Below are 57,671 nucleotides of genomic sequence, written 5' to 3'. Positions count from 1 at the left end.
TTACCCTTGTAACAATTGGAACCCATCGCTACCATGCGAAACTATCGAAAGGGCCCCATATGCTCAATAATCACGAGGCAAATCTAACCGACGAGGAGGCTGCCGCCGAGGTCGCCCGCGTCGCGCAGACCTACCCCGTGGTACGTTTGCTGTCGGCCGACCAGATTAAGAGCGAGCCTAACTGCTTGCTCGCCGGCGATCGCTGCCCTTGTCTGCGTCAGTCGAGTCTTGAGGCCTTGGCAGATTCGGGTGAGGTGTCGGAGCAACTGCTCAACGATGGTGTTGAGTACCGCGCCCGTCTGCGCCCTCTAAAGGTCGAGGGTGAGCCTCACGTCTTGCTGATGGTGCGTCCGATTGATGAGCAAGAGGCTGCAGAAGAGGACCTTGTCTACACCGACGTGCTGACGGGCGTGCGCAATCGCCGATATTACGAGGAAAAGCTCCGTAGCGCCCGCATGAATGCCGGCGTTGCGATGATCGACCTTGATGATTTTAGGGTCTTTAACGATACGTCTGGCCGTCATGCCGGCGACCTTGCGCTCGGTGCTGTGGCGACAGCCATGCGCAGCGGAATCCGTTCGACTGACGAGCTTGTGCGCTATGGCTGCGACAAGTTTGTGGTTGTCATGCCCAATATTCCCTCCGATGACTTCACCCTTCGCCTGCATCAGGTATCCGATGCCGTTCATGCCACGATTATTCCGGGCCATGAGTACGCGAGCTTGACGGCATGTGTTGGTGGCGTTCTCATTCATGGCGAGACGGTCGATGAGGGCGTTGGCCGCGCCGTCCAGTTATTGAGCCGCGCTAAGGCAAAAGCCGGTACGGTCGTGACCGATGCCGATTCCATCGAGGCCTTCCAAAGCGAAAAGCCTTTGGTGCTTATTGTCGATGACTCCGAGATGAACCGAGCCATTCTCAACGAGATGCTTAAGGATGAGTATTGCATCCTCGAGGCTGATAACGGTCGTGCGGCGCTCGACATGGTCGACCGCTATGGCGATGAGTTGTCGCTCGTGCTGCTGGATATTGTCATGTCGGACATGAGCGGCTGTGAGGTGCTGGCCGAGCTTTCGCGTCAGGCAGCCCTCGATAGCCTACCTGTTATTATGATCTCGAGCGAAGATACCGACGACGCGGTGTTACGTGCTTACGATTTGGGCGCCTCGGACTATATCAGTCGCCCGTTCGATGACCGCATTGTGCGTCGTCGCGTCAACAATATTATTCGACTGTATGCCAAACAGCGTCGTCTGACGAGTCTGCTGTCGCAGCAGTACAATGCGCGCGTCAATAACAGCCGTATACTCGTCGACATCATGGCGAGCGTCATGGAAGTACGTAATGGCGAAAGCGGCAGGCATGTCACGCATATCGAGAAGTTGACTGAGCTGCTGCTTGGCGACTTGGCGCGACGGAGCGACAAGTACTCTCTTGGCAACGAGGAGCGTTCTTCGATTGCGTTGGCGTCGGCGCTGCACGATATCGGCAAGATGTCGATCGACGATGCGATTCTCAACAAGCCCGGACGTCTGACGCCCGAAGAGTTTGAAATAATGAAGACGCATACTACCATTGGCGCCGACATGCTGCGCAATCTGGACAGACACCATGAAGGAAGTGCCCTTTTGGACTATGCGTACCAAATCGCCCGCTGGCATCATGAACGTTGGGATGGTACGGGCTATCCTGACGGTCTTAAGGGCGACGATATCCCCATTGCCGCTCAGGTGGTCTCGGTGGCCGATGTGTACGATGCGTTGACGAGCGTACGTGTGTACAAGGACGCCATTTCGCAAGAAGAGGCGATTCGGATGATTTTGGACGGTGAGTGCGGCGCTTTCAATCCGCTGCTTATCGAGTGTCTGCTCGAAGTGCGCGATCGCATTGCCGAGACGCTGGAGCGCCCTGCGGACGTTGTCGCGTTCCCTTCGGTTTAAGCTAGGCAAAGGGACGCCCCGTCGGACCATGTGGCCGGCGGGGCGTCCTTATCTGTTGTGCGGTTCGCGAACTAGCGGGCCTGCTTTACCTTGGCCGCCGCCTCGACAAACGACTTCCACAGGTTAAAGTCGGTCTCGAGCGTCTGCCAGGTGTACTCGGGATGCCATTGCACACCCAGGCAGAAAGGCTGGCCTTCGACTTCGATGCACTCGGGAACGCCGTCGGTTGCCTTGGCGACCAAGCGCGTGCTTTTACCCAGACGCTCGACGCAGCAGTGGTGTGCGGAGTTGGTCTGGATCAGCCTGTGCCCGCCAACCGCGCGCTCCAGAAGCGAGCCCGGCACGACCTCGACGGGATGCACGGGGTCGTTGAGCACGTGGGTATGGCGCCACTGCGTGCGCCCCTCGCGAGCGCCCAGGCTCGGTACGTCCATGCACAGGGTGCCGCCGGTGGCGACATTGAGCAGCTGCGTGCCGCGGCAGGTGGTAAAGAGCGGCTTTTTGGCGCGGAGTACCTCGTCGACCAGCTTAAACTCAAAGCTATCGCGGATCTCGCAGCAGAGGGTGGGGTCGTAGGGTCGATCATCGCCCCAACGTTTGGGATTGACATCGGGGCCGCCGGGAATGGCGATGCCGTCGGCGATATCGACGTAATGACGGATGACATCAATGTCCTCGGTGATGGACATCTGCAGCGGCAGGCCGCCGGCGGCAAGGATGGCATCGACAAAGACACTGGCGATTTCCTCGTTGGGGGAGAGCGTCTCGCTTAAAAACGGCTTTGCCTCTTCCCAGCGCGGCGCCACCAGGATGAGCGGGCGGTCGGCGGGGGCAACGTCGACGTGCGGGGTATAGGACGAGGAAGTACGTGTTCCGATCATGGGTGCTGCTTTCGAATCTGAAGGTGACAGGGCGCATGAGAGACGTGGGACAACACTTTCAATGGATTTGTCCCAAGGAGTTGCTGGTTAGTGGCCCTTGATGGAGTTGAGGAAGTCCTGGGCGCGCTTGGTCTGGGGGTGGTCGAAGAACTCGTCGGGCGTGCCGGTTTCCACGATTTGGCCGTCGGCCATAAACACGACGCGATCGGCCACGCGGCGGGCAAAGTTCATCTCGTGCGTAATGACGATCATCGTCATGCCCTGCTGGGCCAGACGGACCATGACCTCGAGCACCTCGTTGATCATCTCGGGGTCAAGGGCGCTCGTGGGCTCATCAAAAAGCATGGCCTTGGGTTGCATGGCAAGCGAGCGGGCGATGGCTACGCGCTGCTGCTGGCCGCCCGAGAGCTGTGCGGGCACCTTATCGGCCTGTTCGGCAACGCCCACGCGGCCCAGCAGGTCCATGGCGCGCTCGCGGGCCTCGTCCTTGGAGACGCCCAGCACGTCGACCGGTCCCAGCATGACGTTCTGCAGCACGGTCATATGTGCGAACAGGTTGAACTGCTGAAACACCATGCCCAGCTCGGCACGCATACGGGCAAGGTCCTTGCCTTCCTGCGGCAGGGGCTCGCCTTCGATGAGGATCTCGCCCGAGTCGATGGTTTCCAAGCGGTTGATGGTTCGGCACATGGTCGACTTGCCCGAGCCCGAGGGGCCGATCACGACGACGACCTCGCCGCGGTCGACCGAGAGATTGATGTCGTTGAGGACGTGCAGATCGCCATAGTGCTTATCGACGTGCTTGAGCTCGATCAGCGGCTGATTGCCGGTGGAAGAGGTGCTCTGTGCCATGGTGCTCGGCTCCTTATGACTGGAAATGGTAAAGCGTTAGCGGATGATGGTCGCGCCGGTCTTGTGCGAAACGTAGACAGCGGCCTTGTTGATCGCGACGTTGATGAGGATGTAGATGACCGCGATTACCAGGTAGACCGACACAAGGGCGTCGTAGTTGGTAATGAGCACGCGGGCATTTTGCATGAGGTCGGGGTAGCTCACCACGTAAGCGACGGTGGTGTCTTTGACTACGACCACAAGCTGCGAAATCAACGACGGAATGATAAACCGAATCGCCTGCGGCAGCACGATTTTAAAGGTGATTTTAGCTTTGGAGAGACCGAGCGCTTGGGCTGCCTCGACCTGCCCGCGCGGCACGGCGTTGACGCCCGCGCGAAAGATCTCGGCCAGCACGCCGGCTGCAGCGAGCGCGACGGGGAGCGTGAGCATCCAAAACGACGGCAGCGCAATTTTGTACTGAGGCAGCACCAAAAAGAAGAAGTAGATGAACAGCAGGCTCGGTACGCCGCGGAAGAAATCGGTGAGCACGCGGCAGACCAGCTGCAGCGGCTTAATGTCGCTGGTGCGGCCGAGCATAAGGGCTAGGCCCAACACCAGCGCGATGGCGCCAGCGGTGAGTGCGACTTTAACGGTGCCCTCAAAGCCGGCAAGCAGGAACTTCCAGGTGGTGAGGTGCGTAAAGAAATACCAATAGTGGACCGAAAGCTGACCGGTCACATAAAAGCGCTGCAACACGAGGACGACGAGCGCGGCGACGGCAACAAGCGAGATGGCGGTGCCGATGCGAATCTTGGCACGCATCTTGGGGCCGGGGGCCTCGTAGAGCGCATCGCGCATGGTGAGCGCGGAGGTGGAATGCTTGCTCATCGGAGGATCCTCACCTTCTTATCGATGTAGTTGCCAACGTGGCTCACCACAAAGGCCGTGCCCAGGTAGCCGAGCGCCGAGATAAAGAACGCGGCGACGCCGCCGAGCGAGCGCGTGTTGATGTAGCTCACCACGCCGGTGAGCTCCTGCGGTTGAAGCGGTACCTGGCTGCCGAGTGCGGTGGTGAGCATGACGGCGATAAAGAGGTTGGTCATGGGCAGCACGCTCGAGCGCAGCGCCTGCGGAATCACGATCTTGGCGAGGATGCGGCTGAAGCTCATGCCGAGCGAGCGCGCGGCTTCCACCTGGCCGACGCCGACGGTGTTGATGCCGCTCATAAAGTTCTCGGAGCCAAAGGCCGAGCCCAAAAGGACCGTGGCGACGATAACGCAGGTGCGGTAGGGCAGGACGACCTTGAGCGGCGGCAGCGCATAGACGACGATGATAAGCAGCGCGATGCCGGGGATGTTACGGAAGACCTGAACATACAGGTCGCCAAAAATGCGCAGCGGCTTGAGCGGCGACACGCGCATCACGGTGACAGCGACGGCCAGCACCATGGCGATGGCAAACGACTCAAGCGTCATGCCCCAGGTTGCTAGCAGCGCGTCGATATAGTTCTGGCCATAGAGCGACCAGAGCTCGGAGAGACTCATGCGGACCTCCCGCCGATAAGGAAAGGGGCTCCCGTGTGTACGGAAACCCCGACAACTCAGTGTGGAAACAGTTTAGCGCAATAAAGCGCATCGTGCGTTTCCGTATGGTTTCGTAGCGGCCGTTACTGGGCTCGCTGTCTAGGCGCCGATCTCGGGCAGCTCGGGAACGTTGGTGTCGCCCGTGCGATCGCCGATGCAGATCTGCCACAGCTCGGTCCAGGTGCCATCGTCCTCGATCTTCTTAAGGAAGTCGTTGACAAAGGCGACGCCGTCGGAATCGAGCGGCAGGCCGATGCCGTAGGGCTCTTTGCTGCCGAAGGGCTTGCCGGCGATCTTGTACTTACCGGGCTCGCGGACCAGGGCGCTCTGCTGCATGTTGTTGTCGATGACGTAGGCGTCAACGCGGCCCTGCTGAAGTGCCTGGCGGGCCTCCTCGTCGGTCTTGAACTCCTGCTGGCTGGCCTTGGGGGCGAACTCCTCCAGGATGGCGGGGCCGTTGGAGCCGGACTGGACGGCGACGTTCTTGTCGGCCAGGTCGTCGACGCTCTTGATGTCGTCGTTGTCGGCGAGCACCAGGATAGCCTGCTGGGTGTAGTAGTAGGGACCGGCAAAGGAGACAAGCTTCTTGCGCTCATCGGTAATAGTGTAGGTGGCAAAGACGGCGTCGACCTGGCCGTTCTGCAGGACGGACTCACGCGTGTCCGAGGTCACCTGGGTGATTTCGACCTTGTTCTCGCCCAGAATGTAGTTGGACAGGAGCTGCGCGATGCCGGCGTCGAAGCCACGGGTCTTGCCGTCCTTCTCGTTGAGGAGGGAGAAGAGCGTGGAGGTCTGAACGCCACCGATCTTAAAGACGCCGGCGTCCTTGACGGCCGTGGCCCAGGTGCTGGCGGCGATGGCGTCATCATCGGCCTTGGGGCCGTTGTCGACGAGCTTGTCGAATGCCTTGGCATCGAGCGTGGTGGAAGCCTCGGTGTCCTCGGGGCTCTTGGAGGAGCCGGCGGCGGAACCCTTGTCGGCCTCGGCGCTGGTGTCGGAGCAGCCGGCAAGACCAAGGCCGGCGACGGTTGCAAAGGTGGCGGCGATGAAGCCGCGACGGTCGAGAACGACCTGCTGGGAGAGGTTCTTGCTCATGGTAGAACACCTTTCTCAATAAAATCCCTAGCGGTTGAATAGAGTTATACCCTATCGCGCTCAAATGGGTCAACACGAAATAACTCAGAAACATACTTACCTTATGGGTAATTCTACCTACCAAAAAGGGACAGGTTTATTTTGGCAGGTTTTATCTGGGCAAACGTCGATTATTACAGCTGAGATAGCGTTTTGCGGACAGCATGGTCGCTCGCGGCGGTCGCTATAATGGCGGCAACGCGACATATGGCGGCCTGCCTCGCTGTTTTGTCTCAATCTGTAACATCTGCAGCCATTTTTGCCGAGTAACTGTTACAGATTGAGATTTTCTCTTTAGGGGGATTTGAGTGTATCGATCTGTAACATCTGGATGGACAAAAGGTCTCTATCTGTTACAGATTGAGACAAACAACAGGGGCAAAGACGGTTTGTCTAGATCTGTAACAATTGGGCGAGGATTTGTCCTCTAGGTGTTACAGATCGAGACAATTGAGTTGGGAAAACAAAAACCTCCTCAGGGGTGCTTCCCTTGCGGAGGTTTTTCTACTCGTTCAGCAGGCGTACTGCTTCGGCGGCCATGTTCTCGACCGTCATGCCGTTCTGAGCAAGCAACTCGTTGGGGTCGTAGCGGTCGGGAAAGCCCTTGGCGATGCCAAAGGTGCGCGTGCGCACGGGCGTGCAGGACAAGTAGCACGCGACGCGCTCGCCCCAGCCACCGTCCAAGATGCCGTCCTCGAGGGTGACGACAACGCGATGTTCGGCGGCAAGGCCATCGAGAGACTCGCGGTCAAGCTCGGTTGCAAAGCGCGGGTTGACGAGCGTGGCCTCTATGCCGTATTCGGCAGCCAAGCGGTTTGTCACGCGCTCGCCCAGCTCAAAGAAATCGCCAAGCGCGAGCACGGCAACGTCGCGGCCCTGACGCACCACGTCGTAGCGAACGGCGCTGTAGTCGGTGTCCTCGGCGGGCGCCAAATCGGGGCGGCTAACCAGGCCAATGCCCGGAACGCGGATCGCCACGGGATGCTCGCGGTGGTCGAGCGACCAGCTCAGCATGGACAGGTATTCCTCCATGCAGGCCGGTGCCAGATAGCGCATGTTGGGAAGTCCGCCCAGCATGGATATATCAAAGAACGAGAGGTGCGTCTCGGATGTGGTGCCAAAGATCGACGCGCCAAACACCAGGATGGTTGCGGGGGTGTCGTTGAGGCACAGGTCGTGCCACAGCTCGTCGTAGGCGCGCTGCAAAAACGTGCCGTACACACCAAAGACTGGCTTGGCGTCCGAGCGCGCAAGCGCGGTGGCAAAGGTCACGGCGTGCTCCTCGGCAATGCCCACATCGACGAACTGTTTGCCGGCCGCGGCGCGAAGCTCGGGTGTAAAGCCCATGATGTAGGGCGTGGCGGCCGTGATGCCCACGACCTGCGGATCGCGCTCGATGGCGGCGCTGAGTGCCTCGCCCGTAATGTCGGCATAGGTGCGCGGCGCAGGCTCGCTCGGATGGCCCGGGCAGAGCTTGCGCCCGGTTGCCATGTCAAACGGACCCACATGGTGCCAGCGCTCGGGGTCGCTCTGGGCCGGCTCAAAGCCCTTGCCCTTGGCGGTGGAGACGTGCAGCACGATGGGATGATCGATATTGCGTAGTTCCTGCAGCGCGTCGACGAGGGCTAACACATCGTTACCGGTGTCCAGATAGCGGTAGTCGAGCCCCATCGCGCGGAAAACGTTGCGCTCACAGGCGCCGTTGCTGGCGCGCAGTTCGGCCAGATTGCGATACAGGCCGCCATGGTTTTCGGCGATGGACTGGTCGTTATCGTTGACGATGATGATCAAGTTGCTGTCGAGCTCGGCGGCGTTGTTAAAGCCCTCAAACGCCAGGCCGCCCGAAAGCGAACCGTCGCCAATAACGGTAATGACGTTGTACGCGTCGCCCGCTAGGTCGCGCGCGTGGGCAAGGCCGCAGCCCAGGCTCACCGACGTGGAGGTATGGCCCATGGCAAACAGGTCGTGCTCGGACTCGTCGGGATTGGCAAAGCCAGAAGCCTCACCATAACGCTCCGGATCGATATAGGTGTACGCGCGCCCAGTCAGCGCCTTGTGGGCGTAGGTCTGGTGCGAAACGTCAAAGACAATCTTGTCGATTGGGGAGTTAAACACGCGATGAAGCGCAACCGTAAGCTCAACGACGCCCAGGTTGGGGGCAACGTGCCCACCGACGACGGCGGAGCTTTCGAGGATTGCCTGGCGGATCTCGCCGCAGAGCAGCGGAAGCTCGGCGCGGTCGAGAGCCTTGACGTCCTCGGGCGTTGTCGTTTGCGTAAGCAGCATCGTTGTGGGTTACTCCATGCGAATCGAGCGCCGGCGCTCCCTCGGCCGGCACAATTGCACAAAACAGTCTCGCACATTTTGGCGTTTGATATGTGACGGCGGCGCGGTAATTCGCCAACTGGTGGGGCAAAACGTTTTGTCCGATGCCATACTGGTAGATTCGATGATGATTTATTCAATGCGTGCAGGCCGTGGCTTGCCGCCGTGAGTCGCTGGAAGGAGGCAGCATGTCCGATGTCGTTCGTGCCGAGAAAATCGCGCACGAGGTCGACTATGCCGCCCGTCAGCTCGCCCAGGCGGGCCGCTTGGACCTGACGCGCGAGTTTATCCAGCATGGCGATGTGACAGTGTATACGCATGTGACCTCGGTGGCGCGGGCGAGCCTGTCCTTTGCCGAGCGCCTGGGCCGTGTCGGTATCTCCGTCGACCGCGACTCGTTGTTGCGCGGGGCCCTGCTGCACGATTACTTTCTCTACGATTGGCACGATCCCGACCCAAGCCATCGGCTGCATGGCTTTCGGCATCCGTTTTTTGCCCTGGCGCGTGCGGAGGAAGATTTTGAGCTGACGTCGCGCGAGCGGAATATTATCGTGCGGCATATGTTTCCGCTGGTGCCGGTGCCGCCGACGTGTCGTGAGGCATGGATTGTGTGCCTGGCGGATAAATGGTGTGCTCTGCGCGAGACGGTCGCCGGCCGTCTGCCGCGCAAGGACGAGGCAGACGATGGCGTGAGTGAAGAATCGAGCGAAAAGAGGAGAGGGTAGACGGTGGGGACCGCGATCGACATGGCATTTGACGGCGCGACGCTTGCCGCCTGTCCGCTCTCGGCACTGGTGCTCTCGTTTGCCTTTTACGGGTTTTGCGGTTGGGCATGGGAGTCGACAGTCTGCGCCATGCTCAACCAAGGACGCTTTGCCAACAGCGGATTCTTGCTGGGGCCGTGTTGCCCTATCTATGGTGTGGGCGGCATAGCCTGCTGGCTTTTGCTGCGCGGGATTCCGGATGCCTCGAGCCAATTTGTCGCCGCGGCGCTTGTGTGCAGCGTAATCGAGTACAGTGTGGGCCTTCTATTGGAAAAGACAACAGGCGCACGCTTTTGGGACTACTCGCACCTGCCGTTTAACTTGCACGGACGTATCTGCCTGTACTGGGCCTGCGCGTTTGGCCTGGGCGCGTTGTGCATTTGTCGTTTAGTGGAGCCGGCATTGCTGGGACTGCTTGGCCATCTGCCGGTGCTGATTGTGCGGCTGTCCGCCTTTATCGTCGCGGTTGCGATGATGGTCGACGCGGTGTTCTCTTTGGCCAGTTGGCGTCGCCTGTCCGATCAGCTGGAGCGTGTGCGCGCCGACCTTGCCGACCGCATCAATGAGTCGCTTGCCGATGCCTCGGACTCCATGCTCGAACGTATTCCCGATTCGACGATTGACTCGGTAGCGCAGACGCATATCCGTAGCCGCGCCGTTAACGCGTGGCTGGCCGAGCTGGGCGACGCGGCGCTCGATGCCCTTCGTGAGAAGGCTTCGATGCCGACGTTTATCTCGGATGGTGCTCGCGGCCTGGCGCTTGCCGCCCGCCGCGTGGCCGATGCTGCGCCGAGCATGCCGCGTCCGTCGCTCAGTCGTCGCCTTGCCGGTAAGCGCATGAGCCGTCCGGTGCCGAGTGTGTCGCTCAGCCGTCGCGACCTGCGCTTCTTCAATGCTTTCCCGCGCTTGCGCATCAATCGCTACGAGGGCGTCATTCGAGCAACTAATCTCCGCGACCGCGCCCACGAGCTGTTTCGGCGCTAGCCGGGATGGGCGCGCACACGGCTCCCTTGCTCGCGTATTTCCCGTTCGTTTCGCGTCCGTTGCCGCGCCGTTTCCAAGATTGCGGCACCGTTTCCATTCGACAACGCAGCGTTTAACAACGCCGTATCTGGTCTACACCAGTTGCCCCTCGGCCGCATTATGAGCGCCGACAACGTTCATGTGACCAAGGGGGAGCGAATGTACGATACGGGATCGACAACGTTTATGCTCATCTGCACCATGCTCGTGTTTTTAATGACACCGGGTCTGGCGTTTTTCTATGGCGGCCTGTCCAGGCGCAAAAATGTCATCAACACCATGCTTATGTGCTTTGGCACCATTGGTCTGGTCGGTGTGCTGTGGATTGTCGCCGGCTGGTCGCTGGCCTACGGTGGCGACGGCTCGAGCCCGTTTATTGGAGGCCTTGACCAGCTGCTGTGCCTGCCGGTGCTCAACCAGGTGCTGCAGGCGGCCGAGGGCAATGCTGCGGACGGTGCCGTCTACCCTCAAATCATCAACATCGCCTTCCAAATGGCGTTTGCCATGATCACGGCTGCTATCGTCACGGGCAGCCTGGCCGGCCGCATTAAGTTTGGTGCCATGACGGCCTTCCTGGGCATTTGGCTGCTCGTGGTCTATGCGCCGCTCGCTCACATGGTCTGGGGCGGTGAGGGTTCCTTTATCGGCGACATCATCGGCGCGCTCGACTTTGCGGGCGGCGACGTGGTGCACATCTCGTCCGGTCTGACGGGCCTGATTCTCTGCTTAATGCTCGGCCGTCGTCGCGGCTTTGGCATGGTGAGCTACCGCCCACATAACGTGCCGTTTGTGGCGCTGGGCGCCGGCCTGCTTTGGTTTGGCTGGTTTGGCTTTAACGGCGGCAGCGAGTTTAAGGCCGACGCCGTGGCGGCGCTCGCCATCCTCAACACCGTGACGGCCAGCGCGGCGGGCATGGTCTCGTGGCTTGTCGTCGAGCGCGTGCATACCGGTCGCCCCACGCTGGTGGGTGCCAGCACCGGTCTGGTTGCGGGCCTTGTGGTGGTCACGCCGGGTGCGGGCTTTGTCGAGCCGTGGGCGGCGCTGGTCATGGGCCTGATCGTATCACCTGTCTGCTACCTGGCCATTAGCCATCTTAAGACCAAGTTTGGCTACGACGATGCGCTCGACGCGTTTGGCTGCCACGGCATCGGCGGCATCTTGGGCGGCGTGCTCACGGGCCTGTTCTGCGTGCCGGAGCTCTCGTGGACCGGTAAGGGCGGCCTGTTCTACACGGGCGACGTGTCGCTGCTCATCTCGCAGATTTTGGGCATTGTGGTGACGGTCGCTCTTGTACTGGTGCTCGACTTGGTGATCGCTGCGGTGGTCAAGGCGCTGTTCCGCGGCAGCCTGCGCGTGGACGAGGCAGACGAGGCGCTGGGCCTGGATGCGAGTCAGCACGGCGAGAGCGCGTATCCCTCGTTCTCCGGGCTCGATTAGCAGCACGGCTTTCCCAGGCACCCGACCTTACCCCTCAAACCGTCGCTTGCGTACCGAAGTACGCGGCGCTCCTCTTTCGGGGCAATCTCGGGCACCTCGAAAACCCGCGTCGTTGAATGGCAATTCATTTCTTTTATTGAGAGGAATTCACTATGAAAAAGATCACGGCTATCGTGCGTCAGGAAAAGCTTGAGGTTCTTAAAGACGCGCTGTTTGCTGCCGATGTTCGTGGCATGACCATCAACCAGGTGCAGGGCTGCGGTGCGCAACATGGCTGGAAGGAATACGTGCGCGGCAATGAGTTGCTTGTCAACACGATCCCTAAGGTGCAGTTCACCCTCATCTGCGCCGATGAACATGTCGACGGAATTGTCGAGATTATCTGCAACGCCGCTCGCACCGGTGCCGTTGGAGACGGCAAGATTTGGGTTGAGCCGGTCGAGGAAATTATCCGCATCCGCACCGGCGAACACGGCCCCGCCGCGGTGTAGAATCGACCGCCTGACGGGTGTGCCTCTCTTGGGGCGCGCCCGTTCTCGTCTACAATATCGTGCAGACGAAGGAGAGGCATGCCCATGATCAAGATGTTTGCGAGCGACTTAGACGGAACGCTGCTGAACGCCCTGCACGAGGCAGACGGGACCATTCGCCGTGCCATTCGCGAGCTGACCGAGGCTGGCCTGCATGTGGTTCCCGCAACCGGGCGCTCGACGCTGCCGATTGGCGAGCATGGCTTTACAGGTCTGGCACTCGACGCCTGCTGCTCCAACGGATCCATCGTGCGCAACAGCCATGGCGAGGTGCTCAAGACCTGGACCATCGACCCGCAGATTACCGAGGAGCTGCTCAAGGCGTTCCCGGACATCTGTTTTGACTGCTCCACGCCCGATGGCATGTTCTCGAGCGGATCGTTCGAGATGCACCAGGCGGGCTTTAAAAAGGACAGTCCTATCAAGCGCATCGTGATGCGCGGCATGCGTGCACGTGGCGGGTATCACGAGGAGCAGTATTTCGACCAGTCGATCGGTGACATCCTGCGCCATGACGTATGCAAGATCAATTGTCGCGTGACCTCGCCCGAGCTGGAGCGCGACCTTAAGGCGTATTTGGCCGAGCGCTCGGACCGCGTGGTCAACGCGCCGTTCGATCCGGTGATGTTTGAGATCACGGACGTGGCGTGCAACAAGGGTGAGAGTGTGGCCTGGCTGGCGGGCTACTACGGCATTGCCGAGGACGAGGTCGCGGTTTACGGCGACGGCGGCAACGACATCGCCATGCTCAAGCGTTTCCGCCACAGCTACGCGACCAAAAACGGCAGTGACGCGGCCAAGGCCGCCGCGAGCGCGACTATCGGCAGCTGCATGGTCCACGCCGTCCCCAAACACATGCTCGCCACCATGCGTAAGCAAAACTCCCGCACCATCATCGAATAATGTGACAAAGGGACTGTCACTTTGTCACATTCCGGGGTTCTCGACTAGCCAATGCTCGTAGGCGCGTTGCATGAGCTCGGCCTTGTCGGCTTTTTTGCGGCAGCCCTTCTGCTCCTCGATGGCCAGCTCATAGGCATCGCTTTGCTCAAAAGCGCTGGTATCCCAAGCGCCGTGTTCAATGCGCGACCATACGGCATCGATGAGTTGTTCGAGCTCGGCAATGTCGTCGGCGTTGGCGGTTGTCGCGAACGGCGGGCGGAGCTCGCCCGTTGTCTTGTCGGGTTCTACATAGTAGTCGCCCATGGAAGTGACGGTGTAGCCATAAAACTCGGGCGATGCTTCGACCAGCAGTTTGTAGAACTTGAGCTGACGATGGTAGCCTGTAGGGACTTCTTTGCCAAAGCCAGTCTTGTAGTCAACGATCTTTACCGTTTTAGCTGCATCGTCAACGAGGAGCAGGTCGAGAAAACCAAAGAGCGGAGTTCCTTCGGTGGTCAGGCACTGCATATTCGCCTCTGTGACGCAGCGATAGCCATGCACATGCTCGACAAGCCAGGGGACGAATGCACGACAAATGCGTTCGAAGCGCTCCGAATAGCGATGGACGTCCTCGGGGGCATAATCGAGCCACGAAATCTGCTGGCGATACTCGGCCTCAATTGTCTCAATCGCCGCCTCGCCATCGGCTGCCATTCTATTAACGATCTCCTCGAACATCGCGTGAACGATGGTGCCGAATTCGGTTTGGATCGTGGGCGCCGTGGGCAGGCGCACAATCTGCTTCTCAGGGAAGTGCAGACTATTTGCGCATCCAGGCTCGTACGTCACAAAGTTGTTGAGCGCTGTGGCAGAAAGAAACTTCACGTCGATATGAGGTTCCAGAAGCGCGCGGAGCTCGGGCGTATCAAACACGTAGTTGTCGCGCCACTCGGTTTCGATTGCAACGCTGAGCTGGTCTGCCTCAGCAGAAACTTCGCAAGAGTCGATAAGCCCCGTGAGCTCCTGCAGTGCCGACCCGCCGGCACGGTACAGCTCGAGGTGTCGTTTAGCGCGCGTGATGGCGACAAACAACAGGCGGCGCGCGTCGTCATCATCCTTTTCATCGCGAATAAGCAGGTTGGACGGGTACAAGCTCATGCCGCCAGCGCCTTTGTGCCAAGTGGAGTCGTCGGCATCGAGCAGGTAGACGCAGTCGAATTCCAGGCCCTTAGAGCTATGGGCGCTGGTGAGGCGAACAGCTCCCGGCGTGCCAAGGTCGATCGATGCGTCGATACTCACGCCAAACTTTTGAGCGGCATCGAGCTTGTCGACAATATCGGGCAGGCGAAGCGCACGTCCCATACGGCGCGCGTCTCCCATCTCACCTTCGGCAAAGGTGAGCAGGGCGCGGATGCCGGCATTGAATTCGGCTGCGCCCAGCGGATTTTGTTCCTTGCAATCCTGATAATAGCCAAGGCTGCGTTCGACAATCTTAAAGAGCAGCGCTCTGACCGGGGAGGCGCCGGCTTCGGCTGCCCACTGCATAAGGTCGTCGTGCAGTTCTTTGACGCGGGCGCTATTGCTCTCGCACATGGCGGCCATCCAGTCGCCGCGATGCTCGCGCTTGGCGCTGAGCGCAAACGTCACGGACGATGGATGGTCGCCGCCCAGCTCGGCGGCACAGACAATCTGCGGAAGATAGCTGCTGGCGAGCTCCTGCTGCCCGCGAGCGAGCGCGGTAACGCAGCGCAGCAGCGCCAGTGTCGTCTGCATGCGCTCGGAAGCAAAGAGATTTTGCCGTTCACGATAGGAAAACGGCACGTTCTCCTTAACGAGGAAGGGGATCAGCGAACGCAATGCGGCGTGTTTGGCAGAGATGACTGCAATTCCTTCGTTGGGATCTTCGCAGTCATCGAGGTAGCCAGCATCAATCCTCTGCCTAATGCTCGCGGCAACGGCGGCGTATTCCTCGGCTTTGCCGGTGTAGACGTTCTCGCTAAAGCTGACCTGATCGCCTTGAGGCTTAAAGGCTTCGATTGACTTATTCGAGCTGGCGTCGAGGCGATATTCATTTTGCCGTGCGATAGCTTGACCAAGCTCAACGATGGCGGGCGTGGAGCGGTAGTTGGTCTTGAGCACGATGCTCCGGGGCGAGAACTCGGCCGCAAACTGGTTGGCGCATTCGATCGTGGCGCCCTGAAAACGCATGATGGCTTGATCGTCATCGCCAACGGCCATGATATTGGGCGCATCAACGCCGTCGCAGAGCAGCTCGATGATGCGCATCTGGGCACCATTGGTGTCCTGGAACTCGTCAACTTGGATATAGGTATAGGTGTCCTGGAGCACTTGGCGCAACGCGTCGTTGTGCTCGACGGCGTTAACGAAGTCGCCGATCATGTCGTCGTAATCGTAGAGATGGTGTTGGTCGAGCTCGCTCTGGTAGCGACGCGCGACGTCGCAAGCGGTCTTGAGTCGCTCGCTCTGCTCCGCAATCTTAAACGTGCGCCCCTGAGAGTTGCTGCCTCCAAAGAAGGCATCGCGCACCTTGGTGTATCCCGAGGATTTGCCCTTCTCATCGATGAGCTCGGTGCGGCGAACGGTGTCGCGCAACTCAAGAATGTACGGCACGTACGTGCCGGCGGGACAGTCAATTGGGCGAGTGAGCGATGTGGGTGCCATGGCGCAGACACGCTCGATCTCTTCCTCAAAGCGTTCAGCCAACGCTGTGCTTGCCCTTTCGCAGACGAGCATAAGCAGCCTGGAATGCTCAGTGAGCCAGGTGGCGGCGTCGATATTCTGCTGTGCGATGGCGCTCAGCGTGTCGTAATCCAGGCCACTGCGTTTGATTTTGGAGACAAAGCCGATCATCTTACCGATGTTTTGCGCGGGCATATCAGGTGACCCTCCACCTAACGGAGAACCAAAAGGCAGCGATTTGAGCAGCCAATCAAAAATCTCTTGCTGGTGCAGGCTGGTAACAAGCGTGTCGGTCGAAGGACGCATGAAGTACTCGGGATAGCGCGACCTGATGCTGCTTGCAAATCCGTGAAACGTGCTGACTTCGATGCCGTAGGCGTCGCGTCCAATGAGCTCAATCAGACGTTTGCGCATGGCTTCCGCGCCCGCCTCGGTATAGGTGAGGCAGAGGATGTTGCGCGGGGCGGCATCGCGTTTGGCCAAGATGTTCGCCGCGCGCAGGCTCAGCAGCTGCGTCTTGCCGGTGCCGGGGCCGGCAATGACGAGCAACGGACCATCTAGGCATTCGACGGCCTCGCGCTGTTCGGGATTCAGGCGCTCGAACGATACGTTAAAGTTGGGGGTCATGTTCATGGCAGTATTACCTGTCTTCCTGGTAGAGCGCACGCGTGCTATCGAGATAGTCAAGATACGTATCGATGGCACTTTGAGGTTGAACGATCTTAATGAAGGTGCTGAGTTGCAGCAGCCAGCCAAAGAACTGCGGAGACAGCGGGGCTTTGACGGTAGCTAACAGGCGCCCATCCTGGTTCTCAAACACAACGGCGTCGAGCCCGAACTTGTCGATGAGCGGGTTCATCGCGCGGTCGTCGAGCTCCAGCACGACGGTGGTCTTGTCGGCCGCGTAAACGCCAAACGACGGCGAAACGTGATCTTCGAGCACATAGCCCGCGATACGCGGATCCTTGGTTGCGGGCTCCTCGGACACCGCAACATCGAGCATGTGGTCGACGCGGTAGGGCGTGAACGGCTGATGACCCGAGCCGGCATTAGCCCATTTATCTCTAAATCCAATCATGTAATAGAGTTCGTCGGAGTAGATAAGGCGCACGGGTGTGAGCTCGTAGACCTTTCCGTCATGATTAAGGGCCTTTTGCTTGGCGGCGTCGTAGTGGAAGTAACGAAACCGAATCTTGCGTTTTTCGCGCATAGCCTGCTGAATCAAGTCGATGTTGAGCAGGGCATCAGAGTTTTGCATCTTCACGCGCGAAGGCACGTCGACACGCTTGTGCATCAGTTCGCGTTCGCCCAGGCTGGCGAGGCTCTGCAGCTTGCCGATGAGGTGGTCGGTCAACTCATCGGTCAAAAACGGCGAACTCTGCACGGCGTCAACAAGCATGATGAGCTCTTGCAGGTCGAGCGGGCGTGAGACCAGGGCCCATTCCCTGCCACCGCGCTGGTCGATGTTGAGCCCAAAGTCGCGAAGCGTTTGCAGGTCGCGATAGATGGCCTTGCGTTCGGCTTCGAGGTCGTGATAGGCGAGCTCCTCGATGATCTGCTGCGTTGTGAGTCCGTGCGTGCTGTCGGTCTTTTCCATCAAGGTTTTAAGCAGGAACAGAAGCCTGAGCTTTTGATTTGGTCTGTTCGCCACGTTGTCTCCTTTCGCCGGCAGGGTACCAACCGGAGATACAAAACAAGACCCGTTATTGGGACTCATTGTAGTCCGCGCGACCGTAGTATTCGCAGCAATAAGAGCTCGAATAGGGCGAAAGGTGGTTAAACGGAAATCGGCGGTTTGGCTGGCAGGTGTGACATGCGCTCTATTGGCTTGGGGCCGATTCCGGTTTACAAGAATCAGAACAGGAGAAATGCGATGGCAGACATCAAAGTCTTTGCCGAGAATCTTGAGGATTCAACCAAGGAGCAGATCGAGGAGATTTCCAGCTGCCCGGCGTTTGAAGGCGCCAAGATCCGCATCATGCCCGATGCCCATAAGGGCAAGGGCTGCGTGATTGGCTTTACGGCAAACTTGGGCGACAAGGTGATTCCCAACCTGGTTGGGGTCGACATCGGATGCGGGATGTACTGCGTGCCGCTTGCGGAAACCATCGCGCGCGACGACCTCATTCAGTTCAATCGCGATGTGAAGCGCGCGGTGCCCACGGGCTTTAGCCTTCATCGCGATCCTGCCTGCGTACTCGCGGACTTTGACATGGAGTCGCGCGATTGGCTTCAGGACAAGCGCAAGGTTGAGCGCTCCATGGGCACGCTGGGCGGCGGCAATCACTTCATTGAACTCGACGAGGACGAGGATGGGTGCCAATATCTGGTCGTGCACACCGGCTCGCGCAACATGGGCAAGCAGACGGCGGAGCATCATCAGGCGCTGGCGCAGAAGACGTGCACGGCAGATATCCCCGACGAGCTTAAGTATCTCGTGGGAGATCTTTCTGCCGAGTATCTCGTCGATATGCATAACTGCCAACGCTTCTCGAATCAGAACCGCAAGGCGATTGTCGCACAGATTATTGAGCGTACGGGAATTCGGCTCGACGGAGACGGCTTTACCACCATGCACAACTACATCTCGGAAGGCGGCATGATTCGCAAGGGCGCCATTAGCGCTCATGCGGGCGAGATGGTGCTGATTCCGTTCAACATGCGCGACGGTGCCGTTATTGCACGCGGCAAGGGAAACGAGGACTGGAACTGTTCGGCGCCGCACGGGACGGGTCGCGCGATGAGCCGCGCCAAAGCGTTCCAAACGCTCGACACCAGGTCGTTCGTTAACGAGATGCGCGATGCCGGCATCTACTGTCCGAGCGCATGCGAGACGACGCTCGATGAGTCGCCCGAAGCGTATAAGCCTGCGGATGATGTACTGAGACTCATGGACCCGACGGTTGATGTTATTCACCGACTCAAGCCGATCTGGAATTTTAAGGCTACTGGTAAGCGCGGTAGGCGTTAGGAGGGTTGCGATGACGTTAAAGATGGACTCCAGGGACGACCGAATTGGACACTCTGTGAGCATGGGCGAGATGCTGGGCCCATCAGGCGTGATGCCGCCGACGCCCGCGAATCAGCGTAGTGGGAATCGCAAAGAGCGTGATGACGAGGTTTTTGACCTCAGCGGGTTTCGCAATCGACTGGTTTCTGGGCTCGATCGCCGTATGGAGACGTCGCTTTTTGAAACTCCTTGTGTGTTGAAAACCGGTATGTCGGTCGATGATGCCCTAGGTGGCGGCGTTGGGTTGGGCAAGCTCAGCGTGATTGGCGGCGAGCATGAAGATGTCTCGAACGTGCTGGTGTATGCGGCTTTGCGTCTGATTGAGCAATGCGCCGTGCTCTACATGCCGATTCGGGAGTGTGAAGAGGACGCGATCGCCCGGCTTATTCGCGCCGAGATGGATGACAAGGTGTCAGAGGATCCTGAGGAACGACAGGTCGAGGCGATTCGCGCAACGATGCGCCTCAAGCAGCGCAACCTAGGCATTTTTGTTGAGGACAACATGACCATGGACCTTTTAACGAGCTGGTTGCTCGGCGATCAAACGTGGAACAGGGCAGTACTAAAGGACGTCGTAGTCGTAATCGACGGACTCGAAATGCTCGACGATAACCGCCCCGTGAATGCAGCCCTGCGCGACCTGCGCAACATGCTCAGCCCAACATCCGCCATCCTGGCAGGCTGCTTTGCGGCAGAGGGCGGCAACGATGCGGCTTTTGCCGAGACCCACTGCAATGCAGACGTCCTGGTCCGCATGAGCTCCGATGGCATGGAGCCATCTTCCGCGCGAGTTTTCGGCTAAAGCCGCAACCAATAACGACAGCTCAGTCCGTGGTGCGCCTGCGCTGCGGGCTGACTATTTAGCGAAGGGCGTCTGCTGAACAGCCAGATGCCCCCGCATTTTCTTTATGCCCGCCTCGGATTTTGATTCGATGGTAAATCATCGTCAGCGTTCGTAAGAGGAAAGCCATGGCCACGATGCCGTCTCAGTTTTCTAAGGATAGCGTCCGTCCTATAGCTTGAGACATGGCGGTCTTAGTGAGGAGGTCTCTCTTCTAGAACCGTTCTTTTTATAGAAAGACCACTGCGTTGTGAAATTCGACCATTAGCGTAAGGAATGGTCGTTAATGAGACTTGGCATACTAGCATTGTTCTGAGGTAACAGTTGGGACGATTGGATATCAGAAGGAGAAATGTAATGAGCTGGGAAAACGTCAAAATTGATAAGGAAAAACTGATGGATGTTAAAGGGCGTCCTGTTCAATCCGCCGGGCTTTCTCTGATTTTCCAGCACCAAATGTTTGATGTTGATTTAAATGGCCTTCCAGTTTTCACGGACAAGAACATTGCGTTGCTGAATTTGCTGATCAACAACGATGTGTCATATGCCGGGGTAATAGAAAGTGATTACGGAAAAGAGATGGCCAGCATCTTTAAGGGAATGTTTGATGCAGGTTCATGGAGTACCCGGCAAACGAACATAAGACGTGCGGTTTATCGCGTCAACAGAGATAATTCGACCAGTTTGCCGACACTGTCCAACAGCGACAAAAACGATTCAGCTGGAAAACCGACTCAGGCTGAACTTATTAAGTTGCTTGGTATTTCAGCGGGGATGCGTGTCGATGGAAAAACAATAGAGGAGGTAAAAGCTGAAGCAAAAAAAGTTGGCAAGAAAAATGGCGGTGGCAAGAAGAATGCCGAGAACGAGAAGATTCTGACTGGGGGGTCTCTTCTTACCGCGGTGGCAATAATGGAGATGATTGCCTCTGGCGATGATTCCCATGGCAATGACAACGCGTTTCGCGAGGCACTTCTTGCAGGCCAATCAGATTTAGTTTATAAGATTGCTCACGCCGCTGAGGTCGCGGTCAACGATGCATTGGGACGGGAGTCTCTACAGGCAGCGGCTTCTAAGCTAGGGAAAAAAGAGGTCGCTAAAAACAATTATTCCTTTGCGACCAAATTCTGCCATCATGCATGCAGAGGAATAAGTGGCGGAGCTGGTAAATACTGTATTTACGATTCGGTTGTCCACGATTTTCTTCCTTATTACGCGTGCGAATATATAGAAGCAGATACCCTTGGCAGAATTTGTGGGTTCAAACCGGAGCACACAACTTTTAATGAACGATATAAGAAAGTATATGAGCAAATTGACGCATGGAAGAAGCTATCGGCTCAAGATGCTTCCGAAAAAGGCGAAGGCTATGGATATGAGAACTATCGAAATCTGTATGATGCGACTCTCGATGGCATCAATAGATGGAGAGACGCATGGAGGCTTTGCCCAAACAGTCAAGGCAATGTAATTGATCATCAGTTGAATGATGATCAATACGAGAAGTTGGATTACTGCAGTTTCGATCGCTTTGTCTGGTATTTCTTTAAAAATCAATGGCGAAAGGAAAAGGCAAAGGGACTGTTAAAGAATTGGAAAAAGCTGCCTTGTAATATGTAGCTATAAGTTCGAACGGCCCCAGGCAGTTTCTCAGAGCTGCGCCTTTTTCGGCGCAGCTTTTTTCTCTAAAACTATGGAGCACCTGCTGTCTTTGGAGTTGCGCTCACAACAGACGTTATTGAACTCGATGCCGATATATATCCAGCCAAATAGGCTCTTCCTCTTTGTTGTCGGCGCACGCTTCTAGCAAGTCATCTATCCGGTCAGACCCGATCGTTTGCAAGGCTGCGTATTCTTCTGGCAAGGGCTGCGTTACTTTCTTCGCTCTAAACACGGGCGACAGCATCAAGTTCGTATACGCCCATCCGGCAAAGCAGCTGCCGTAGGGGATAGAGCCACATCTGATCTGTCCATCGCCATCGGAATACAGACAGTCCAATTTCGAGTTTGCTACCAGGCAATAGCAAGGTCCCGGCGCCCATGGCCTGCAGTCAATCTCGAGAATGTCGCCCTTTTTGTACGGCGTGGGCAGGTCGACATATGCCCCCTTGAACCACGGGCCAAAGATTCCACCCACAATGCAGTCGAGCACCTCGCCGCATTCGCCCTCTTCTTCCCTGCAGATGTATTGAATTTCGCCGGAGGCGTTTGCGTAGTAAGTGTAGTCTGGCTGTAGAAAGCCGTCGTATGGATATGAACAGCTCGGGTCGTTGGCAAGGTTGAACAGCTCGATCATCCAGTATGAGGACGATAAGTCTGTCATTTCGCTCCACTTGTCTGCGTATGCCTTCATTGCCGCAAGGGCGGCCTGCCACGATGCCACGGGAAAGGGGCCATGCGTGATGGCAGATCCCACTTTGTTGTCGACAAAGCTAATTTCGCTAATAAGCAGTACCTTCCTGTTCCCGTCGACGGCCTTTAGCGCGTTCATGCAGTCATCGATGTAGTCGAAGCAAATCTGCCGATAGTGCCAGTAAGGGGTGTCGTCTGACGAGTTACACCCGCCAGCAACCAGTCTGCCGAGTAGCTCTCGTTTGCGGGTAATTTCAACCGGTGCTCCACCGACAATCTGCATGTAATGGTCGCCGCTCAGGAGCTGCGGATTATGCAGCAAATGCTCTCGCAGCTCCGGAGAGTCGATCAAGTTGATTATTTCTTCGTGCACGATAGTCTCCGAGTTGTTGGTGCGACTTCTTGTGGATTCGGGCATGACGACCTTTATTCAAATAGCTGCGGGTACTTCTCCTTGAGCGGCGCCTGATCCAGACGCAGCTCTTCCAGGTTGCGCTTTGCCTTGGACTCCATCCTTATGGTGTCGATAAACGCGATGAGTGAGTCGACATACAGGTCGCCGCGCAGGTAGGCCTGGGCGGCGAATAAAATTCGCTGCTCGTCTTCGAGTGGTTTGCGATAGTACTCAAGATTCAGGTAAAGCGGGTCTGGCTCGCCGATGTAGAGGGGAAACGTCTCGTTGTAGGTAATCGAGCAGCCAGTGGCACGCATGTTGCTGATATCCCCTGCATGGCGATAGTGCTCGAGGCGCTGCTGCGCATGATCAAGCCATTCGTCAGAACGGTCTGCCTGCCGAAGCTCTGCCTCGAGCTTTGTCTGGTCCCACGTGGGCAGATCGAACAGCGTGAACGGCTCACGGGCACTGCCTTGCGGCGTCCAGACGATATCGCCGGTGTGGAACGGCGTGGGGATATCGACCCAGATGAACTCGAACGCGATCCCCCAATCGTTCTCAATGGGGCCGGCTGAAGGGCAATAAACGGAAAGGGCCTCACCTTTGCCGTTCACTAGGAGCCAATCTTCCCGGCGATGTTCTTCGTCGGCATCGAGCGGGCACCGGGAGATGCGTACGCGTGCCTCTGGACGGCTCGCCAGTTCATCATCACCGCGCAACGTCTCGGCACATTTCTCATAACAGCTGAATGGCGCGCCGAAGGCCCCACAAAGTTGCCCGTCGGGCACAATCTCCTCTTCATACTGATAAACGTAGTCCGTCCCACTCGCAAACGCATCGACGCACCGCTTGTTGTAATCGATTGTCCAGCGCAAAAAAGCATGGAAATCGGGGATGGCCGGCCTTCCAAGACCGGCATGGGTTGCCTCCAGCGAACAATTGGGCATGGTTCGGGCGATCTCCTGCCAAGCTTCGCATTTCTGATCGAGCGTGGCGGTCTTCGAAAACCAAACCAGATAGGCGGCCTCAATGGTGTTGGGTTGAAAATTGATGCGGCGGAGATGCTCCCGAATGTCCCGGGAGTCCACAAAATCCAAGATGTCCATGGTTAGCTCCTCTTTGTTTCGAATCGCTCCGGCGGGGTTATCGCATCATCGAACAGCTCCGGATAGCGGGTCTTGAGCCCGCCGTCTTCCCCTTCAAACCGTTCGGCTTTTTTCTTGACCAGCGCCTGCAGCTCGCAAAGACTTGATAGCGCAATTAGTGAGTCAAGACCCAGATTGCCGTCGAGATATGCCCGCACGCCGTACAGAATTCTCGCCTCTGGCTTGAGCGGGGTACGGCAGTATTCCATATCGAGAAGAAAACAACTCGGCTCTCCGATATAGACGGGGTACTCCAGGGGATATTCAATCTGACAGCCGTAGGCATACATGTCGCTCGTATCGCCATTTTGCCGATGGTGCCTGAGCAGGTCATCGGCCTTTTTTGCAGCGCATTCCCTGTAGGTGGAAGGCAGAAGCTCATCTATGACCCGCTGCGTGGTCCATGTCTGCATATTGAGAAGCAGCATGGGGTCGCCAGGGTCGCCGTGACGACAAATGATGTCGCCGGCGTGGAATGGCGTCGGGATGTCAAACCACATCAACTCAAAAGCGAAAGTGGGGTCTTCGCCCTCGCGTTCCATGTCGATGCAGCTCAGCTGGCAGTCCATAATTTCGCCTTTTGCGTTGAGCATGAGCCTGTCGGCGGCATAGTAGTCTTCGTCCGGATCGATCGGGCGGCGCGTTATTTCTATCGAGGTAGGATTTTCCTCCTCAAGCTCATTCCAGATTGCCTCGAAACATTTTTCGTAGCTGGTGTAGGGGCCATAATTGCACCCGCTCTCATGGGGACTTCCCGTCTTGTCCTCAAAGAAATACATGTGCTTGCCAGGCTGTTTGAACCGGGCGATTTTCTTGCGCTCCCATCTGATGACGTCGCGAAGAAAGACATGGAAGTTGGGGATATTGAACGTGCCGTATCGCCTGCTCATCGCACAATTGGGCATGTTTTCGAGAATCTTTTGCCAGGTCTCAATCTTCTGTTGCAGCGTCTTCTCGTTCGAATGGTCGACGATGAACGCTGCCTCGGGCGTGGTGGGCTCGTAGCCGATGCCTTCCAAATGCTCTCTGATATCGGGCGAGTCGAGAAACTCGAGAATGTCCGAACGTATGGCGTTGACGCCGGCGCCGGCCGATGTGCGATATGGCTGCAAGCAGTCGTGTACGACCGATCCATCCGACCAATGTTTGCCACAGCCGGGGTCATCGTGCAGCTTTTTCGAGAGTTCGAGCATAAAGGAGCAATCATCGGGCAAGTCGCCGATATAGCGTTCGGCGGTGTAGAGCGCAGAGGGTGTGAAGTCGTCGAGGAAGCCGTCCGTGAAATCCCTCAAGCGGAGATTGCCTTCCTCAACGCCGTAGATTTTGCTCGGATAGGCGCACCAAACCTGGCCTTTGAACGAACTATCGTAGTCGTCTTCGAGCACGATGGCGAAACGAGGGCCGTGGTCGAAGGGCCGACCGTCGATCTTGATGATGTCGCCGGGGACCCAGGGAGTGTAAAAGACCTCACCATTGGCGCAGAAGTGCTTGCTATTGTTCCACGGCAAGTGATTGATGCTTTGATGCGGAGTCCGCTGATTCCGGCGGTCACTCAAAAAGACCAAATCGCCAGCCATGGTTGCGGCGAATATCAGCGAGGCTTGAGCGCGTGGGCAGTCGTGTAAGTCTTCGGCGGTATAGAGCTTAATCTGCCAGAATGATTCGAACCAATCTTCATCGGGGTCGTCATCGACGTATTGCTTCATAAGGGTTCGAGCGGCATCCCAAGAGGCAACGGGGAAGGGGCCATCAAAGGTGTCGTGCCCGCGCTCGTCTTCACTGTAAAACACGCCGGAGACCAGCAAGATACCGCGGTCACGGTCAACGTTGTAAAGCATATCGAGTGCAGTGTCGAGTTGTTCGAGGCCGGAGTCGATCGTCTCGGCGTAATCCGATGAGACCTCTTTGCGAAGCTGCTCGAGCATGGTCCGTTTTTCGTCGAGCGTCTTGAGGGAGCCGCCGATGGTTTTACAGAGGGAGCCATCTGCCATTCCCATGTGTTTGAACATATGAGCACGCAGCTCATCGTCCTTGATGCAACTGCAAACGAGCTCCCTGCCGGCATCGGTGATCACGGTATCTGCTTGGCTGTCCATAGCAACCTCCAATTCGGTCGTTGCCGTTAGCATCCATCAGAGGCTGTGCTTTGTGATCCCATTAACGGGTCTGATATGAATCTCGCGTCAAACATACTTTTGGAAACGCACTGGTACATGAGTGTGCGCGTACTGAAAGGACAATCGGTAGTGGCGTTTCAAAAACTAAGCGTAACTGGTGCAACCTCCCTCTAAGAAGGGATCGGCCGTCGCATCGAACAGCTCCGGGTAGCGGTCCTTGAGCCAACCGTCTGCATCCTCGAAGCCACGCGCCTTTTTCTCCGCCAGCGCCTGTAGCTCGCATGCGCTGGCCATTGCGGCGAGCGAATCAACCGCCAGGTCGCCTTTGACATATGCCCTGACGCCGTAAAGGATTCGCTTCTCTGACTTGAGCGGCTTGCGGTAATAGTCGATGTCCAAAAGAAAGCCCTCAGGCTCCCCAATGTAGAAGGGGAAATGCAAGGCGGATGAGACTTGGCAGCCGTAGGCGTACATGTCGCTGGTGTCGCCGTCATATCGGTGCCAGCGCAATAGCTTGTCGGCCTTTTGAACGAGGCGCTCTTTGTAGACGGAGGAGGCCAGCTCTTTGTCGACTCGTTCGGATCCCCAAGTTTGCAGGTCAAACAGCACCATCGGCTTGTCGGGGCGTTGGAGGTTGCAGACGATGTCTCCGGCATGGAAAGGCGTCGGGATATCAAACCACATGTCCTCGAAATCGCTGGCGGTGCCCGCCTCGTCCCACTCGCTTTTGTTGCGGTAATCGCAAGACATTACTTCGCCGTTCGCATTGAGTAAGACCATGTCGTCGGCATAGTGGTCTTCTTCTGGGTCGATGGGACGACGGGTGATCCTGATGGCTTTGGGATCGTCACCGTCGAGCTCTTTCCAGATGGCATCGAAGCACTTTTGATAACTGCTGTACGGGCCGTAAAGATAGCCGACCTGCCCGCGCCAGTCCCACGAGTAGTCCTCAAAGAAGTACAGGCTTTGACCGTCCGTCCTTTTAAGGTGCGCGAGTTTTCGTTTCTCCTGTTTGATGACATTGCGCAGAAAGGCATGGAAGTCCGGGATGACGACCGTGTCGTTTCTGCGGTTCATGGTGCAATTGGGCATATTGTCGATGATCTTTTGCCAGCCTTCGAGCTTTTGCTGCAGCGTTGCTTTATGCGAGCAATTGACAATGAAAGCCGCTACGGGCGTGGTGAGCTCGTAGTTGATTCGTTGAAGATGCTCCTTAATACTGTGCGAGTCTAAAAACTCGAAGATGTCCGGACGAATATCCAGCTCGCTTTGGTTGGCGGGCTTGCGATACGGCTGAAGGCAGTCATGTCCGACCGAGCCTTCGGACCATTGCTTGCCGTAGTCGGGGCTGTCGTGCAGCATCTGCGAAAGCTCGAGCATAAAAGCGCAGTCGTCCGGCAGCTCACCGGTGTAGCACTCGGCGGTGTAGAGGGCGGAGGGGATGAAGGGGTCCAGGAGACTGTCGCTGTAGGTGCCGGATGAAAGTGAACCCTCCTTAACGCCGTGATCTTTACTAGGCCCTGCGCACCAGATCTGTCCCCGGAGCGTGTGCTCGTAGTCGTTTTCGAGCACAATGGCAAAGCGAGGCCCGTGATCAAAGGGGCGACCGTCGATTTTGAGGATGTCGCCTGGGACCCACGGCGTATAGATGGGTTCGTTGCTGTTGCAGAACCGTCTGCTATCGTTTCGCCAGGCGCTTTCGACATACGATTTGCGAGTGCGGTTATTGCGCTGATCGCGGAGAAATATAAGCTCGCCATCCTTGGTTGCCGCAAACGCCAGGGAGGACTGCGCCATTTGATGTTCGTGAAGGTCTTCCGGGGTGTATAGGTCGATCTTCCAGTACGATTCGGACCAGTCGTCTTCAGGATACTCTTCGATGTAGCGCTTCATGAGTGCCTGCGCGGCCTCCCACGATGCGGTGGGGAAGGGACCGTCGAGGGCGTCGGCGTCGCGCTCCTCCTCGTTGTAGACCATGACGTGCAGTAGGAGGATTCCGCGGTCGCGCTCGATGTTGTGGAGCATATCGAGTGCGCTGTTGAGCTGGGCGAGATGCGAATCGATATCTTCGACCAGCTCCGGCGAAACCTCCTTGCGGAGTTGCTCGAGCATGGTGCGTTTTTCATCAAGCGTCTTAAGAGAGCCGGCGATGATTGGCGCTGGCCAGTATAGGTATTTACGCATGTGGTCGCGCAGCTCTTGGCTCTTGATGCAGCTGAGGACGAGGTCCTTGCCGGCATCGGTGATGCCATCGCATGCCTGATTGTTCATGTCGGTCTCCTTATCGATCATTACCGGCATGATGCAACTGGTGTGGAGGCCGTTGGTCCCATTAACGGTACCAGGAGAGAATGGAATGTGACAAAGGGACTGCCCCTTTGTCACATCTCAAATATTGCCTTTACGTGTTGATGCACACGGTGTGCAATAATACTCGCACTGTGCAATAGCGCACAGGCAGAGTAACAAGGAGGACGCTTGTCCCAGCTCGAGAAATGCGATCGCCGGTCCCTTCGCTCGCAGCGTGCCCTTCGCCAGGCACTTGCCAGCGAACTAGCCGAAAGCGGCGATCTTTCGCGCATTAACGTCGCTTCGCTCACCGAGCGTGCTGGCCTCACGCGCCGTACGTTCTATTCGCACTACCGCGATATCCCCGACTTTATCAATCAAATCGAGGACGGCTTGCTGGCCGAGATCCGTGAGCGTATTGAGCTCATCACCGCAGCTCGGCTGCCCGATCTCTATCACAACATCGATGAGCTCGAGCCGGCGCCCGGTTCGGTTGAGCTACTGCGTTATCTTGCGGCCAACCGCGACTTGATCGGTGCGCTGCTGGGTCCGGGCGGCGACCAGGCCTTCATTAAAAGGATTATCGACACCGCGCGTGAGGCTGTGGTGCCGCGTGCGCAGACGGGCATTTTGGGCCTGGCGCTGGGCACGTTCTTTGACTACTACGTCACCTACGTCGTGAGTGCCGAGGTCGGCATGATTCAGCGCTGGTTTGAGCGCGGGCTCACCGAATCGCCCGAGGCCATGGCGCGTATGATGACGGTGCTCGCTTTTGTGCGCCCTGGTGACCTGTATGGCCAACCCATCGATATCAACGTGCCGGAGTACGGCATGAAGCTATTGAACTTGCAGCTCGAGGACGCGGCCGACACCCCCGCAACCGTCGAGTCCAACAACTAAGAGGAGAGACAATGAGCAAACTCGTCGAGGGCATCAAGGACCGCATGGTCGCCGCCGCACGCGAGGCTGCGCCCACCGTGGTGGACGCCGCGCAGAAGGCCGCGACCGCGGCTGCCGAGAAAGTTGCCGAGGCAGTTGCCGATGCCAAGAACGCGGCAGGGGAGACGTCCGTCGCTAGCGAGCCCGCCACCGCCGCCGAGCCCGCAGCCGCCGCCCACGCCCCCGAAGGCGCGATCTTCAACCCCGACAACGCCCACGGCAATCTGCACCTGGGCATCGACGTTGGCTCCACCACCGTCAAGCTCGCCGTGCTCAACGATGACAACCAGATCGTCTACGCCAAGTACCAGCGCCATCACACCGACGTTCGCGCTTGCGCCCGCGATCTGTTCGAGGGCGCCGCGACTGTGCTGCCGACGGCCCAGATGACCTGCGCCATTACCGGCTCGGGCGGTCTGCTGCTGTCCCAGTGGCTCGACCTGGAGTTTGTCCAAGAGGTCATCGCCAGCAAACGCGCCGTCGAGACCCTCATCCCGGCCACCGATGTCGCCATCGAGCTGGGCGGCGAGGACGCCAAGATCATCTACTTCGATAACGGCATCGAGCAGCGCATGAACGGCACCTGTGCCGGCGGTACGGGTGCGTTCATCGACCAGATGGCAACCCTGCTGCACACCGACGCCAGCGGCCTCAACGAACTCGCGGCCAACGCCACCACCATCTATCCCATCGCCAGCCGCTGCGGCGTTTTTGCCAAGACCGACGTCCAGCCGCTGCTCAACGAGGGCGCCCGCCCCGAGGACGTGGCCGCCTCCATCTTCCAGGCCGTCGTGACCCAGACCATCTCGGGCCTGGCGTGCGGCCGTCCCATCCGCGGTAACGTCGCCTTCCTGGGCGGCCCGCTGCAGTATCTCTCCGAGCTGCGCCATCGCTTCTACCTCACGCTCAACCTGGACGAGGAGCACCGAATCGTGCCCCAAAACGCTCACCTGTTTGTGGCGAGCGGTGCCGCCATGGCGCACGAGTCCAATAAGCTCAGCACGTTCCCGCAGCTCATCGAGGCCATCGATGCCCTGGGTGACACACAGGGCGCCGAGGTCGAGCGTCTGGATCCGCTCTTTGCCACCGACGAGGACTTTGCCGAGTTCAAGACCCGCCACGACACCGAGGTCGTTCCCAAGGGCAAGCTCGAAGGCTACACCGGTCGCGTGTTCATCGGTATCGACGCCGGTTCCACCACCATGAAGGCCGCGCTTGTGGGTGAGGACGGCCAGTTGCTGCATACCTGGTACGGCAACAACAACGGTGACATCCTGGGTACGGCCAAGGTCATCATGGCCGATTTCTATAACCACATCCCCGCCGGCTGCACCATCGGCCACGTGACCACCACGGGTTACGGCGAGGCGCTGCTCATCGAGGCCCTCAAGGCCGATTCCGGCGAGATCGAGACCGTCGCGCACCTGCGCGGAGCCAAGGCATTCCTGCCCGGCGTCGAGTTTATCCTGGACATTGGCGGTCAGGACATGAAGTGCCTGCGCGTCAAGGACGGCGTTATCGAGCACATCATGCTCAACGAGGCCTGCTCGTCGGGCTGCGGTAGCTTTATCGAGAGCTTCGCCGTCTCTATGAACATGGACGTGCGCGCGTTCGCCGACGCCGCCATCCATGCCAAGGCTCCGGTGGACCTGGGCAGTCGCTGCACGGTCTTTATGAATTCGCGTGTTAAGCAGGCGCAAAAGGAAGGCGCCACGGTGGGCGACATCGCGGCCGGTCTGTCCTATTCCGTCATTAAGAATGCCCTGTTCAAGGTCATTAAGCTGCGCGATCCCAAGGAGATCGGAAGCCAGGTGATCGTCCAGGGCGGCACCTTTATGTCCGATGCCACGCTGCGCGCGTTTGAGCAGCTCACCGGCGTTCACGCCGTGCGTCCCGACATCGCCGGCTGCATGGGCGCCTATGGTGCGGCCTTGCTCGCCCGTGATCGCGCTGGCGCCGACGGCACCTCGACCATCCTTTCGGCCGAGGACATCGCGCACCTCACTGTGACGCAAAAGCACGTCCGCTGCGGCCGTTGCTCCAACAACTGCCAGCTCACCGTCAACGACTTTGGCGGCGGCAGGCGCTTCATTACCGGCAACCGCTGCGAGAAGGGCGCCGGCCACAAAAAGCAAAAGACCGAGGCCCCTAACCTCTTCAAAAAGAAAAACGAGTTGCTCTTTAATCGCGAGGTGCTGAGCCCCGACGAGGCCCCGCGCGGCACCGTGGGTATCCCGCGCGCACTCAACATGTACGAGAACTACCCCTTCTGGCACGCGTTCTTTACGCGCTTGGGCTTTAGCGTGCAGCTGTCCGACCAGTCGAGCAAGAAGACCTACCAGGCGGGCATCGAGTCCATGCCGTCCGAGAGCGTGTGCTATCCGGCCAAGATGAGCCACGGCCACGTGATGAACCTTATCGACCGCGATGTCGACTTTATCTGGATGCCGTGCGTGCGCTGGGAGCGCAAGGAGGATCCGACCGCCGGCAACTGTTACAACTGCCCCATCGTCATGAGCTACCCCACGGCGCTGGCGCTCAACATCGACGAGATCCGTGAGCAGAATATCGAGTTCCTGTACCCGTTTGTGCCCTATCACGACAAGACCGAGCTCAAGCGCCGTCTGTACCAGGTGCTCGCCGTCGACCGCGTGGCCGATGCGCAAGCTGGTCGCGGCCGCGTGCGCGGTCCCAAGATCACGCGCTCCGAGGTCGATGCCGCCGTCAACGCTGCCTTTGAGGCCGATGCACGCTTCCACGAGGACATCCAGACCATGGGCGAGGAGACCCTTAAGTGGGTCGAGGACCATGGCGGTCACGGCATCGTGCTCGCCGGTCGCCCCTACCACAACGACCCCGAGATCAACCACGCCCTGCCCGAGCTTATCTCGAGCTTTGGCTTTGCGGTCTTTACCGAGGATTCGCTTGCGCACCTGGTGAAGCCCGAGCGCCCCATCCGCGTCGTCGACCAGTGGATGTACCACAGCCGCCTGTACGCCGTCGCCCGTTTTGTGACGATGCGCAACGACCTGGACCTGATCCAGCTCAACTCTTTCGGCTGCGGCCTGGACGCTCTGACTACCGATCAGGTGCAGGAGATTCTGGAGGCCAGCGGCAAGATCTACACCGTGCTCAAGATCGACGAGGTGTCCAACCTGGGCGCCGCGCGCATCCGCATCCGCTCGCTCATGGCCGCGCTTAAGGACCAGGAGGCCGAGCGCTTGGCCGAGGCCGCGGCCGCGGGCGAGACCTACGAGCAGGGCGATGCCGCGCCGGTGGCTCCCTCCACGGATGCCCCCGCATTCGCGAGCCGCAAGTACACGTTCGAGGCTCAGCGCGAGAGCGCATCGACCGCGTGGCCCAAGGTGCCCTTTACCGAGCAGATGCGCGAGGAGGGCTACACCATCCTGTGCCCGCAGATGGCGCCGATCCACTTTGACCTGGTCAAAGAGGTGTTCCGCGGTGCCGGCTACAACTTGGAGCTGCTGCCCTCGACCGATCACGACGCCGTCGAGGCCGGCCTGCGCTATGTGAACAATGACATTTGCTATCCGTCCATTTTGGTGACCGGCCAGATTATGGAGGCCATCGAGAGCGGCCGGTACGACCTGTCCAAGACGGCCGTGGTTATCAGCCAGACCGGCGGCGGCTGCCGTGCCACCAACTACATCGCACTCATCCGCAAGGCCCTGCGCGAGAGCGGCCACCCCGAGATCCCGGTGATCTCGCTTTCGGCGGTGGCGCTCGGTGAGGACAACCCCGGCTTTAAGATTACGCCGGCGCTGCTTAAGCAGGCAGTCTACGCGGTGCTCTTTGGCGACGTGATGATGCAGATGCTTTATCGCTGTCGTCCATACGAGGCTACGCCCGGTGCCGCCAACGCACTCTACGAGGAGTACATGGCGCGCGCCCGCAAGCTGGCGCCCAAGTTCAACCGCCACAACTACACCAAGCTGTGCCGCGAGGCCATCCGCGCGTTCGACACCATGCCGCTCGTGGGTGAGGGCACCAAGCCGCGCGTGGGCGTGGTCGGCGAGATCTTGGTCAAGTTCCACCCTACAGCCAACAACCACGTGGTCGACGTTATCGAGCGCGAGGGCTGCGAGGCCGTGGTGCCGGGCCTGCTCGACTTCTTCCTGTACTCTATGAGCAACGCCGAGCTGCAGAAGGATGAGCTCGGAAGCTCTGCAACCACGCGCGCTGGTATGCAGGCGCTCATCAAGCTCGTGGACTGGATGCGTACGCCGGTGGAGGAGCTGCTCCAAAAGTCCCGCCGCTTTGAGGCGCCCGAGCGCATCGGCACCATGGCGGACAAGGCCCGTACGGTGCTTTCGGTTTGCAACAACATGGGCGAAGGCTGGCTGCTCACGGCCGAGATGCTCGACCTGATTGACCATGGCGCGCCCAACATCATCTGCACGCAGCCCTTTGCGTGCCTGCCTAACCACGTGGTGGGCAAGGCCGTGATCAAGGAGCTGCGCCGTCAGCACCCCGAGAGCAACATTGTCGCGGTGGACTACGACCCCGGCGCGTCCGAGGTCAACCAGCTCAACCGCATTAAGCTCATGATCAGCGTGGCCAAGGAAAACATGCGCACCGGTAAGGGCTTTAAGCTCGAGAAGGTGGCGCCGCTCGCGATGGACGAGGTCACTGGCCTGATGCGTGCCCATGATGGCTGCGTGAGCTGTGGCTCGGCCAGCGAGGAGGCCGTTGCATCGGTCGCCAAGCGTCTGGGACGTGGCATTAAGAAGTAGTTGGCCTGCTATGTGCTAGATATGAGACAAACGGGTGGTAGCCGTATCGGCTACCACCCGTTTTTGCTGGACGTATGCTGCGTAAACGCCCCAACTATCACCTCTTCCGAAAGCTACGTGTCAGTGGCACCAAAAATCGCCCTTGGAACCCTGAGATAATGAACATATGTAGCCGTTCGCCGCAAATTACCGTCCGTTTATGGAACCCACCTCTAGCGCGTGTCATCCTTACGGTTGAATAAATACACATCCATGGAATTACGTAAGAGAGGACTGTTCCTATGAGCTACAAGACCGTTTGTGTTGCCGGTGGCGGCGTGTTGGGAAGCCAGATTGCCTTTCAGGCTGCCTACTGCGGCTTCGATGTGACGATCTGGCTGCGCAGCGAGGGCAGCATCGGCCGCACTCAGCCCAAGATCGATCATGTGCGCGAGGAGTACATCGCGGCTATCGAGGGCATGGCGGACGGCACGGGCGAGTGGTGTGCCGGTATCGCCGATAGCGACCAGCCCTTCGATAAGGAGGCGGCGCTCGCCGCCGTCGAGCGTGCCTACTCCACACTCAAGCTAGAGCTCGATCTTGCCAAGGCAGTGGCCGACGCCGATCTGGTTATCGAGTCGATGGCCGAGGACACCCAGGCAAAGATCGACTTCTACAAGAAGCTCGCCCCGGTTCTCCCGCAAAAGACCGTTGTCGTGACGAACTCCTCCACGCTGCTGCCGAGCACCTTTGCCAAGTACACTGGCCGCCCCGAGAAGTACCTGTCGCTGCACTTTGCCAACTCCATCTGGAAGAACAACATGACCGAGGTCATGGCTCAGGACCAGACCGACAAGCGCTATTTCGATGAGCTCGTCGACTTTGCCAGCGATATCCGTATGCTTGCCCTGCCCGTCAACAAGGAAAAGAACGGCTATCTGCTCAATTCCATGCTGGTACCGTGGCTGCTGTCGGGCCTTGACCTGTACGTCTCGGGCGTCAGCGACCCCAAGAGCATCGACCTCGCATGGACGCGCGGCACTGGCGCGCCCAAGGGCCCGTTCCGCGTGTTCGACACCGTGGGTATCCAGACGGCCTACAACATCGTCATGCAGTATCAGAAGGTGCCGGGCTTGGTGAGCCCGCTGCTCAAAAAGATGATGATGCCCTACAACTTTAAGGCCATGGCATCCGTCCTCAAGCAGATGCTCGACGAAGGCAAGCTGGGCGAAAGCTCGGGCGAGGGCTTCTTCAAGTACTAAAAAGATTCCTCGGCAACATTGAGAAACGTATCATTTGCAGTGTCAGTGCGCCGCAGCGCCGCTCGGCAACGGGACAATCCGCTTTATGCGCCAACGCGAACTTGTCGACTTTGCCGTGGACTGGATCGAGCACCATCGCGGCCGCTCCGATTGATCACTTGGGAGCGGAAGGGTTGCGGATTCCCTTCGCGCCCCGCGTTTCCGTATCGCTACAAGCTTTAACTTGCATTAAGGGGCGTTTGTTAAACTGCGAGTCATAATTAGACAGGGCTGGGAAAACGCCGTGGTATATGAGGGAACAACAATGGTATTCAAAGACGGTAACGATATGGAATTGAGTGACAAGGACAGCAGGCTGTTTTCGCGCCGAGCGGCTCTTGCGGGTGCGGCGGGCACGCTGGCGCTTGCCGGGACAGGGCTCATGGGCTGCTCGGTCGGCGGGGCCGGCACGGGCGCCGCATCTACTTCGAGCAACGAGCTCACTGACGAGCAAAAGAAACTCCACAAGCAGATTGTCGCGACCTACGACGTCGAGAAGCAGGCGGCCATTAAGGGGCGGCTCGATACCGAGTACGCTGACGGCGGCTACAACGAGACCACTCCATTTATAGCGCAGGATCCCTTTGGCACCGATACCCTGAGCTGCTACGTTCGCTTTGCGACAACGGATTCCGTAACCGTCTCCTACAAGGTCGCCGGTCGCAAAAAGACTGGTGACACGCCCAAGGTCGCCGCGTTTTCCCATACGCCCCACGGCGGCGACGCGCCGGCCACGGAACACGAGTTCAAGGTCATCGGCCTCATTCCCAACCACAAAAACACGGTAACCATCACTTGCACGGCACAAGATGGTATCAGCCGCACCTCGACGTTCACGGTCAAGACGCCGGCTCTCAAAGGCGAGGAAGAAGAGCAGCTTGCCGTTACGTCGGGGGAGTCCAATACGCCGCTTGCCGATGGTCTCTTTACCATCTTGGGCAACGACTCGTCCAAGCTCGACTTTATGTACCTCTACGACAACGACGGCCAGATTCGCGGCGAGGTGCCGATTGTCGGCTACCGCAGCCACCGCCTGCTGTTCCCGGGCGACGGCAGCATGATCATGAGCGTCTCGACTACCAAGATGGCCCAGATCAACGCCATCGGCCAGGTGGTAAACGTCTGGAGCACGGGCGACTACGAGCTACACCACGACTACGCTTTCGATGACGATGGCAACCTGCTGGTGCTGGCGAGTCACGCCGGCTCCGAAGCCGATTTGGACGTCGATCGCGCGGCTGCCAAAAAAGATAAGGACGATCGCGTTAATGTAGAGGACCTCATCATTAAGGTCGACATAACAACAGGTGACGTCTCTCTCGTCGTGGACCTGGGCGATATGTTCCCCGACCTCAAGGCAAGCGCCAAGGTTGCCTCGGACGGCGACCTGGATTGGATTCACATCAACACGATCCAGTGGCTCGGCGGCGGCACCGTTTTGCTCAGCTCGCGCGAGACCTCAACGGTCATCAAGCTCACGGATATCTACGGTACGCCTACGGTCGATTGGCTTATGGGCTCGCCAGAGTTTTGGGCCGGCTCGGGCTTTGAGGACAAGTTGCTGCAGGCTCAAGGCGATTTTTCGCTCAACGCAGGCCAGCATAGTGTGACCTATCTGCCAAACGACGAGACGACCGCGACTGGTCGCTACCAGGTGCTGCTATACGACAACAACTTTGGTGCTGCCGAGAGCTATCCCAAGTTCGACTGGGGCCAGCTGGGCGCTGCGGTCGTGACCGACTACAGCAAGGGAACGCATTCGTTTGGGCGCATTTTTACGGTGGACGAGACCGCGCGCACCTACGAGCTTGTGGACCAGATCGCAGTGCCGTTCTCAGGTTACGTAAGTAGTGCGCAGCGCGTCGGCGATTCGAATAGCATGCTTGTGGCATCGGGCATAGCCAAGACCTTTGCCGAGTACGATCGCTATGGACTGCCCATTGCCACGTACGAGATGGAAGCCGAGAAGTACATCTACCGCGTGTACAAGTACGAGCTGTAGCGCTGCGCTTGGCTGTGCCTGTGCCCCGCGGCTGCGCACGCTCGTACCGGGCCTACCTCACGTTCCGCATCACTTCACGTCAAACTCCACGCGATCGAGTTCGGGTACGTTGAGGTCGATGAGCTTGCGGGCAACACGGCGGTCGTGCGCCCCGAGCGTCTCGCTTGTCGTTACGCGAGCGACAGTCTGGCGCTCGACAACGCCCTCCTTGTCGCCCTCGGTAGCCGAGGTCTCGACGGCGACGGTGTAATCCTTAAAGCCCGGCAGCACCGCCGCAAGTTCGCGCGTGGTTTCAGTGACGCCGTAGCCGTCTTGCACGCCGGCCTGCGCCGAGCCAATAGACCCCGCCGTCATAATAATGCAGGGGATGGCAAAGATCACCGTGCCCACGATGATGCGGCGGCGCACCTTGCGCGATAGCTCGTTGACCTCGGCGTTTTCTTCAGCAGTCACAATACCGTCGCCGTTCAGGTCGCGCTTGAGCGGCACGCGCAAAAGAAGCAGCACGGCTTCGGCAGCCAGTGCGATAAAGACCACGTTGATGCCAAACTCATAAAGCGCCGAGAGAAACAGTGACCCGCTTGCAATGGCGATGCCATAGCCCGCCGCGCACAGGGGCGGCATGAGCGCGGTCGCCACGGCCACGCCGGCGATAAGCGTGGCAGGTTCCTGGTCACGCGAGTTGCCCAGCCCGCCCGCAAAGCCGCCCGCGAGCGCGACAGCAAGGTCCCACACAGTGGGCGTCGAGTTGTCGATGATGGCGGCCGTGGTGGTGCCAAGGGGCGAGAGCTTAAAATACAGCGTGGACGTGATCAGACAAAAGGCCATCTGTAGCGCGAGGCCGGCGACGGCCTCGACGGCAATCTCGCGGTCGAGCGTGGCGATGCCATATGCCATGGCAAGGACCGATCCCATGAGTGGGCAGATGAGCATGGCGCCCACGATGGCAATGTCCGAGTCGATATCGAGGCCGATGCTCGCGATGAGCATGGCGATGATGAGGATGCATAAGTGCGAGCCGGTCAGCCGCGCCCCGTTTACAAAGCGCTTGCGAATCACGTGATAGGGTGCGCGACCCTCGCGAATGTTGAATGCGCGCTTTAGGAAGCGGCCGGTGTTCTCCAGGGCCTCACTATGGGCAGGTCGAATGCCGTGGCGCCGGTGATGGCGTTTGCGTAGTCGCTTGATCTGTTGTTTGTCGAGTTCCATGTCCACCTCGTATTGCCGCAGGAACGCGGGTGCGCTCGCAGCATGTACTCTACACCGTGGCGGGCGGGGCGGTCATCTTGACGTGAAACTTAGACGAGCAGGTAAGGGGGACGTCAAATGCGGTTGCGGCCGAGTGTTTCGACAGATACAGAGCGCGGGGCCGGATGGCCTCCGGCCCCGCGCTCTGTACGGGTACATTGTTGTTGGGTTTAGCCCAGCAGACTCAGGCCGACGGAGACAAACGCCAGGATAACGCCAACGACGGACTCGCCTCCCAACAGGCCGCTTGCGACGACCAGGCCCTGCTCCTGGAAGGCAGCATCCTTGGAAGCCTTCTCTTTGCCCGAAAGACCGGCGGCGTCGCGGTGGGCTGCCCACTTGTCGTAGGCGAGCTTGGCGCAGGAGCCCAAGAAGGCCGTGAGCGACATGTAGAACGGCAGGTACACGCCCAGACCGATCATCATGGCCGGAATGCCGAGCCAATACATGACGATGCCGGCGATAAAACCGCCTGCGAACCACGGCACGCTCGGGATGCCCGAGACCATGGTGGCGACTACGCTTGCCTGCGCGGCCACAAAGCTCTTGTCGGGACCAAAGGCGTCCGGACCATAGGCGGTGACGAGCGCGACCATGACGGCGGCAGCGACCAGTGCGCCCACGATGCCGCCGATGGCCTGGCCGATCCACTGTGCGCGCGGGTTGGTGCCCAGCACGGCGCCGGCCTTAAAGTCGTTCATGACGTCGCCCGCAAGGCCGCAAGCCACGGCCACGATGCCGGCGATAAAGAACAGCTTGACCTGCGCAAGCTGCGCGAAGGCCGCTACGATGAGCATGACGATGAGGCCAAAGATCTCCATGGGGTCGATACCCGTCTGGCCGCAGCTCTGCGCACTCATGATGGTGGTGACAAAGGTGAACAGCGTGACGATGACGGCTGGGACGGGGCCAAGGTCGAGCGCGATGGCGATGATCACGGCGATGGCGGCGGTGCCCAGGCCGATGATGCCGGCGTCGAGCTTAAGCGAGCCCGAGATGAGCGACTGCTCGTCGGTGTCGGTGGAGCTGTCGGCGGCAAGACCGCGAACGATACCGGCGACCTGCGGCAGGATGTCTTTAAGGACGACGGCGACGCCAAAGCCCATCATAAGGCCCATACCTAAGGACTTGACGATACCCTGCGCGGTCACAATATCGAACAGGCCGGCAGCGGTGCCGCCGACGATAATGCCAAAGTTGCCCAGCAGCGCGCCGGCAAACCAGAAGGCGACGGGGGCAAAGCCCACCAAAAAGCCGATGGACAGCAGCATGGGCGAGTTGTAGATGGCAAAGGTCACGCCGGGGATATTGAGCGTGCACAGCATGCTGGGCACCACGCCCAGGGCGTCGCGCAGCACGCTATAGATGCCTGCGATGGCCATGGAGCCAAAGAGCTGCTTGCCGGTCTTGCCGCCGGCCTCGGTAGCACGCAGGGTCTGGGCTGCGGCGTTGCCGGTGGGAAACTCCAGCACGGCGTCCACGATAAAGTGACGGTGGATGAGCGCCGTTGCCAGAAGGCCCAAAATGGTGCCGGCGAGCGCCACGATAAACATGTCGAGCCAGCTGATCTGGTCGGCATAGCCCAGCATCCAGGCGCCCGGGATGGTAAACGCCAGGCCGCCGGCGACCATGGCACCCGCGGACATGATGGTGTGGGTAACGTTGGCCTCGTTGAGGCTGGCATTGCCCATGAGCTTAAGGAAGAACAACGAGATGACGGCAGCGAAAATGATCGGCCAGGGGAGGGCGCCCATCTTGAGGGCCGTGTAGGCCGAGCTTGCCGTGATAATCACGCAGCCAAGGACGCCGATGACGACGCCGCGCAGCGTAAGTTGACCGCGCATAGAAGTGCGGTTCGAGGGATTGCCCATATAGAACTCCTTTGCGTATATCCGCTTCCCCCGAAAGCGCCGCTACGGATACGGCGCGGGAAGTCGGGTTACCAAGGGCCGCCGCGTGAGCTCGCGCACGACCGCGCATCAGTATAGCGGCAAGGTAGTCATTTTGGGACGGGGCTATTTTAGCTACCCTTTGACAGTCGACGAATTATCTGGGATTGGGGCAAATATCAACCGACATATTGGGGTAGCTAAAATAGCCCCGTCCCAAAATGACTACCTGGGATGGCTGGTTCGGGTAGGCGATATACTGCTGGGCAGACGAAAGGAGCGCCGACGATGCTTAATGGGTGCGCATATATATTGACGGTCGATGTGGGCAACACGTTCATTCGCTTTGGTCTGTTTGCCGAGGATTCGGCCGCGGCGCAGGAATGCCCGCTTGCGACGTGCGAGATCACGACGCCGCCGAGCATTACGGCCGATGAGGCGCGCATGAGGCTCGCGCGGGTCATGGGCGCACTGGCAGCCGATGCGGGCATGCCTGGTGTGCTCGTTCCCGCGGCAGCAGTGCTGAGCTGCGTGGTGCCGGCGCTCGAGCGCCCGTGGAAGGCGGCACTTTCCCGTACCTGCACGGGGCGCGTGCTCACCGTGGGGCCGGGACTTAAGACCGGCATGCCCGTGCACTACGACGACCCGGCCGAGATCGGTCCCGATCGCATCGCCGACGCCGTGGCGGCCCGTGCCGTCTACGGCTCTCCGTGCATCGTGATCGACCTGGGCACTACGACCAATATCGAGGTCATCGATGCACGCGGAACCTTTGTCGGCGGTGTTATCGCGCCGGGGCTGGCGCTCGGCGCTCGCTCGCTCTCGGCCGCTGCGGCGCGCCTGCCGCAAGTCGAGCCCTCGGCACCCACGCATGTGATCGGTCGCAACACGCGCGAGGCCATGCGCTCGGGCGTGGTCTTGGGCGAGGTGGCCCGTATCGACGGCATGCTCGACATGGTGCTTGCCGAGATGCGCTCGACCAAGGCGGCAGGCGAGGGCACCGTGCCCATTGTCATCACCGGCGACGATGCCGAGGCGCTCGCGGCGTTGGTCGGCCACAGCCTGACGGTAGACGACGCGCTGACGCTGCGGGGTCTCGCCGAGCTGTACCGCATCAACCAAAAGCCTCGCCGCGCATAAAGCCAAGAACGTCGGCGGGGGGGGGGAGGAAACAGTCCCACCTTTCACCTGCTACAATGGGCCAAACTATTTCGATTTCGGAGGTGTCTGCCATGTCGGACGATCTTCATCAAACCGCGTCGGGCAAGCGCCGCGACGTTATTAGCTGGGACGAGTTCTTTATGAGCGTGGCCATCGCCGCGCAGCGCCGCAGCAAGGATCCTAATACGCAGGTGGGCGCGTGCATCGCCAGCACCAACCACCGCATTCTTTCGGTGGGCTACAACGGTACGCCCTCGGCGCTCAACGACGACTTTTTCCCGTGGGGCACGAGCGATGACCCGCTGCAGGACAAGCATAACTACGTAGTTCATGCCGAGGCCAACGCCGTGCTCAACTACCGCGGCTCGCTCAAGGACCTTGAGGGTTCCACGGTCTACGTCACGCTGTTCCCATGCCACGACTGTGCCAAAATCCTGGCGCAGGTAGGTGTGGGCGAGGTTGTCTATCTGGACAATAAGTACGCCGACACCGACGACGGCCGCATCAGTCGCCGCATTCTCGACTCCTGTGGCATTAGCTTCCGCCAGGTTATCGTCGATGTCCACATTGGTACCGGGGAACAAACGCAGCAGTAGCGGCAGCGTGTACGAGCGCCGGGCGTTGGCAAAAGCGGCTAATTAAGCCCCGTTCCAAATTGACTGTCAAATTAACTGCTCGTGAAAGTCGTGTCCGCGCGCATGGACGGCTCGCGAGCGGGTACATGGCTGTAGTAACATAGCTCTGTCCGCGGGCGCGCCCGCGTTATTGTGAGAAAGGAGCCCCTGTGGCTGTTAACGAAGAGCTGCTTAAGAAGGTTCTTGAAGAGATTCGCCCCAACCTGCAGGCCGACGGCGGCGACATGGAGTATATGGGCGTTGATGACGAGGGCGTCGTCAAGCTGGAGCTCCAGGGCGCCTGCGCCGGTTGCCCCATGAGCGCTCTGACGCTTTCCATGGGCGTCGAGCGTATCCTCAAGGAGCACGTGCCCGGCGTTACGCGTGTCGAGCAGGTCAATGCCTCCGGCGAGGTCGAGGATCTGTACGACGAGTATGCGCCGTTCTGAGAAGCGAAAGCTGCGGGCGATGTGCTCCGCATAGACGTCATGCCCAAATGTGCGGCTGCGAGCGAAAGGCCCGCGGCCGCATTTGTATGTAGGGAACAGGGGGACCGATATGCTCAACGACCTCTACCATATGCTTGATCCTGTCGCCATTTCGGCGGGGCCCATCACCATCTACTGGTACGGCTTGGCCTATGTGGTCGGAGCTCTGCTCACGGCGGTCGTCATGTACCGCACGCAGCGTCGTTGGGGTTTTGACATTACGGTCGACGACCTGATGAGTGTCGTGGTTGGTGTGGTCTTTGGCCTCATCATTGGCGCCCGTCTGTTCTACGTCATCTTTTACGGTGACGGCTACTACTGGGCGCATCCGCTCGAGATCTTTGCCACCAACGAAGGCGGCATGAGTTTCCATGGCGGCCTGGTGGGCGGCATCATCGGCGGCGTGCTCGTGTGCCGCATGTACAAGCTCGACGCCTGGACCATCGCCGACCTTGCCGTTATCGGTGCTCCGCTGGCCCTGTGCCTGGGGCGCTGCGCCAACTTTGTCAACGGCGAGCTGTGGGGCAAGCCGACCGATTTGCCCTGGGGCGTGATCTTTGGCGGCACCGCGGGCGATATACCGCGCCATCCATCCCAGCTCTACGAGGCATTTCTCGAGGGCATTGTGCTCTTCTGCATTCTGCAGGTGCTCAGCCGCAAAAAACCGCTGCTGCCCCAGGGTGCGTTTATGGGCGTGTTCGTGATGGGGTACGGCATCGTCCGCTTCCTCATTGAGTTTGTGCGCGTGCCCGATGCCCAGCTGGGCTATCTGCTGGGCGGCGTCATCACCATGGGTCAGCTGCTGAGTCTGCCACTCGTGATTGCGGGCCTGGCGCTCATCATTTTTGCCCTCCGCCGCAACCGTCCCCAGCGCATCTATCTCGACGCCTAACCACCATATACCACCACAAAGGGAACAGGCACCTTTGTGGCGATTTTGCCAGGCAACGATGACAGAACCGTAACGTTTCCCCAGATAAAACCTGCCAAAATAAACCTGTCCCTTTTTGGCAGGTTTCTAGAAAGGCTTTTCGGACTGTGAAGGATTCCGATCTCTCCACAACGGCTGCGCGCGACGCCGCCCGCATCGTTTGGTTTAAGCGCTATCCCGCCAAGCAGACGCTCGTCGCATTTTTGCTCGCCCTGCTGGCGACCACGGCGTTTTCCATCGATCCCGCCCCGGTGTCGAGCAACGCGGTCTTGGCGATCGATCCAAAGGCCTCGGGCATGCTTTACGTGTGCTACGAGGTACTCCTCTCATTTGCCGGCCATACCGACGCTGTGATGCTGCTCGCGCTGGCCTGCCTGCTCACGCTGCCGTTTCGCTATGTGTTCTTTGGCCGCGGTGACGCTTGGCGCCCCTCGGTCGTGCTGCCGTCGCTATTCTTTGCCGTCTGCATGGTGTTCGGCCGCAGTTACGACCTCACCGATTCGGCCGAGATTGTGCTGGGCGACAAGGCGCGCGTTATCTGCGCCTGGATTGGCGGCGCGGGCTGGATGCTTCTGGCGATTGTGGCCTTCTATCTGGCTTTTGAGTTTTTGGATTGGTTGAGTTCTCGCCGCATTCCGTTTTCGGAGGCGCATTTTGGCCGCGTGTGGCGTGTTACCCACGCCGTGCTCTCGGTCCATCCTTTTGTTGGGCCGTTTCTTGTACTCATGATTGTCTGGGCGCCCACGCTTATCGCCTCGCTGCCCGGCCTCTTTATGGGAGATACGGGCGCGCAGATCCGCCAATGGTTCAACTACCCCAACGGCACGAGCGACTACCTGCGCCTGCTTAACCCCAACGTGCTGCTCAACGGCCATCATCCGGTGGTACACACGGCCATCATCGGCTTGTGTGTGCAACTGGGGCTTTCGCTATTCAATAGCGCCAATGCGGGTCTTGCCATCTACACCTGCGCCCAATTTGTCATCACGGCCGCCTGCGTGGCCTATTCCATATCGTCGCTGCGCAAGCTGGGCGTGAGCCTGCCGGTCCGCGGCGTCATCTTGCTGTTCTTTGCGTTTATGCCGATGTTCTCCAACTACGCGGCGCTGCTGACCAAAGACGTACTGTTTGCCGATGCGTTTCTGGTACTGCTCGTTCAGACCGTCAAGCTCGTGGCATGTGGCCTGCCCCGTCGCGATGTCAATGCCGAGCGCGCGGGCGAGCGCACGCCTGTGCTCTTTGCGCGCCACGACTGGCTGTTGCTCGTGCTGGGCGCCATGGGTTCCACGTTTTTGCGCAATGGCGGCCTGGTCTTTCCGTTGGCGGCCTGCGTGATTGCGGCGGCGTTTTGCGCCTGGGACGCGCATGTGGCCCGTCGCGTGGTCAAACAGTCTGGCGTCGCACCCTCATGCGCCACGCCGCGCTTCCGCTGGGCCGGCGTTCTCGCGGTGCTCGTGCTCTGCCTTGCCTCCAACATGTACTTTACCAAGGTCTTTATGCCCGCGCACGATATCACGCCGGGCTCCAAGCGCGAGATCCTCTCGATTCCGTTTCAACAGACGGCGCGCTTCGTCCAAAAGCACGACGGCCTTAATTCGGGCGTTAACCCCAAGGTCAAAGACGACGGCACGATTGAGGAAGCTCCCTGCGACGGTCTGGTGACCGATAAGGAACGCGCTGCGATCGATCGGGTGCTCAAGTACGAGAATCTGGGCCGCCGTTACAACCCCGACAAGTCGGATGCCGTAAAAAACTGTTTTAACGAGTACGCCTCGCAGGAGGACATCAAGGCCTATTTTGAGGCGTGGGCCCAGATGTTCAAAAAGGATCCCGAGTGCTATATCTCGGCGCTCATCAATAACTACTACGGCTACTTTTATCCGAGTGCCCGCGATGCGTGGGTCTACAGCACGGCGCGCAGTGCCGAGATCATGGCGAAGCCCGATAACCTCAAGTACTTCGACTTCCATCCGGTCGATAGCAAGGTTGTGCGCTGGTGCGACCACCTGATCAACCTGTATCGCGTGGCAGTACAACGCATCCCGTTTATCTCGCTCACCATGAGCTCGGCCACCTATGTGTGGATCATGATCGCTGTGGTGGTCTATCTGCTACGTCGTCATTCGTGGCGCGGGCTGGCCATTTGGGTGCCGCTGCTGGGCGTGCTCGCCGTGTGCCTGATCGGTCCCTGCAACGGCTCGACCTACATGCGCTACCTGTATCCAGTCATCGCCTGCATGCCCTTCGCCATCGGCGCCACCATCACCCGCAGCGACCTCCTTTGGTTCTAACTTGGTGCAAAGGGGACAGGTTACTTTGCACCAAGGGGCTGCATCATCACGACGCCTTCATTTTGGGGTTTATCTCGCAGGCCAGTAGGTATATCATAACGACGTTTGTTTATATTGCCCGAGCATCTGCGCTGGGCTTTAGGTCGAAACCGATAGGAGACACGTATGTCCGGACACTCTAAGTGGGCCACAACCAAGCATCGTAAGGGCGCGCAGGACGCCAAGCGTTCCGCCCTCTTCTCCAAGCTGAGCCGCAACATCACCGTTGCTGCCCGTCTCGGCGGCGACCCGCTGCCCGAGAACAACGCCAGCCTCGCCGCTGCCGTTGCCAAGGCTAAGGCTCAGTCCATGCCCAAGGACAAGATCAAGTCCGCTATCGACAAGGCCTTCGGTTCGGGTGCCGATGCCGCCGTCTACGAGAACATCGTGTACGAGGGCTATGGTCCCGCCGGTGTTGCCGTCTACGTCGACTGCCTGACCGATAACCGCAACCGTACCGCCGCCGATGTCCGTTCCGCCTTCTCCCACGCTGGCGGCAACCTGGGCACCTCCGGCTCCGTCGCCTTCCAGTTTGAGCGCAAGGGCCAGATCGTCGTCGCCAAGGAGATCCTGGACGAGAACGCCAAGAAGGAGACCATGATCGCCAACGGTGCTGCCGGTGACGAGGAAGAGTTCATGATGGCTATCGCCGAGGCCGGTGGCGACGACTACGAGGACGCCGGCGAGGAGTGGATCGTTTGGACCGCCGCCAACGACGTCATGGCTGTTTCCAAGGCGCTCGAGGAGCAGGGCATCCAGGTCAAGGGCTCCGAGACCACTATGGTTCCGACCACCCCGACCGAGGTCTCCGGTGCCGACGCCAAGAAGGTCCAGCGCCTCATCGACCGTCTCGAGGAGCTCGACGACGTTCAGGATGTTTACAGCACCATGGACATGACCGACGAGGTCATCGCTGCCCTCGAGGAGGAGTAGCGCCTGCACGGGTTAAGCCGTGCATATCTGGGCATAATGAAGCGAGCATACAAGCCTCGTGGAATAGATGAGCCGGATCCGCGTGCGTATGGCACCGGACCCGGCTCTTTTATAATGATGCGAATCGTTTTGCATTCTGTGGACCGAAACCTGAAGGGAGCGCGCGTGCGCGTACTCAAACGAGCCCTAGCAATCGTGTACCTTGCCGCCGCCATCGTGGCGCTGGGCACGCTTGTCTGCCAGTTCTGGGGACCGTATACGTATCGCTTTATGCTGCTGTTGCGTGACACCATGCCTCGCGTTGTCGTTACGGTGTGCGCCGCCATCGTGGCACTTGGCGTGCTCATCGGGTTTTTCCGCCTGATGTTCGCGCGTCGCGAGCCGTCCTGCGTGCATCCGGCGGGGGAGCGCAACATCGAGGTCACCCTCGCAGCGCTTTCCTCGTGCGCCCGTGCCGCGGCAGAGCGCGACGACCGTGTGATAGTCGAGCATGTCGAGGCGCGCGTGCAGGGTTCCGACGAATCGCTCGTCCGTTTTAAGGTCGACGCCATCGCGCTCGATGACCGGGACGTGGCCTCCCTTGCAACCGCGATGCAGCAACGTATCGAGGAGGCCTGCGACACCATGCTCGGCACGCCGGGCACGACCGCGCGCGTCCGTTTTTTGCCGTCCAAGACTACCGTCCAGACCGTGGAGGTTTCCGGTGAGTGATACCAATCAAGACAAGACCGTCCGCACCCCGCGCCTGACGATCGACCAGAACGCTACGCCGGCAGGCGAGTCCGCCGACACCACCCCCGAGGCCGGCGAGCAGCACGACAGCGCCGCCAACGACTTTGACGAGGCCATGGGTCTCATCAAGGGTACGGGGGCGGCCATCTGGAGCTATGCCGTCCGTCATCCCAACACCACGCTCGGAGCCGTCGCTGGTTTTGTGCTCGCCGTGCTGGTGCTCACGATCGGCCTGTGGGATACACTCGTCATCGCATTCTTTGTGCTGATCGGCGCCGTGATTGGCCAGATCCGTGACGGCGAGAACGGGATCGTCAACTTCTTCGGCCGTCTGTTTAGCGGCCGCTAGTATGTATTCGACCGCCGCGTGTGCGGTGGGCATAAGGAGGAACCATGGCTTTTAACACGAAGGTCGATGTGGCCGATACCGAGCTCGAGGCAGACGAGACCGTCGTCGCCGAGGCTGAGGACGTAACGCTCGAGGACGGGGCGCTCGTCGAGGCCGAGCCCGCCGACGATGCGGACGAGGATGATGAGGAAGCGGACGAGTCCGAGGATTCGCTGACCTATTCCAACGGTGTGATCGAGAAGATCGTCGCCATGGCCACCCGCGAGGTGCCGCACGTCCTGGGCATGAAGGGCAACCTTATGCACTTTGTTCAGGAGCAGTTTGGTGCCGAGAACCTGACCAAGGGCGTGACGGTCGAGGTCACCGATGACAACCGCGTGGTCGTCAACATTTCCGTCATTATCGAGTACGGCGCCTACGCACCCGCGATTTTCGACGACGTTAAGGCGCGCGTGACCGAGCGCCTGGCCGCGATGACCGGCCTTGAGGTGGCAGGCGTCAACCTGCGCATCGAGGATGTCATCACCCCCGAGGAGTACGAGCACCGCACCAGCCAGCACGAGTAACCTACCAAATAGGGACAGGTTTGTTTCGATAGGTTTTACCTGCGAAAACGCTAAACGGTCGACCGCGCAAGCAAAAGTGCGGTCGACCGTTTTCTATATGCCCTCGATGTAGTCATACCGCTCGTCTAACTAGGGGTTGCAATCTTCGCGCTCCGCGTTACCCTAATGGGCGCATTGTTTCCAAATCGTTAACGAGGGGTTGCCGTAATGGCTGACGAGCACGAAACAGAAAGCAAGGCATGGGCGATTGAGGCCGCTGCGGCAGAGGCGGCGTCGCGTGCCGCCGAGGAGGTGCATCGTCCTCCCGTGGTGCCGATGGAGCGCGTTGTCGGTCGCGAGGATATCGAACGTGGCGAGCGCGCCGGCCGCAAGCGCAGCCAGGAGCCGGGCTTCCCGCGCTTTTTCGCCGAGCTCAATCTGGGCCTGATCCTCACGGCGTTCGCCATCGTGGCCTTTAAAACCCCCAATCACTTTGCCTTCGGCGGAACCTCGGGCGTGTCGGTCATTCTTTCCACGCTGTTCCCGACTCTGCCCGTCGGCGTCTTTATGTGGATCATCAATGCGGTTCTCGTCGTCTTGGGCTTTATCTTTTTGGAGCGCAAGGCAATCCTGTGGAGCGTTTTTGCCTCGTTTGCGCTTTCGGCCTACGTCTCGCTGTTTGAGCTCTTCATTCCGACGGATGTTTCGATGACGGGCGATATGTGGCTCGACCTGTGTTTTGCCGTGATTTTGCCGGCGCTGGGCAGTGCCATTGTCTTTGACATTGGCGCCTCGACGGGCGGCACCGATATCCTTGCCATGATCCTCAAGCGTCGCACGACGCTCGAGATCGGACGCGCCTTGCTGTTGGTCGATATCGGCATCGTGACCATCGCGGCCTTTTTGTACGGTCCGCGCGTTGGCCTGTACTGCGTGCTCGGCCTGTTTGCCAAGACGCTTGTGGTCGACAAGGCCATCGAGAGCATTCACTTGCGCAAGGTCTGTACGATTATTTGCTCCGAACCGCGCAAAGTCGAGGAGTTTATCGTCAAGCATCTCAACCGCACGGCAACGATCAGCCGCGGCTACGGTGCCTTCTCGGGCAATTGCGTCACAGTGATTATGAGCGTGTTGAGCCGTCGCGAGGCAGTGCAACTGCGCCGCTATACCCGCGATATCGATCCAGATGCGTTTATCACGATCGTTGACAGCTCCGAGATCGTGGGCAAGGGCTTCCGCGGCACGAACTAGCGCGGATATACCCTTCGAACCATTGAATAAAGCCGCCTACGTTTCAAATCGGTCATCTTGGGGTATTTGTCCCCACATTGCGCGATAATGTTGCCAAAGACGTCGTTTGCGATCCAGGTGATTCGCTCTAGATACGAAGGGATGATTTCGATGTTCTGTTCGCAGTGTGGCGCCCCCATGGGCGATAACGACAAGTTCTGCGGCGTGTGCGGTGCCCCTAATACCGAGGTCAAGGCCGCTGGCCCCGCTCCCCAGGGACAGTCTCAGCCCCAGCAGTTTGTTCCGCAACCGCCCGTGGCGAATGCGCCAAAGGGCTGTGTGGCTCAGGCGTTCCAAGACATGACCAAGACTCCGGGCGTGCTGCAGCGCGTGTGCCAGATTGCTTTTTTGCCGGCGCTTATCTGTGTCGTGTCGGTGCTCGTGCTGTTCATTCCCGTTATCGGCGGTATTGCAGCTGCCATCGGCTTTTTGGCCGCCTGCGTGGCGAGTGTGTGCGGTTCGGGCTTTGGCATCGAGTGGGGTCGCGACCTGTCGCTTAAGATCGATGACGGCATGGATCGTCCGTTGATGCGTTCCACATCGTTTGGCCTCGGGGTCTTTTCGAGCGTTATTTCGGTCGTGCTCGAGATTATCGCTGCCATTCCCGTTATTGGTGTAGTGCTTTCGCTGGTGGAGAGCGTGGTAATTGGCGCGGCGGGCTCGTATTCGTATTACGGCTCTTCTGCGCTCGAGACTGCGCTGTTTGGCTCGCTTGGCCTGCTTGTCCTGGCTATGATTGCCACGGCGGTCCTGGGAGTCTTCTTTAAGATGTTCGCCGATATCGCCGTGATGCACTTTGCGGTGACCGGTCGCGTCGAGAGCGCGTTTTCGCTCGACAAGGTCTGGGCGGCCTTTAAGAACAATAAGACCAAGCTGTTTTGCGCTTCATTCCTTCCCGAGTTTTTGACGGGCCTGGTCGCCAACGTTGTCACATGGATCTTGACGGCGGTCTTTGGCGCTATTGCCTCTGTCGGTATGTATAGCTACTACTATCGTCCTACGGGTATTGAGGCAATTGTTACCGGCGGTGGCATCTCACTCGTACTGTTCCTGGTGCTGATCGCTTTCGTCACCGTATTTCTAACGGTCTTTGGCAAGATGCTCAAGCACCGTGCCGTTGGCTATTGGGTCGCACGTTATGCAAGCGAGTGGGCCGACGAGGATAAGGACGACGTCCTGACTTTTGTATTGCCCTTCGAGAAGAAGTCCGCTCCTTCGGGTTACAGCGCTCCGGATGTCGCGCCTGAGCCCGAGCCTGAGTCTGTCCCGGGATCTGCGCCGGAGTCCGAGCCCACGACGGAGTCCGAGCCCACGACGGAACCCGCGCCAAGCTCCGACGAGGACCCGCAAGACGAGTAGCCCTGTCACCTGCCATTTGGGGACGGGGTGGAAATGGTAGAAATAGTGCTTGACGAATGAGCGGGGGCGGACGTGTCGAAACATCCGCCCCCGCTTTGACATCGCGATGTGGCTACGGCTGCGAGATGGTCGCGATTCGACTACTCGTTGTGCTTCTCTTCGTGACGAGCGGCGGTGCGAGCTTCGTGGATGCCCTTGATGGCGGCATGGCGGGCGGTGCGGGCGTCGTGCATGGCGTCGCGGGCCTCGGCGGCCGTTGCCTTGGCAGAGCGTAGCTTGGCTGCCAGATCGGGATTGGTCTCGGCAACCGCGGCGATAGCGGGGCCGTCGAGCTCCTCTTGCGTGGGCTCGGCCAAAAAGTCGATAGCATACTGAGCGGCTACCATGGAGCCCTTGGCGAGCACGCTCTCGTCGATCTTATAGAAGCAGGAGTGCTGGGCATAGGTGGCGCCGATCTGGGGGTTGCGCGTGCCCACAAAGGCAAGCACGCCCGGTACACGGCGCAGGTACTCCGAAAAATCCTCGCCCGAAAGCGTGCCGCGATAATGGCCTTCGCCGGCTGCACCCAGACACTTGACCACGGCCTGACGACAACGCTCACTCGAGGCGACGTCGTTTTCGACCTTGTAGTTGGCGATGGTGTAGTCGGTAAGTTCAGCCTCGGCGCCCAGGGCCGCCGCAGTGTGCTCTACGATGCGGCGCATGAGCTCGGGCATTTCCTCGTGCGTCGAATCGCCATAGGTGCGCACCGTGCCGGCGAGGTAGGCGGTACCGGCGATAACGTTGCGCGCGGTGCCGCCGTGCAGCTCGCCGACGGTAATGACGGCCGGCTCGTAGGGGCTGATCTCGCGCGAAACGATGGTCTGCAGGGCGTTGACGATCTCGGCCGCCACCATGACGGCGTCGTGGCCGCGCTGGGGCATGGCGCCGTGGCACGAGGTGCCGCGGACATCAATGCGGAACCAGTCGGTATTGGCCATGCGCGGACCGGGCTCGCAGCTTACGGTGCCGGCGTCGACCTCACTCCAGATGTGTGAGGCGTAGGCGCCATCGACGCCGTCGAGCACACCCGTGCCGATCATGAGTTTGGCGCCTTGGCCGTTTTCCTCACTGGGTTGGAAGACGATGCGGACCTCGCCGTGGATGTCGTCGGTCATATGGCGCAGGATCTGCAGCGTGCCGAGCATCATGGCAATGTGGCAGTCGTGGCCGCAGGCGTGCATGCAGCCCTCGTTGACGCTGGCGAACTCCTCGCCGGTCTGCTCGGTGACGGGTAGGGCGTCGATATCCGCGCGCAGCAGGATGCGGCGGCGCGGCGTGCCGTCCTCGCGGTAGGCGTCGGGTGCGGTGCCGCGAAGGGTCGCCACCAGGCCCGTCTTAAGCGGGCGCTCGTAGGGGATATTCATGGCGTCGAGCTGGTTGGCGATGTCAGAAGTCGTGCGCTCTTCGGCGAGGCTCAGCTCCGGGTGCTTATGGAAGTGCCGGCGCTGCTTGATGATGTAGGGCTCAAACTCGGCGGCGATATCTTGGATGGCTGCGGTGACGTCATCAGCCGCGCGGGCCTCGGTCGCTGCCATAATCTGCTGTGCCTTGGTCTTCGTCATGGTCGATTTGCTCCTTGCTGGTTTATCGCAAAATCGTACAGGCTCTTTCCAGTATGCCACCTGCCACTTGGGGACGGGGCAGAAATGGTAGAAATGGATACCTCCGTAACCTTGACAGGTGCAAATTGCTTATGCACGCAGCCTTGGATGCGGCTTTCAAGCTTGAAATCTACCGTTTCTACCCCGTCCCCAAGGGGCAGGCGGGGCCGTTGGGGTTGGGAAAGGTGCCGTTTACCGCTTGACGTTTTGCAGCTGTGGCGGTGGAGTACACTCGGGGGTGTTGAATTTCCTGCCAGAGATGGGGATGCCCATGCAACATATCGATCGGATTATCCGCTCTAAGAACGTCTTTACCTCGCAAGATGGCATCGATACCGCCCGTGAGCTGGCGATTGCCATCGCAGGCGACCGTATCGTCGCAGTCGGCAAGCCCGATGACGTGATCGCCGCCGCGCCTGCCGCCACGCCGGTTATCGACTACGGCGAGCAGTTTGTCTGCCCCGGTTTCCATGACGCTCATCTGCACTTCTTTCATACCTCGGTCGGTTCCTCGCCGTATATGCTCATGGATGGGGGCACGTCCGAGGTGGCGCTGGTGCGGCACGCGCTCGAGTTTTCCCAGGATCTACCCGACGACGCTTGGGTTGTGACGCAGGGCTGGCGCGACTACCGTTGGGACCCGCCCGAGCATCCTACCAAGGCGTCGCTCGATGCGGTATTTCCCGATCGTCCCTGCGTTATGTACTCGGGCGACGGCCACACGCTGTGGCTCAACAGTCGCGCTCTCGAGGCGCTCGGCGTCACGCGCGATAGCGAGCCGCCAGCGGGCGGCAGCTACGACAAGGACGCAAACGGTGAGCTCACGGGCATTGCTCACGAGGCGGCCGCCATGCAGCTGTTGCCGCGCTGCCTTGAGTGGCTGGGCGAAGATCGCATCGCAAGCGCTTACGCCGATCAAATGAGGCGCATGGCCGAGCAGGGCATCACCTCGATCTGCGACATGTCGCTCATGCCCATGCCGGGCTGCGATTTTATCCGCGACGACGTCTACGACAAACTGCAGACAGCCGGCAAGCTGGGCATTCGTGCCCATCTGTTCCCCACGCTGCTGGATGACCAGTCGCGTCTAGAAGAGCTGCAGGCACGTTACGCGAACAACGCACTGCTTTCGGCGCCGGGCTTTAAGCAGTTCTTTGACGGCGTGTCGAGCGAACATACGGCATATCTCACCGAGCCCTATACCAATCCGCGCTTCCCGGGCGACCAAGGCCGTCTGACGGTTTCCGCCGAGCGCATGCGCAAGCTGGTTCTGGCGGCTGCGGAGCGCGGCCGCGCCGTGCGCATCCACGTTATCGGCGACGGTGCGATTCATGCCGCGCTGGATATCTTCGAGGAAGCCGCCGGTCTGTACGGCCTGCCCCAGCACGGCCACAACACGCTCGAGCACCTGGAGAACCTCCTGCCCGAGGACATCGACCGCCTGCGCAAGCTCAACGTGGTCGCCTCGAGCCAGCCCTGCCACATTACGCTCGACCCGGGTGGACCGGAGCGCGATTTGGGCTTGGAGCGCAGCCGCATCATGTGGCCGTTCGCAACCTATAAGCAGCGCGGCATTCGCCAAGCCTTCGGTACCGACAGCCCCATCACGCCCGTTACCAGCATGGACGTGCTCTACACGGCTATCACACGCCAGGACCCCAAAAGCCACTGGCCCGAGGGCGGCTGGTTACCGAGCGAGCGCATCGACGCGGCAACGGCTTTGCGCAACTACACCTTGGGCAGCGCCTATGCAGCTGGCGACGAGCAAAACCTCGGCAGCTTGGAGCCCGGCAAGTATGCTGACCTGGTAGTCTTGGACCAAAACCCGCTCACCGTTGACCCCCAAGAGCTGCAAGCCACCAAGGTTCAGGCCACCTACCTAGCCGGTAACCTCATCTACGAGCGCTGATGCTCATGCCGTGTCGTTAAACGCGGCCCGGGCGACTTATTTTGGGATGGCGCTCGAGCCACGTCTGCATATCGGTGGGGAATCGTTATGAGCGTCCCTGCTCTGCCGGATTTGTGCGTGGGGTGGAGGCGCTGCTGCCCCGCGCGTTCAAATTGGACATTTGCAATGCTGCCTCATGGTGTTTTGCATACTTCCCATTACAGATTGCATAAATAGGTTGGGATGTTCTTTCTGGCCCTGATGTACCCCCGCCTGGGCCGTGCAAAAAACGGAGTATTCAGCACTGCGAGCTCTGCCGGCGCCGTTGCGGTCGGGTAATGTCATGGGGATTGACGTCATTTTGGCGTCCGGGCAGGCACGAGGCATGCCTTTATGCCCTGATGGGGTCTGCCTGCCGACCCAAATCGCCGGTCGAAGGCGTCCTTGGGACCAATAAGATGTGTCTGGCGCGTATACAGCCATCCTGGTCTGCTGAATACTCCCAAAAATGCACGGTGCTCCCCAGGGGACCCGTGCGTGCAGCGAAAGCCATGCCCATGTTCCTATCCGCATCGCCATTTTGCTGCACTGACGTTTCTGAATGCCGCGCCCGAACTAGTTAACTTGGCTCCCGTGTGGCGCCGGAGGGGCGGGATATAAGGTTTATCGCGAGTTCCGCACGAGCCGAAGGCCACGTAATGTGGCCTTCGTGCGAGCAGGACTGCCCGAGCAGGAAACCTTATGCCCCGCCCCTCCGGCGCCACACGGGAGCTGCGCACAAGTTATCCCCCCGGCATTCAGAAAATCTAAGTGCCAAAAAATAAGATTTTTTGACTCTGTGTTGTATAACCCGCCATTCGTGGGTACCATTCAACGCGTACGCAAACAAATAGGGTTAATTCGCGTGGCATAACCACGCGGCCCAAAAAGGAGGAGACAAGCATGTCGTCTTTGAAGCCGCTTGCAGATCGTGTTCTGGTCAAGCCCGACGAGGCCGAGCAGAAGACCGCTTCTGGTCTGTATATCGCCAGCAACGCTCAGGAGAAGCCGCAGCGCGGCACCATCGTTGCCGTTGGCGCTGGCAAGGTCAACGACAAGGGTGAGCGCATCCCCATGGACGTCAAGGAAGGCGACGTTGTCATCTACGGCAAGTTCGGTGGCAACGAGGTCAAGGTCGACGGCGAGAAGTATCTGCTGATGCGCGCCGACGACATCTACGCCGTCGTCGAGGCCTAGTCTCATCAGGCTCTCTGATTCGTCTTTGAACGCGGTCGCCGCATAGGACTCGGAAGCGGCGACGTGAGTCACATTTCTTTTGGAGGATTACCTACCATGGCAAAGAACATTACGTTCAATACCGATGCCCGCGCTAAGCTCGCCAAGGGCGTCAACACTCTGGCCGATGCCGTTACCGTCACCATGGGCCCCAAGGGCCGCTATGTCGCCCTGCAGCGCACGTTCGGTGCCCCGACCATCACCAACGACGGCGTTTCCGTCGCCAAGGAGATCGAGCTCGAGGACAACATCGAGAACATGGGCGCCCAGCTGGTGAAGGAGGTCGCCACCAAGACCAACGACACCGTGGGTGACGGCACCACCACCGCAACCCTGCTCGCTCAGGCCATCGTTAACGACGGCCTGCGCAACGTCGCCGCTGGCGCCAACCCGCTGGCCATCCGTCGCGGCATCGACAAGGCCGTCAACGCCGCCGTCGCCGAGATGAAGAAGCAGGCCAAGCCGGTCGAGACCAAGGAGCAGATTGCTTCCGTCGGTACCATCTCCGCCGGTGACCCCGAGGTCGGCGAGAAGATCGCCGAGGCCATGGAAGTCGTGGGCAAGGACGGCGTCATCACCGTCGAGGATTCCCAGACGTTCGACATCACCATCGACACCGTCGAGGGCATGCAGTTCGATAAGGGCTACGTCTCCGCTTACTTCGTCACGGACAACGACCGCATGGAGGCCGTGATGAAGGATCCGTACATCCTCATCACCGACCAGAAGATCTCCAGCGTCCAGGACATCATGCCTGTTCTCGAGGCTGTCCAGCGCGCTGGCCGTGGCCTGCTCATCATCGCTGAGGACATCGACGGCGAGGCTCTGCCCACCCTCGTCCTCAACAAGATCCGCGGCGCCCTCAACGTCTGCGCCGTCAAGGCTCCGGGCTACGGCGATCGCCGCAAGCGCATTCTCGAGGACATCGCCGTCCTCACCGGTGGTCAGGCTGCTCTGGACGAGCTGGGCGTGAAGGTCGCTGACATCACCGCCGATATGCTCGGTACCGCTAAGTCCGTCACCATCTCCAAGGACAACACCGTCATCGTCGGCGGCGCTGGCTCCAAGGAGGCCATCGACGCCCGTATTGCTCAGATCAAGGGCGAGATGGAGAACACCACCTCTGACTTCGACCGCGAGAAGCTCCAGGAGCGCCTGGCCAAGCTCTCCGGTGGCGTTGCCGTCATCAAGGTCGGCGCTGCCACCGAGTCCGAGCTCAAGGAGATCAAGCACCGCGTCGAGGACGCCCTGCAGGCAACCCGCGCTGCTGTCGAGGAGGGCATTGTCGCTGGCGGCGGCGTCGCCTTCATGGACGCTGTGCCTGCGCTCGATGCAGTCGAGATCGACGACCCCGAGGAGAAGATCGGCGTCGACATCGTCAAGAAGGCTCTGACCGCTCCGGTCGCAACCATTGCCAAGAACGCTGGCTTTGAGGGCGCTGTCGTGGTCGACAAGGTCGCCGAGCTGCCCGCTGGCCAGGGTCTCAACTCTGCCAGCGGCGAGTGGGGCGACATGATTGAGATGGGCGTCCTCGACCCCGTCAAGGTCAGCCGCGTCACCCTGCAGAACGCTGCTTCTGTCGCCAGCCTGATCCTCATCACCGAGGCCACGGTTTCCGATGTGCCCAAGAACACTCAGCTTGAGGATGCTATCGCTGCTGCTACCGCTGGTCAGCAGGGCGGCGGTATGTACTAAGGCCGACAAGGTCTAGAACTCCCACCGGGAATCCCGGGGGGGGGGGGGGGGGGGGGGGGGGGGGGGGGGGGGGGGGGGGGGGGGGGGGGGGGGGGGGGGGGGGGGGGGGGGGGGGGGGGGGGGGGGGGGGGGGGGGGGGGGGGGG

General features: G+C 59.5%; 42 protein-coding genes. 27 read left to right on the top strand and 15 right to left on the bottom strand.

The annotated features are described in order from the left end of the window. Positions 1 to 59: 59 nt before the first annotated feature. A complete protein-coding gene (locus ACTNA2_RS07655; RefSeq protein ID WP_441049069.1) occupies positions 60 to 1,940 on the top strand; it encodes a diguanylate cyclase in 1,881 nt (626 codons plus the stop codon). Positions 1,941 to 2,011: 71 nt separating this feature from the next. Here the strand turns inward: ACTNA2_RS07655 and ACTNA2_RS07650 are convergent, their stop codons facing one another. From ACTNA2_RS07650 to ACTNA2_RS07625, 6 genes are all read right to left on the bottom strand, one after another. After that, on the bottom strand, positions 2,012 to 2,821 hold the full coding sequence (locus tag ACTNA2_RS07650) for a gamma-glutamyl-gamma-aminobutyrate hydrolase family protein (RefSeq protein WP_427728070.1): 810 nt from the start codon (positions 2,819 to 2,821) through the stop codon (positions 2,012 to 2,014). 87 nt (positions 2,822 to 2,908) lie between these two features. Continuing rightward, positions 2,909 to 3,673 (bottom strand): amino acid ABC transporter ATP-binding protein, encoded by a 765-nt coding sequence (locus ACTNA2_RS07645; RefSeq protein ID WP_117840240.1) that lies wholly within the window; start codon positions 3,671 to 3,673, stop codon positions 2,909 to 2,911. Positions 3,674 to 3,709: 36 nt separating this feature from the next. Continuing rightward, the gene (locus tag ACTNA2_RS07640) at positions 3,710 to 4,543 is read right to left on the bottom strand and encodes an amino acid ABC transporter permease (RefSeq protein ID WP_022094658.1); all 834 of its coding nucleotides are present in this window, start codon (positions 4,541 to 4,543) and stop codon (positions 3,710 to 3,712) included. Beyond that, positions 4,540 to 5,199, bottom strand: a complete 660-nt coding sequence (locus ACTNA2_RS07635) for an amino acid ABC transporter permease (RefSeq protein ID WP_441015196.1) — start codon at positions 5,197 to 5,199, stop codon at positions 4,540 to 4,542. Before ACTNA2_RS07635 ends, ACTNA2_RS07640 begins: the two co-directional genes overlap by 4 nt. Positions 5,200 to 5,337: 138 nt before the next feature. Then, a complete protein-coding gene (locus tag ACTNA2_RS07630) occupies positions 5,338 to 6,333 on the bottom strand; it encodes a glutamate ABC transporter substrate-binding protein (RefSeq protein ID WP_427718227.1) in 996 nt (331 codons plus the stop codon). Between the two features lie 543 nt (positions 6,334 to 6,876). Further along, positions 6,877 to 8,658, bottom strand: a complete 1,782-nt coding sequence (locus ACTNA2_RS07625) for a 1-deoxy-D-xylulose-5-phosphate synthase (RefSeq protein ID WP_441049068.1) — start codon at positions 8,656 to 8,658, stop codon at positions 6,877 to 6,879. A gap of 227 nt (positions 8,659 to 8,885) precedes the next feature. Here ACTNA2_RS07625 and ACTNA2_RS07620 point away from each other — a divergent pair, with 227 nt between their 5' ends. From ACTNA2_RS07620 to ACTNA2_RS07600, 5 genes are all read left to right on the top strand, one after another. Further along, positions 8,886 to 9,422 (top strand): HD domain-containing protein, encoded by a 537-nt coding sequence (locus tag ACTNA2_RS07620; protein ID WP_441049067.1) that lies wholly within the window; start codon positions 8,886 to 8,888, stop codon positions 9,420 to 9,422. Positions 9,423 to 9,425: 3 nt separating this feature from the next. After that, positions 9,426 to 10,445 (top strand): putative ABC transporter permease, encoded by a 1,020-nt coding sequence (locus ACTNA2_RS07615; RefSeq protein ID WP_427795541.1) that lies wholly within the window; start codon positions 9,426 to 9,428, stop codon positions 10,443 to 10,445. Between the two features lie 198 nt (positions 10,446 to 10,643). Continuing rightward, the gene (locus tag ACTNA2_RS07610) at positions 10,644 to 11,921 is read left to right on the top strand and encodes an ammonium transporter (protein ID WP_441049066.1); all 1,278 of its coding nucleotides are present in this window, start codon (positions 10,644 to 10,646) and stop codon (positions 11,919 to 11,921) included. 152 nt (positions 11,922 to 12,073) lie between these two features. Further along, complete coding sequence (locus tag ACTNA2_RS07605; RefSeq protein WP_441049065.1) at positions 12,074 to 12,412, top strand: P-II family nitrogen regulator; 339 nt, start codon at positions 12,074 to 12,076, stop codon at positions 12,410 to 12,412. A gap of 84 nt (positions 12,413 to 12,496) precedes the next feature. Next, positions 12,497 to 13,354 carry an HAD-IIB family hydrolase gene (locus ACTNA2_RS07600; protein WP_441049064.1) on the top strand — a complete coding sequence of 286 codons (858 nt, stop codon included), beginning with the start codon at positions 12,497 to 12,499 and terminating at the stop codon, positions 13,352 to 13,354. 24 nt (positions 13,355 to 13,378) lie between these two features. Here the strand turns inward: ACTNA2_RS07600 and ACTNA2_RS07595 are convergent, their stop codons facing one another. Both ACTNA2_RS07595 and ACTNA2_RS07590 read right to left on the bottom strand, forming a co-directional pair. Beyond that, complete coding sequence (locus ACTNA2_RS07595; protein WP_441049063.1) at positions 13,379 to 16,666, bottom strand: ATP-dependent helicase; 3,288 nt, start codon at positions 16,664 to 16,666, stop codon at positions 13,379 to 13,381. Between the two features lie 7 nt (positions 16,667 to 16,673). Next, positions 16,674 to 17,684 carry a helix-turn-helix transcriptional regulator gene (locus ACTNA2_RS07590; RefSeq protein ID WP_441049062.1) on the bottom strand — a complete coding sequence of 337 codons (1,011 nt, stop codon included), beginning with the start codon at positions 17,682 to 17,684 and terminating at the stop codon, positions 16,674 to 16,676. A 222-nt stretch (positions 17,685 to 17,906) separates the two neighbouring features. On the opposite strand from ACTNA2_RS07590, the gene ACTNA2_RS07585 reads away from it, so the two are divergent. The 3 genes from ACTNA2_RS07585 to ACTNA2_RS07575 all read left to right on the top strand — a co-directional run bounded on the left by ACTNA2_RS07585 (position 17,907) and on the right by ACTNA2_RS07575 (position 21,504). Further along, positions 17,907 to 19,004 carry an RtcB family protein gene (locus ACTNA2_RS07585; RefSeq protein ID WP_441049061.1) on the top strand — a complete coding sequence of 366 codons (1,098 nt, stop codon included), beginning with the start codon at positions 17,907 to 17,909 and terminating at the stop codon, positions 19,002 to 19,004. 10 nt (positions 19,005 to 19,014) lie between these two features. Next, positions 19,015 to 19,845 (top strand): hypothetical protein, encoded by an 831-nt coding sequence (locus ACTNA2_RS07580; protein ID WP_441049060.1) that lies wholly within the window; start codon positions 19,015 to 19,017, stop codon positions 19,843 to 19,845. A 396-nt stretch (positions 19,846 to 20,241) separates the two neighbouring features. Next, on the top strand, positions 20,242 to 21,504 hold the full coding sequence (locus ACTNA2_RS07575; protein WP_441049059.1) for a hypothetical protein: 1,263 nt from the start codon (positions 20,242 to 20,244) through the stop codon (positions 21,502 to 21,504). 115 nt (positions 21,505 to 21,619) lie between these two features. On the opposite strand, the gene ACTNA2_RS07570 is transcribed toward ACTNA2_RS07575, so the two are convergent. The 4 genes from ACTNA2_RS07570 to ACTNA2_RS07555 all read right to left on the bottom strand — a co-directional run bounded on the left by ACTNA2_RS07570 (position 21,620) and on the right by ACTNA2_RS07555 (position 28,277). Beyond that, complete coding sequence (locus ACTNA2_RS07570) at positions 21,620 to 22,609, bottom strand: hypothetical protein (RefSeq protein WP_441049058.1); 990 nt, start codon at positions 22,607 to 22,609, stop codon at positions 21,620 to 21,622. 53 nt (positions 22,610 to 22,662) lie between these two features. Beyond that, the gene (locus ACTNA2_RS07565) at positions 22,663 to 23,736 is read right to left on the bottom strand and encodes a hypothetical protein (RefSeq protein WP_441049057.1); all 1,074 of its coding nucleotides are present in this window, start codon (positions 23,734 to 23,736) and stop codon (positions 22,663 to 22,665) included. Positions 23,737 to 23,738: 2 nt separating this feature from the next. Beyond that, positions 23,739 to 25,850, bottom strand: coding sequence for a hypothetical protein (locus ACTNA2_RS07560; RefSeq protein ID WP_441049056.1), 2,112 nt, complete (start codon positions 25,848 to 25,850; stop codon positions 23,739 to 23,741). Between the two features lie 186 nt (positions 25,851 to 26,036). Beyond that, complete coding sequence (locus tag ACTNA2_RS07555; RefSeq protein WP_441049055.1) at positions 26,037 to 28,277, bottom strand: hypothetical protein; 2,241 nt, start codon at positions 28,275 to 28,277, stop codon at positions 26,037 to 26,039. A gap of 93 nt (positions 28,278 to 28,370) precedes the next feature. On the opposite strand from ACTNA2_RS07555, the gene ACTNA2_RS07550 reads away from it, so the two are divergent. The 4 genes from ACTNA2_RS07550 (at position 28,371) to ACTNA2_RS07535 (ending at position 37,156) form a co-directional block, all read left to right on the top strand. Further along, a complete protein-coding gene (locus ACTNA2_RS07550; protein ID WP_427728052.1) occupies positions 28,371 to 29,081 on the top strand; it encodes a TetR/AcrR family transcriptional regulator in 711 nt (236 codons plus the stop codon). Between the two features lie 11 nt (positions 29,082 to 29,092). Continuing rightward, positions 29,093 to 33,874: an acyl-CoA dehydratase activase-related protein gene (locus tag ACTNA2_RS07545; RefSeq protein ID WP_441049054.1), complete on the top strand. Its 4,782-nt coding sequence runs from the start codon at positions 29,093 to 29,095 to the stop codon at positions 33,872 to 33,874. A gap of 281 nt (positions 33,875 to 34,155) precedes the next feature. Further along, a complete protein-coding gene (locus ACTNA2_RS07540; RefSeq protein WP_154514839.1) occupies positions 34,156 to 35,115 on the top strand; it encodes a 3-hydroxyacyl-CoA dehydrogenase in 960 nt (319 codons plus the stop codon). Between the two features lie 304 nt (positions 35,116 to 35,419). Beyond that, positions 35,420 to 37,156: an aryl-sulfate sulfotransferase gene (locus tag ACTNA2_RS07535; protein ID WP_441049053.1), complete on the top strand. Its 1,737-nt coding sequence runs from the start codon at positions 35,420 to 35,422 to the stop codon at positions 37,154 to 37,156. A gap of 69 nt (positions 37,157 to 37,225) precedes the next feature. Here ACTNA2_RS07535 and ACTNA2_RS07530 read toward each other — a convergent pair whose 3' ends face one another. Both ACTNA2_RS07530 and ACTNA2_RS07525 read right to left on the bottom strand, forming a co-directional pair. Further along, the gene (locus ACTNA2_RS07530; protein ID WP_441015161.1) at positions 37,226 to 38,365 is read right to left on the bottom strand and encodes a DUF389 domain-containing protein; all 1,140 of its coding nucleotides are present in this window, start codon (positions 38,363 to 38,365) and stop codon (positions 37,226 to 37,228) included. Positions 38,366 to 38,574: 209 nt separating this feature from the next. Then, positions 38,575 to 40,275, bottom strand: a complete 1,701-nt coding sequence (locus ACTNA2_RS07525) for an OPT/YSL family transporter (RefSeq protein ID WP_441049052.1) — start codon at positions 40,273 to 40,275, stop codon at positions 38,575 to 38,577. 306 nt (positions 40,276 to 40,581) lie between these two features. On the opposite strand from ACTNA2_RS07525, the gene ACTNA2_RS07520 reads away from it, so the two are divergent. From ACTNA2_RS07520 to ACTNA2_RS07470, 11 genes are all read left to right on the top strand, one after another. Further along, positions 40,582 to 41,433: a type III pantothenate kinase gene (locus ACTNA2_RS07520; RefSeq protein WP_427795555.1), complete on the top strand. Its 852-nt coding sequence runs from the start codon at positions 40,582 to 40,584 to the stop codon at positions 41,431 to 41,433. A 92-nt stretch (positions 41,434 to 41,525) separates the two neighbouring features. After that, complete coding sequence (locus ACTNA2_RS07515; RefSeq protein WP_154514829.1) at positions 41,526 to 42,050, top strand: deoxycytidylate deaminase; 525 nt, start codon at positions 41,526 to 41,528, stop codon at positions 42,048 to 42,050. Between the two features lie 188 nt (positions 42,051 to 42,238). Further along, positions 42,239 to 42,517: a NifU family protein gene (locus ACTNA2_RS07510; RefSeq protein WP_427718265.1), complete on the top strand. Its 279-nt coding sequence runs from the start codon at positions 42,239 to 42,241 to the stop codon at positions 42,515 to 42,517. Positions 42,518 to 42,626: 109 nt separating this feature from the next. After that, complete coding sequence (gene lgt / locus ACTNA2_RS07505; RefSeq protein WP_441049051.1) at positions 42,627 to 43,448, top strand: prolipoprotein diacylglyceryl transferase; 822 nt, start codon at positions 42,627 to 42,629, stop codon at positions 43,446 to 43,448. Between the two features lie 146 nt (positions 43,449 to 43,594). Continuing rightward, entirely contained in the window at positions 43,595 to 45,778 is a 2,184-nt protein-coding gene (locus ACTNA2_RS07500) for a DUF6020 family protein (protein WP_441049050.1), read from the top strand. A 165-nt stretch (positions 45,779 to 45,943) separates the two neighbouring features. Continuing rightward, positions 45,944 to 46,750 carry a YebC/PmpR family DNA-binding transcriptional regulator gene (locus tag ACTNA2_RS07495; protein WP_154514825.1) on the top strand — a complete coding sequence of 269 codons (807 nt, stop codon included), beginning with the start codon at positions 45,944 to 45,946 and terminating at the stop codon, positions 46,748 to 46,750. A gap of 165 nt (positions 46,751 to 46,915) precedes the next feature. Beyond that, positions 46,916 to 47,461, top strand: coding sequence for a hypothetical protein (locus ACTNA2_RS07490; protein ID WP_441049049.1), 546 nt, complete (start codon positions 46,916 to 46,918; stop codon positions 47,459 to 47,461). Beyond that, the gene (locus tag ACTNA2_RS07485) at positions 47,454 to 47,831 is read left to right on the top strand and encodes a DUF2273 domain-containing protein (RefSeq protein WP_441049048.1); all 378 of its coding nucleotides are present in this window, start codon (positions 47,454 to 47,456) and stop codon (positions 47,829 to 47,831) included. The genes ACTNA2_RS07490 and ACTNA2_RS07485 overlap by 8 nt, the downstream gene beginning before the upstream one ends. A 44-nt stretch (positions 47,832 to 47,875) precedes the next feature. Then, positions 47,876 to 48,397, top strand: coding sequence for an Asp23/Gls24 family envelope stress response protein (locus ACTNA2_RS07480; RefSeq protein WP_441049047.1), 522 nt, complete (start codon positions 47,876 to 47,878; stop codon positions 48,395 to 48,397). Between the two features lie 207 nt (positions 48,398 to 48,604). After that, positions 48,605 to 49,627 (top strand): YitT family protein, encoded by a 1,023-nt coding sequence (locus tag ACTNA2_RS07475; RefSeq protein ID WP_441049046.1) that lies wholly within the window; start codon positions 48,605 to 48,607, stop codon positions 49,625 to 49,627. A gap of 150 nt (positions 49,628 to 49,777) precedes the next feature. Next, positions 49,778 to 51,025 (top strand): DUF4013 domain-containing protein, encoded by a 1,248-nt coding sequence (locus ACTNA2_RS07470; RefSeq protein ID WP_441015150.1) that lies wholly within the window; start codon positions 49,778 to 49,780, stop codon positions 51,023 to 51,025. Positions 51,026 to 51,165: 140 nt separating this feature from the next. Here ACTNA2_RS07470 and ACTNA2_RS07465 read toward each other — a convergent pair whose 3' ends face one another. Continuing rightward, a complete protein-coding gene (locus ACTNA2_RS07465; RefSeq protein WP_441049045.1) occupies positions 51,166 to 52,629 on the bottom strand; it encodes a M20 family metallopeptidase in 1,464 nt (487 codons plus the stop codon). Positions 52,630 to 52,933: 304 nt separating this feature from the next. Between ACTNA2_RS07465 and ACTNA2_RS07460 the strand changes: the two genes are divergently transcribed. The 3 genes from ACTNA2_RS07460 to groL all read left to right on the top strand — a co-directional run bounded on the left by ACTNA2_RS07460 (position 52,934) and on the right by groL (position 57,526). Next, on the top strand, positions 52,934 to 54,577 hold the full coding sequence (locus ACTNA2_RS07460; protein ID WP_441049044.1) for an amidohydrolase: 1,644 nt from the start codon (positions 52,934 to 52,936) through the stop codon (positions 54,575 to 54,577). Positions 54,578 to 55,498: 921 nt separating this feature from the next. Continuing rightward, a complete protein-coding gene (gene groES / locus ACTNA2_RS07455; protein ID WP_089572547.1) occupies positions 55,499 to 55,792 on the top strand; it encodes a co-chaperone GroES in 294 nt (97 codons plus the stop codon). Between the two features lie 96 nt (positions 55,793 to 55,888). Then, complete coding sequence (gene groL / locus ACTNA2_RS07450) at positions 55,889 to 57,526, top strand: chaperonin GroEL (protein ID WP_154514811.1); 1,638 nt, start codon at positions 55,889 to 55,891, stop codon at positions 57,524 to 57,526. Positions 57,527 to 57,671 lie beyond the last annotated feature (145 nt).

Origin of the sequence: Collinsella sp. HCP28S3_E9, from assembly GCF_052065455.1 — a bacterium.
Lineage (GTDB): Bacteria > Actinomycetota > Coriobacteriia > Coriobacteriales > Coriobacteriaceae > Collinsella.
This window is presented reverse-complemented; position numbering and strand designations above follow the sequence as displayed.

Excerpts from the sequence above, each read along its gene's own strand:
- ACTNA2_RS07535 (WP_441049053.1), top strand. The coding sequence starts at position 35,420 with ATGGTATTCAAAGACGGTAACGATATGGAATTGAGTGACAAGGACAGC.
- ACTNA2_RS07565 (WP_441049057.1), bottom strand. The coding sequence starts at position 23,736 with ATGGACATCTTGGATTTTGTGGACTCCCGGGACATTCGGGAGCATCTC.
- ACTNA2_RS07650 (WP_427728070.1), bottom strand. The coding sequence starts at position 2,821 with ATGATCGGAACACGTACTTCCTCGTCCTATACCCCGCACGTCGACGTT.
- ACTNA2_RS07475 (WP_441049046.1), top strand. The coding sequence starts at position 48,605 with ATGGCTGACGAGCACGAAACAGAAAGCAAGGCATGGGCGATTGAGGCC.
- ACTNA2_RS07465 (WP_441049045.1), bottom strand. The coding sequence starts at position 52,629 with ATGACGAAGACCAAGGCACAGCAGATTATGGCAGCGACCGAGGCCCGC.
- ACTNA2_RS07610 (WP_441049066.1), top strand. The coding sequence starts at position 10,644 with ATGTACGATACGGGATCGACAACGTTTATGCTCATCTGCACCATGCTC.
- ACTNA2_RS07655 (WP_441049069.1), top strand. The coding sequence starts at position 60 with ATGCTCAATAATCACGAGGCAAATCTAACCGACGAGGAGGCTGCCGCC.
- groL (WP_154514811.1), top strand. The coding sequence starts at position 55,889 with ATGGCAAAGAACATTACGTTCAATACCGATGCCCGCGCTAAGCTCGCC.
- ACTNA2_RS07585 (WP_441049061.1), top strand. The coding sequence starts at position 17,907 with ATGGCAGACATCAAAGTCTTTGCCGAGAATCTTGAGGATTCAACCAAG.
- ACTNA2_RS07530 (WP_441015161.1), bottom strand. The coding sequence starts at position 38,365 with ATGGAACTCGACAAACAACAGATCAAGCGACTACGCAAACGCCATCAC.
- ACTNA2_RS07525 (WP_441049052.1), bottom strand. The coding sequence starts at position 40,275 with ATGGGCAATCCCTCGAACCGCACTTCTATGCGCGGTCAACTTACGCTG.
- ACTNA2_RS07635 (WP_441015196.1), bottom strand. The coding sequence starts at position 5,199 with ATGAGTCTCTCCGAGCTCTGGTCGCTCTATGGCCAGAACTATATCGAC.
- ACTNA2_RS07645 (WP_117840240.1), bottom strand. The coding sequence starts at position 3,673 with ATGGCACAGAGCACCTCTTCCACCGGCAATCAGCCGCTGATCGAGCTC.
- ACTNA2_RS07595 (WP_441049063.1), bottom strand. The coding sequence starts at position 16,666 with ATGAACATGACCCCCAACTTTAACGTATCGTTCGAGCGCCTGAATCCC.
- ACTNA2_RS07540 (WP_154514839.1), top strand. The coding sequence starts at position 34,156 with ATGAGCTACAAGACCGTTTGTGTTGCCGGTGGCGGCGTGTTGGGAAGC.
- ACTNA2_RS07640 (WP_022094658.1), bottom strand. The coding sequence starts at position 4,543 with ATGAGCAAGCATTCCACCTCCGCGCTCACCATGCGCGATGCGCTCTAC.
- ACTNA2_RS07575 (WP_441049059.1), top strand. The coding sequence starts at position 20,242 with ATGAGCTGGGAAAACGTCAAAATTGATAAGGAAAAACTGATGGATGTT.
- groES (WP_089572547.1), top strand. The coding sequence starts at position 55,499 with ATGTCGTCTTTGAAGCCGCTTGCAGATCGTGTTCTGGTCAAGCCCGAC.
- ACTNA2_RS07625 (WP_441049068.1), bottom strand. The coding sequence starts at position 8,658 with ATGCTGCTTACGCAAACGACAACGCCCGAGGACGTCAAGGCTCTCGAC.
- ACTNA2_RS07460 (WP_441049044.1), top strand. The coding sequence starts at position 52,934 with ATGCCCATGCAACATATCGATCGGATTATCCGCTCTAAGAACGTCTTT.
- ACTNA2_RS07495 (WP_154514825.1), top strand. The coding sequence starts at position 45,944 with ATGTCCGGACACTCTAAGTGGGCCACAACCAAGCATCGTAAGGGCGCG.
- ACTNA2_RS07580 (WP_441049060.1), top strand. The coding sequence starts at position 19,015 with ATGACGTTAAAGATGGACTCCAGGGACGACCGAATTGGACACTCTGTG.
- ACTNA2_RS07520 (WP_427795555.1), top strand. The coding sequence starts at position 40,582 with ATGCTTAATGGGTGCGCATATATATTGACGGTCGATGTGGGCAACACG.
- lgt (WP_441049051.1), top strand. The coding sequence starts at position 42,627 with ATGCTCAACGACCTCTACCATATGCTTGATCCTGTCGCCATTTCGGCG.
- ACTNA2_RS07600 (WP_441049064.1), top strand. The coding sequence starts at position 12,497 with ATGATCAAGATGTTTGCGAGCGACTTAGACGGAACGCTGCTGAACGCC.
- ACTNA2_RS07605 (WP_441049065.1), top strand. The coding sequence starts at position 12,074 with ATGAAAAAGATCACGGCTATCGTGCGTCAGGAAAAGCTTGAGGTTCTT.
- ACTNA2_RS07545 (WP_441049054.1), top strand. The coding sequence starts at position 29,093 with ATGAGCAAACTCGTCGAGGGCATCAAGGACCGCATGGTCGCCGCCGCA.
- ACTNA2_RS07470 (WP_441015150.1), top strand. The coding sequence starts at position 49,778 with ATGTTCTGTTCGCAGTGTGGCGCCCCCATGGGCGATAACGACAAGTTC.
- ACTNA2_RS07620 (WP_441049067.1), top strand. The coding sequence starts at position 8,886 with ATGTCCGATGTCGTTCGTGCCGAGAAAATCGCGCACGAGGTCGACTAT.
- ACTNA2_RS07630 (WP_427718227.1), bottom strand. The coding sequence starts at position 6,333 with ATGAGCAAGAACCTCTCCCAGCAGGTCGTTCTCGACCGTCGCGGCTTC.
- ACTNA2_RS07480 (WP_441049047.1), top strand. The coding sequence starts at position 47,876 with ATGGCTTTTAACACGAAGGTCGATGTGGCCGATACCGAGCTCGAGGCA.
- ACTNA2_RS07515 (WP_154514829.1), top strand. The coding sequence starts at position 41,526 with ATGTCGGACGATCTTCATCAAACCGCGTCGGGCAAGCGCCGCGACGTT.